Below are 48,455 nucleotides of genomic sequence, written 5' to 3'. Positions count from 1 at the left end.
TTTCATTTGTTACACTTTTCTCGAAATTCTCTTCCAGATAACTCTTTATCTTTAAAGCGAGGGGATGAACCGTCTGCGTCACATCCGGCAGCGTCAAAGATGTTCTGAGCATCTCCGTGATTTCCAGGTACAAATTCTCATAGCTCTCTGCATTAGACAGCATGAATTCAAAGTCAATATTCGTCATTTGCGCCAACGGAAACTTTTCACAATAATATGCCAGTATAATATTCAGATATTTCAAAATCCGCTTCTGGCTGAGGTTATTCTGATCGCAGAATTCCAACAGTTCCTTCAAACTGGCGTTTATTCCCTTGGAATCATTTGCAGAAATCTTTTTATATATCTTCTGCACAATGGCATTGATTTCATTATCCTTATAAACCACAACCTGATCCTCTAAGAAGATCATTGCTGACTTTCCAAAAATAAATCTGCTGTACAAGGTAACCTTTAATTCATTATACATAGGTCCCACAGATGTAATATCTATTGTCCGCCTGTGGGTCATCAAAGTAACCGGAAGATTTGTCTGCTCCTTAAGACGGTTATAGACATTCTTCATTATCATATTTTGCAGTGCCGGATCCGCTGCTTCCAGAATTAAAATACGCTCAACGCTGCTGTTTCCATTAAAAACCCAGCTGGTAGCCTCTGTACAGTCCATTTGAACCAAATCCCGTTCCAGGTCTATCTCATTCCACACCTTCACTCCCGGCAGCATACTGTCGTCCGGTGACATCGGATAAGCTCCAATACAAATCAGAGCCAACATGCAGTCTCCGTCTATGATATCCTGACGCCCCTTATTTTCCAGCGTGCTCTTAATCAGATTATTCTTTGATTCCTGTTCTTTCTGCAAAGATATAATCCGTACCCTGTTCAGAATATCCGTGAGCATCTGCTTGGATATGGGTTTCAATAAATAGTCCAGTACCTGATAAGAAATAGCCTGCCGGGCATAATTGAAATCTTCAAATCCTGACAGTATAATGGTACATGGTTCGTATTGCCGGTCTTTCAATATCTGCAAAAATTCAAATCCATCCATAATGGGCATCTTAATATCAGTAAATACAACCTCCGGTAAATGCTTTTCATACAGATCTACAGCTTCCCTGCCATTTTCTGCTATGCCGGCCACCTCAAAATCCATGCCGCTATTTATAATCAGCTTTGCTAAAGCTTTCGCAATAAGCGGCTCATCCTCTGCGATTAATACCTTGATCAATTTAGATCCCCTCCAATTCTGATAACCAATCCACCCATATCATGATTTTGAATTCTGTAATAAACTTTCGGGTCAAGCATTTGAAACCTGACCATTGTATTCACAAGTCCCAGTCCTCCAATAGACAAACGTGACAGTTCAACCGGATTCTGGACCATCTGACTAATTCTGTCCTCAATCGCTGCGATCTCTTCCCTGGTCATCCCGCACCCATTGTCTTCGATCTCCACATACCATCCGCTCTCAGTGGCTGCCCCGCGAATTTTTATTTTCCAGGGAAATGGATTATTTGCAAATCCATGTTTAAAACAATTCTCCGCCAGCGGCTGTATGCTGATTTTAGGCACAAGAACATCCTCCAGCCGACCATCTGTCTCTATTTCATACTCCACTTTTCCATCATAACGCTCCCGCATCAGGCAGAGATAATCTTCCACATATTTAATCTCCCTGGGCAGCTTCGCCATACGTTCCTCATAAGAGGAGGAATATCTGATCATAGTCGATAATTTTTCACACAATACCGGAATCCTCTCATTGTCATCCTCGATCCCAACCGCACTGATAATGGCAAGTGTATTATAGAGAAAGTGAGGATTCATCTGTGCCTGAAGTGCCAGAAAATTAGATTTAATCTCATTTTCGATAGAACTGTTCAGGCGCTCAAACATCGCACGAAATGCCTTATTAATATTCTCTACCTCATCTATCTGGCTTTCATTATCAATCTGCAGAAACAAATTATTCAGACTTACCTCATTAACAGATTTATTTAGCAATTTCAAGGGCATTAAAAGTTTCTTAATTACAACAAATAGAAAAATTACATTTGCAGCCGTCAAAAGCACAATAAATCCCCACATAAACTTCGTAAATAAGCCCAGGGAACTCAGCAGACTCTTTTCGGACTGCATCACCACTGCCCGCCACCCAAAGTTTTCTCCTGTATTCCAGGTGATCAACTGCTGTTCCTTTCCCTCTGCCTCTTTTTGTTTCTCACTGATTCCCGCCGTCTCCAGACTCAGATTCTTCAGTAGCTGCAGCTTTGTATCCGCTTTCGTCCCACTGGAATATATCAGTGCACCTTCACTATCCAACAGGAACAGATTCATACTGCTGTTCTCCAATGCGAAAATCTTCTGTAATTCTTTTTTTGGTCTTTGTACTTCGATCAGTCCATAATTACGGCCATTTGTCGTACTTTTTAAGTTTCGGTATACAGAAACCGTCTCCTCTTCACTGTTTCTCCAGTAATCATCATGAATGGAAACCAGCCGCTTACTGTGTTTCGTCTGATCAATTTTTTCAATTATGCTATTTACCGGAATCTGTTTCAGACTCTCTTTCACCTTGTTATTATCTTCATTCAACACTCCATAGCTTAAATAATCCATATTATCATTATAAACGCAGATCTTCTCCACCACATCACCTGGTCCGTTTATCTTCATTAACACGGACTGCAGTTTTGCCTTTAAAACAGGATTGGCATCAAAATAGTTATTCTGTGCATTTTTATCCGTATTCTGAAAGCTCTCAAGGATAATTGAGTTTCCCATAACCTGCAGTGCGATCTTGTCCATATTATCCAGAAAAGTATCTACCTGATCTGTGATCTGTCTGGTAACCTCTTTCTGGTTATCTATGGCATTTTCCCGCGTACTTTTTCTGACATACTGATATAAGACTACGATCATGACAGAGATCACAATAAGAATTGCCAGATACGTATAAATCACCGTTTTTTCCAATTTATTTTTTAGCACGTTTGAATTCCTCTTTCGTTGGTATATTGTACAAAAGCATAAGACCCGTTACTCGTCAGAGCATATATTTAGCAGTCTCACATTAAGTGTCCGTCATTATTTTGTAAATGTAACATATTGTGTCTTATGATTATTTATTAGAATGGAGTTGTTTGAAGCTATTTTTTAACTTCTGAAGATTTTGCAGGAAAGTCTGAATATGGGGGCTGTAAAATAAGCCCCATTTTCCTGTTTGGAGAGTTTTTTTACAGCCCCTTTATCTTTTAATCCTCTGCAAGGCTGTTGAAGATCGGAAGCTTCCACTTCACATCATTATGGGTCATCCCATCCGACCTGTAAATTTTATACCCACAAAACAATTTTCTTAACATCTCTTCATTTATTCCATATTCATTGCAATGAGTAACCGCCAATGACTTTTTAACCGGGAATCCTTTACTGTCATTTTCTATCCGCTCTTTCAAATCAACCAGATCCAATGTCCCGTAACGTATGGTATCCTGGTATGAATTTGGTATATTTGTTAAGTCTGTAATCTGGGAATTAATCTCCTTTTTTGCACACTCTGTATCAAACCTGCCTGCTCCATGCCTTGTCATATACGTTCTCGTTACATAACATACCTCCACATCAGCATTTCTTTTTGCGATAATATCCATAGGATTTTTGATACCTGTACTGCTGGGTGTTAAATGCGGGGCATATTCTTGATTATTCTGATCCAGCAATAACCCTTGCGCCCCCTCAAAGATTACATAATCATAAAGATCCAGGATGCTGTCACCGGCAGATGAAATACTCTTCTTCATCTTGAGAAAATCATCTATATAATTCTCAATAATACATTCTTTGTATTCCAGAATTTTATTCCATTTATCTGGAACAGTATCCACTCCTAATTGTTTTAATCTTACCGGAAAATATTCTGAGACGATACGGTTTAAAATACTTCCCAATTGCTGCCTTGATAAATTGGAAAACCCGGATATGGTGCTCTCTATCCTGTACTCTTCATTTCTCACTTTCGTTTCAAATATGCCCACGCCACAGCTTCCATGCTTTGATTTTCCTCTGTATTCTTCTGCAATCTGATTTATCATCATATCAAACGGTGTTGTAATAAGCGCCTGATCGTGAACAAAAATTTGGGGTTCGATATTTTTACTTTTTAGTTCCGCCAGTTCTTTGTTATAAGTAATTGGATTTACTATAAACCGTGCGGATAAATAAGTATCTGCCCCGCACACAGCCCCGGAACCGAAATGATGAAAGACATGTCTTAACCCGGATGGAGAAACGACTGTATGGCCTTTCTGGGAGCCGCCATTATGGCAGATTACAAGACACGATTGATTCTTATCTTTTGCTTCTTTTGCAAAATAGTCTGTCATAAGGCCTTTACCCTCGTCTCCAAAATTTGCTCCTACAACTATTTTTACAGTTTTCATACAATCATCTCTCCTATCCTCTTAAAATTCAATCAGATCATTATTATCATTTATAACAGCCAGACCGCTGATTGCCCGGCTTACAACTAGCGCCGTTTCATCCTCCCAGGAATCTTCCACTTCTTTTACATCTTTTCCTGCCGCTATTTCCAAAATAGAAACAATAATTTCCGGTATTTTGGAGCAGTCAGATACGGCAATTGCTCTCTGCCCTAAGAGATTCGTCCATTTCGCTGCAACATCATCCCTGCCTATTCTCATGCCGGAACCCTCTTCAATCATCAGGTGATAGATTTCGTACTGCCTGGAAACTTCAGTTAGTAATTCATCTGCCGTTAAATCAGCCTGAATATCATCACCTGTAAATTTTTTAATAGCATTCTTTGATATGATATTTAAGAATGGTTCATCCCCCATTGTAAATAAAAAACCTTTCCTTCCATGTTTTTCATATGAATCAATTTTTGTATGTCTTGCAGCGAAATACCAGGGTAGTGTGTAAGATTCTCCATTGTTACCCCCGCCGCCTCTTTCAAAATAAATATTATTTAACTGTTCTGCAATCCGGATATCGGATTCGAACTGGGTTACCTGTAATGGATGACGATCACACTCCACATCCCCAAATGCCATGACCATTACCTGAGGGTCTTTAACCGGTTCTCTATCATAAATTTCATTAATCAGCGTATGTAGTTTTTTCGAAATAATTTCCAAAACACTGCTCATAGATCCCGTTACATCAAGACCTAAAATAATTGGTGTAGAATCAGGGTGTTCTTCTGAATCACAGGATTCTCTATAGGTTATGCCAACAGGTTCAAATTCTTTTTTAACAGAGATTGATTTATACATGTCACTTGCCGACGAGTCTGCCGTGTATCCTCTGCTTGCTGTATATCTGATCCAATCTTTACTTGTAAATGTTCCACATCCCATATCCATTCTCCTTTTCTTTCCATTAATTTTTAATTTCCATATGAATAAATTTTCTTCTGCCATATGAATCATTCAATGCCCGGTCCCATTTCACAAATTCTTCGTAAGGGTCTCTGCCGGAACCGCCAGTCAAAAAATGTATAAACGGCTCCGGCACCGATAAATCCATAGAAAGTTTTCTGCAGTTTACTTCTCCAAACAATTGCCTGCCCATCAGTTTTACCGATTCTAAATCCGTCAATGATGAAGATTTCTTATCTTCTTTCGCCGCAACAGGCATGATGGAAAAAATATCTCTGGATGTTCCGATCATCTTTTCGTTCTCACCTGTCGTATACCACCACCCCCCAAGCAATAAAATAGAATGATTATCCGGTGAGATAAAACAGTTATTGATATTGATACCATTGTGAACAAGCTTATTGTATTTGAGGAAACATGTTAAGCTACACAATCTGCTTATGATCCAGGCAACATGCCTGTCGTCTAATTTTCCTCCAAAATACGCAAGGACACTTTTAAGAGAAATAACGTGATCTGGCTTTTCCAACAGAATTACATATTCTCCGCCTTTTGTCTGAAAGGCATTCAGAATTCGGGGAAGAAACCTGCTTAAATCTGCTTTCATATGCTCATCCTGAAATTTCAGTCCGGAGATTCTCATTACAGCATTTTCAAAATATTTTTTCTTGTCTGAACCTAATACATATGCAATCCTGGTTTTAGTTTCATATCTTGTGCCCAGTTCAAAATCAAATGCTGCGTCATAATTTAATGCAATCTTTTCGTTATCATCCCGCCTGCTTACCAGAATATAATTGGATTTCTCCCAGGCTCCGGCCTCGGAGAGTTTCAATGCCTCACGATACAATTCTGTAATCCTGGAATATACTTCTGCTGCTCCTGGTGTACAATTGATATCCGGATGCCAGACTTTGACCAATTCTTTATATCTTGCCTTTATCATATCAATTCCATAAGGGAACAAATCACCGGTTTTGGATATTGATAAAATCTGTTCTGCTTTCAAAGTCCTCACCTCATCTTGGTTTCTTACAGCTTGATACTCACCTAATGGTTTCCCACGCATCTTTTATCCCTTAAAATCTTCCGCCCTTCTATAGATTTTACTGGGTCTATGGGCACCCACCTTTTTCATTTTACCGGTATCTTCTACTATATCCTGAATACTTTTCCGGAAATTTGCTTTGAATAAATTTTTGCCCAATAAAATCTCGTAGATTTTTTGTAATTCGGGCAATGTAAATTCTTCGGGCAGAAAATGAAAAGCAATTGTCGTGTATTCTGTTTTATTTTGTATGCGTTCTCTCCCGTATGCAATCATCTCTTTATGATCAAATGCCAGTTTATACTGTTCGGAAAGAATTTCCGTTACATCCATAAACAGAACTTCCGTTACCCGCTTGCCGATGCTCTCCGCAAGCAGCTCTCTGGGAATCAGAGCCATATATGAGACAGAAATTACCCGGTTTCTTGGGTCTCGTCTGCAGTCATCCCCCCATGTATATAATTGTTCCAGATAGATATTCTCCGTAATCCCTGTCTCCTCCTCAAGACATCTCCTGGCAGCGTGAGACAGCGTCTCGTCCTCGGCTACCGCAACTCCCGGCAGCGCCAGAGCCCCTTTGAACGGCTCCTCATTTCTTCGAACCATTAATACTTTCAGCTTGTCATCTTCAATTGTCATAATTAAAAAATCCACAGCAACTGCAATTTTTTCATGTCTGAATGCATTCATATTTAAACTAAATCCTTTCTTTGAAATAGTTAGTAGCTTTTTTATACTTTTATATTAGTATAATTTTACTACTAAGTCAAGTCTTATTTGAAAATATATTTAAATCATGGTGCCCACAGCAGTCCGAGAACAATTGGTGAACACGCTATTGCTACATCAAACAATTTATCTTAAATTTGGGTTTCGCTGATTAAGACGCTTTGTAAATGATAGGTAGTGTACAGAAAGATGGGTGTGGAAAACTGGTATGGGCTCCGTCAGCTGGCCGCAGAACTGGTATTTTCTAACCTTTCCGTACACTACCTATATCTACAAAGCGTCATTAATCACCTAACCCCCAACACAATAGAAAAAGCATCCATGAACAAAAGCTGTTCATGGATGCTGGTTTCTCCCGGCATTCCCCCTTATTCTGTTGGATTCCCCAGTCCCCCAGTCCGTGACGTATAAAATGTTCACTGCCGGAATGATGATAAATAGAAGGATAATCCTGCTGCTGCCCCACGGAATAATATCCCAGAAGCTGCCTTCCCCGCAGTGATTTTTTACTTTCATCTTATACTCTTAATTTCTAATTCAGTATTACCTGCATCTTGTACTATAATCGTCCTTTCTTCCCCTGGAAGCATATTAAAATAATTATCGCTGCATTTGTAGTTTCCGGCTATATACACACCGCACACATACCCCCCGGCCCTTAACACAAGCTTTTTATCATTTCCGATTACCTTTTCTTCCATAACCTCCACAGGACTCTTTGCATACTTCAGCCGGCTGTTGGGGCAGGTGTATAGCATTGCATGATCAATGCCGTCATCATATACATACAGCATATATGATCCGCATTCTAAGTCATAGTCACCTAATTTTTCTTTTAATACCTGCATCCTTGACCCGGCGGGAACTTCAAATACCATTTCTCTGGTGTCACTGATTTTCCCATCAAATGATACATAACCAAATTTCACTTTGCAGCGCAGTTTTTCCTTTGTATCGTTGATTCCCCGGATAAGAATACAGTCATCCGCCTGCCTGATAATAAATTTCTTATGGGCAAATGCCCTTTTAACCCCGTAATAAGAAATCTTTCTCCTCAAATAGTAATCTATAACTGTCCATCCAACTTCTCCCCAGGCGTCATTATACATCCAGAAAAGCGCTCCACCGCAGTCTTCCTGAAAACGGAATGACTCCAGGGAATATTCATAGACATCTCCCTGTACAAGCCCGCCATACAGAATAAATTCGCTCTCTGTAAGCTCATGATTCTCAGGCAGATAGTTTTGTACAATGGCTTTCCCCAAGGTATCTTTCATTGTCACGTTTGTATGGGATTTCCACAGCTTTCCATTCATATCCAGATCTCCGTCTCCCAGATATTCCTTGATACTCTCTAAGCAGCATGGTCCGAGAACACCATATTCACTTACGAACTTTGTTTTGATAGCATCATAACTCTTTAAATCCAAAGCTTCCCGGATATCATTACTTACAAATCCATGACTCCACAGATGTGCATCACCACAGTCTAAATCATTTGCATTCTTCCCGCCATATGGAGAGCTGTTCCAATAGGGTATGTAGGGACAATTCATCCAAACCACTTCCTTAGAAAGGACATTTGGAATCCAAAGTCCATATTGATTTTGATAAGACGGTTTTATTTTCCATCTGTCCAGGAATTCGGGATTGGAAAAAATCCAGTGGTTCTCATTCGTGCCGCAAAAAAGTGCAATGCAGGAATGTGTCCGCAGCCGCTTTGCCTGATAGGCATATTCAGAACGTATTTCATTTTCAAACCACGCCTGCTGTTCCGGATATGCACCGCATGCCAGCATAAAGTCCTGCCACACCAATATTCCTTTCTCGTCACAGAGATCATAGAACAGTTCTCTTTCGTATAATCCGCCACCCCAAATGCGGATCATATTGAAATTAGCCTCAACTGCCTCCTCTAGTAATGTACGGTATTTTTCCGCTGTAACCCTTGCATATATAAAATCATTTGGTATCCAGTTCGCTCCCTTACAAAATATCTCCTGTCCGTTCACGATAAATTTAAAATTTCTGGTCCCATCCTCCAAAACCGGCGTATCTATACTGATTTTTCTGATACCATAGTTAAAAACTGGCCAGCTTTCATTCGTATCTGCGCATCGTGCCGTTATTTCCACCTGGTAAAGGGGCTGTTCTCCATAACCGGCAGGCCACCAAAGCTCTGCTTCCTGGATTTCCATTTCCTGATTAATATAATTTGTGCCGGATGTGAGCAGGATATCGGGAATCGTTTTGCATGCAGCAATTTTGCCGTCCTTTCGAATTACAATTTCCAGATCACAATCAACCGTATCCACGATATTTAAGTTTTCTGCATTAACCATCACGTTTAATAATGCCAGCTTCCCATCCCCATCCTTCTTAATCTCTTTTGTTTCAATTCCAACTTCGCGGATCGCAATCTTATTATAAGCTCGGACAAAGGCTTGTCCGGTAATGCCAACGGAAACCAGCCGCGGTCCCCAGTCCCAGCCAATATTATACTGGGGCCGCCTTACCATTGTCCTTCTGTGATCACCCCTGTCACTGTCATTAAAGTCGCTTTCAGCGGTAACGGCACAATCAATTTGAGCCAGATCCTTTATAGATATATTTTCAAGCCCACTGGTGAGCCGAACCGACAGTTTATTATCCCCATTTACTAAAAATCTTTTTATCTCACAAATAAACGGATAATGTACATTTTGATGAGATCCAATATATTGATCATTTAAAAATATATCGCTGTTCGTATCCAGGCCTTCCAGCACTAACTCTATGACTTCGTTTTCCATGCCGATGTCAGCGGATGAAAAATGCTTTTGAAACCACCAGGAGCGTTCTTCCATCCATTTGGATTCATAACTGTTATCTCCTTCTAAGGGTTCCTTAATGACACCGGCATCTATCAGAGGCATGCGGACATCCACCGGTAAATCACACTTATACCACCCCTCATTTATTTTATTTATATCGGCAAGATATTGCCTGTCCCAACTAAAAGGAGCTTCATGAAGCACCCATGATTTATTTAATTTTGTAATATTCATCTCTTTTCACCTAACCTTTCACCGCTCCGGCAACCATGCCTTTTATAATATGTTTTGAAAAAATGAAATAAGCTGCCATTGCAGGCAAAATTGCTAATAACATAGAAGTCATCATTCTTGGATAGTTTGTAGTAAACTGCCCTTTAAATAATGCTATTCCCACCGGAAGTGTCATATATTTTTCTGAATTCGTAAGGATCAGGGCAAAGGTAAATTCATTCCACGATCCAAAAAACTGAATAATTCCTATGGTCACAAGTATTGGTTTACACATGAAGAGGACAATTGAGAAAATGGTTCTTTCCCTGGAGCATCCATCTATGGCTGCTGCTTCTTCTACCTCTACCGGTATGGTCCTGACATAGCTTTCCACCAGAAACACAGCCAGGGGAAGCCCCATTGCGGTATATGGAAGTACTAATGTAAACCAATGGTCTGTCAGATGTAACTTCGTAAACATTACATACATTGGGACCATGATTGCATGCACGGGAACCAGCATTCCCAGTAAAAAAAATGTATAGGTAGATTTTCGCCCCGGAAAATTATACCGGGATAACAGGTATCCAATCATAAACCCAAACAGCAGTATAAAAAACAAGGCAAGCAGGCTATAGCGCAAACTGTTCCATACCCATACCAGAAATTTACTGTTAGTCAGAATCTCCTGATAGTAGGAAAAATTGATTTGTGTTGGCAGCGCAACGGGATTCTGATAAAATTCCGATTTTGTTTTAAAGGAAGAGTAGACAAGCCAAACCAAAGGATAAATACAGGAAAGGGAAAATATGATTAAGAGGAAATTGGGAATGATATGTATTACCTTTAATTTATTTTTTTTCATCTTCATTTTTCCCTCCTGCCAGCCTGTTAAGCGGAACCTGTGTGCCCAAAATAAATATCAGGCTTACAATCAGGATCACAATGGACATTGCGCTGCCATATCCCATTTTATAGGACGTAAATGATGTATTATATGCATACATTGCCATAACGCTGCTGGAGTATCCCGGACCGCCGGATGTCATCGCATATATAATATCGAATGCCTTCATATTTCCGGCAATACAAAGGGTAATACAAACTATAAGCGTATTCTTTATAAGGGGAACCGTGATATATAATGCCTTTTTCCAACCGACTGCACCATCTATCTCAGCCATTTCAAGTACCTGGGGATCGATGGATGACATACCGGAGAGCATTATCACCATATAGTATCCAATAAATTGCCATATGATTGGAATAGCAACCAGCAGCATGATGATCTTCGGATTATTGAGCCAGGGCTGCACTTTACTTTCCAATCCCACCATTTTAAGAACGGCATTGAGCAGCCCGTACTCATAGTTATAAATCAGGTTCCAGATAAATCCAACAATAACTGCCGAAAGCACCGATGGAAAATAGCACATTGTCCGGTGAAACCCCTTAAATTTTACATGCCTGCTGCCCAGAAATGTTGCAAATATAAATGCCAGCCCAATCTGGAAAATCAAACATACTGCCACCAGGTAAATATTATTCAGCAGGGATTTGATAAAGATCTTATCCTGAATAACATCCACAAAGTTTTTAATCCCTATAAAGGTCTTATTTACACCCCCATTCCAGTCAAAAAATCCATAATATAAAGCCAGTAAAATGGGAACAAACAGTATAACTGCATACCATAATACTCCTGGAAGTAAATACAAATATATTTTATGTTTAACTAATTTTAAGCCATGACTCATTCTTCCACCACCATTCATCTTTTCACTATTAAGCAGGGTAAACCGTTTTTCTGCATTTAGAAACTATTTCTTTATATTGTCCTGATCCACCTGTATCTCCTGTGCAAGTTCCTCCGGTTTCTTTGTTCCGTTTAGCAGTTCCTGCAATCCTGAATTCATTGTCTCAATAACTGCTGCATTCATTTGCAAATCATAAATCGGAACAATATTCTTATCCTTTGTCAGTGCCACAAAGTCCTTCACCAGCTGAGACTGTCCGGACATGCCTGAATCATCCACATTCATCGGTGTTACAAGGCCATATTCTTTCATAGCATATTCTGCCATTTCAAACCCGTTTAGATAAATAATATAATCCATTGCCATTTTCAGTTTATCACCCGTTAGCTTTTTATTGACGCACCAAAACCATCCGCAGCCCCCAGTCACATCCTGTTGTTCGGAACCATCCAGGTTCGGCAGCATGGCAACTTTTGTATTTTTTAACACCTCTTCATCATAGGACGCTATATTTCCCAGTCCCCATGAGGCATTAATGACAGCAGACACCTTTTTCTGCCCATACAGCTCAAATCCCTGTGCATCATTAATGGTATTAAAATCTTCGTTGAAGAGTTTATCCTCCGCCATTTTCTGGAAGTGCGCCAGTGCATCCACAAATGCCTGGTCTGTAAATTTGGCTTTTCCATCATTCTTAATAATACTTTCGGTCCATTCACTTCCGGTATGTAAATCACCTATCCCTGAAAAGATATAGGATTCTGCCGGCCATTTGTCCTGATTCCCCATACCGAACATAGGGATTCCTTTTTCCAGAAATTTCTCAGAGGCTTTATAGATGTCATCCCAATTATCCGGAAACGTATCATACCCGATTGATTTCCATAACTCTTCATTGTATAAAACGACTGAGGAAAGTGCCAGCTGCCCCGTCATTCCATATATCTTACCGTCCCTTGTTGCCGCGTCAAAAACACCCGGCTTATAATTGCCTTTGTGTTCATATTGATCCAGATACTCATTCACTGGTGCCAATAAATCATTGTCTATGAAGTTATCCATCCAGGAACCTTTCACCATGAATATATCCGGCAGTTCGTTCACTGCTGCCTGAGCCTGGATCTTGGTAGAATAATCATCATGAGACATTACCTGGCTGACCACTTTAATATCCGGATGCTCCTTCTGCCATGCTTCCGACATAGTCAGATGGGCATCTCCCTGATTATTCGTAGCCCGGTCTTCTTCTGTAAAATTGTGCATTACCGTAAGCTCAATTCCTTTGCTGCTATCTGAATCCTCACCGCTATTTCCTCCGCAGGCACACAAACTGAATGACATCGCTGCTGCTAAAACTACTGCTGTTATTCTCTTTTTCATATTCCTTTCCTCCTTCGACCACAAAAGTATTGGTTTTTGACATCCCAATCGTTCTTTACTGACTGGTGCCTGTCTGTTTACAATACTATTCTACAACTATCCTCAATCTTCTAAAACCTGTATTTTCATTGGGAATATCCTTATAATTTGCAATCTTTACCCTTAATCTGATTTGACTGGCATATGATATCCTTAAATATTGCTAAATATCCTCAATTCTTGTCATATCAAACTAATTTGCATGAAAGTTATATATTGTATAGATATTAATCTGATTTTTTTCTGTATCTTGTTTTTATTTTATAGAAATAATGGTATAATTCATAATTAGAAAACTTATCTCAGGGGGATAAAATATGAAACTGCAATTTAAAAGACCGATTACCATGCGCAGGCAGATACTTGTACTTTTTGTTTTACTGATGCTGATACCATTCATACTCTTAGTGTTAATTGCAGATATTATTTTTACTACCCATGCACAAAATGACCTTAAAACTATATATAACAGCAATGTGACGGAGATGGCTAACAGTCTTGATACCCTGTTCACAAATGCAACTGACCTGACACTTTTTCCTTTAACTGAAGATTCAATGCGCACTTATCTAACAATACCAAGTTCAAACCCCGATTTTTTAAGAAAGAAACAAAAAAGCTCAAATATCCGAAATTTAATACCTTATGGTTATCGGGAAGGGATTTTAAGTATTGGACTTTACCGGGAAGACGGAGACTATATAATTACAGACAATACGGTCAAATACACAGAAACTGATTATGAGAATGTCAGAAAACATGATTTGCTTCCTTTCTGGTATTTTCCATCGGACGAACAATCTATCTTTTTACTTCGGCATTTCAGAAACCCAACAAATTTTTCCGAGTATGCAGGATACATCAAACTCCGGCTGAGTTTATCCTATGTAACGTCAAAAATGAGTAATCATCTGCAGAATGAAGAGACCTCCTATTTTTTAATCACACCTAACAACGCTCTTCTTATTGAAGTTAATACCGGTCAGTCTGACACGCTCTATCAAAAGTTCTCTTTTACATATGAAGAGCTAAAACAAAAGGCTGAGTCTGGTCAGCCAAGTACGATACAGAATAATTGTATCATCTCACAGCATCTGCTCTCAAACGGGCTGATACTGTACAGTATTGCAGCTCCCCATATAATCTCCGAAGTGAGGCACGCATTCTGGCCAAGCATGCTAATGGCTTCCACTGCCGTAATGCTATTATCGTTTATGCTGTCATTTTACTTCTCCAAAAAGATTACGATACCCCTGGAGACACTTGGTGAAAAAATGACGAATCTGACAACAGGGAATTTTTCCAGCCGGGCTGATATTGAAGGCTGTCAGGAAATCTCCATGCTGACAGATCGTTTTAATAATATGGCGGGACAGTTGGAAATTCTATACAATAAAGTTTATCTGGGGGAATTAAAGCTAAAACAATCACAGCTGGATGTACTGGAAACACAGATAAATCCCCACTTTCTTTATAACACCCTGGACACCATATATTGGATGGCTAAACTGGGGGAAACAGAAAAAGTAAGCTTAATGGTATCCAATTTATCACAGATGATGCAGATGACGCTCTCGGCTAAAACAAAAGATAAAGTTACTTTGTTTGATGAACTGAAACACCTCACCTGCTACATCGTGATCCAGGATATACGGCATAATGGCAAGATTCTTTTTGATGTAAAATGCAATGATGATATAAAGGGTTTCCAGGTTTTAAGCTTTCTCCTGCAGCCCCTTGTGGAAAATGCGCTTCATCATGGTTTATCCAGCTATTCAAACGGCATTATCCATGTACATATATACCGGTCAGGTAATGATCTTATTTACGAGGTTGCCAATAACGGAACCCCCATAAATCCCGATGAAATCACTACTCTTCTGAATTCCGGAAAACCCGCCCTGAAAGGGTTTGCCCTAAAGAATATCATAGAGAGGCTGCAGCTTAGGTACGGCGAACCCTATTCACTTACTTACTTTTTAGATGGGGATTTTAGCGTGTTCCGGATAAATCAACCAATTGAAGGAGATGAAAATGATGACAAAAATACTGATTGTTGATGATGAGGATTTTATCCGTAAAGGAATGATATATACCATTCCCTGGGAAGATAACGGATTTACTGTATTCGAGGCAGCAAACGGTCAGGAAGCCTTTGAAGTCTCCCTGCAGCAGCGTCCGGACATTGTTTTAGCAGATATTCAGATGCCTGTTATGAATGGACTTGAACTGGCGGAAAAGTTACATTCTGTTCTGCCTAACACCAAAATTATCATTTTGACTGCCTTTGGCAGCGAAGAAAATTTATTAAAAGCAATCAACTTTAAAGTAAGCGCCTTTCTGATTAAAAGCGCATGCAGTGAAAAAATTTTGGAAACGGTCATCAGAATCCGGGATGAAACCGCAGCTTACAATGATCAAACTGAAAAACTGAATCATATACAGCAGATCTATACAGAAAACCAGCCGCTGTTAAAATCAAGCCTGCTGCTACGATTTATCCGCAAACAGATCTCATACCCACATTTTTGCAGAAAATATGCCGATTTAGGGGGCGATACAGACATGCCTTCTCTGAGCGTTGGTTTGATGAAGGTAAATTTTGATGATGAAAATTACATCCTTGGGCAATTACTATTTTATTTTGCTGACTTTAACCCTATCTGCTTTTTTGATGACCAAAAAAATGTCATACTGATCCTGAATACAGCAAAAAAGGAACTTACCCCTCAAATGTTTGAACAGATACTACCCAGCATTCAGCCAATATTATTCGGAAATTTCATAACGATCATGAATTCCATTACGTCCTTTACATTTTTACCCATGGCATATGAAATATTAAATCAGACACTGGATAATTGCTTCTGGAGCAAGTCTGCATACCGGATTATCGAACCTACCAGGGAAATTGCAATAAACGACCCGAATATACCATATAATCATGAATCGCAGATCATCCGCAGTATTATTAACCGCGACCAGCACCAATTTATGGCATCCCTATCCTCTTACTATCATTATATGGAACAAAATATGGTACTAAGAAGCGTTTTTCTGGAATCCGTCATGCACATTCTGGTGGTAATTTCCTCTATTCAGAATACGGACCTGGAATTTGATAAAATGAAGGAATTCATATGGGCACTGGAGACACCACAGGAAATTATCGAACAGCTTCGCACCCTCGCATTTCCGGAACCTTCCAGAAATTGTACCAGAGCAGTATCGGATGCCATCTCTTACATGAAAGAACACTTTACAGAAGACCTGCATCTGGAAGATGTTGCAAATGCAGTATTTTTATCACCGGGATATCTTTGCCGCATCTTCAAGCGGGAGACCACTCACTCATTTACAGAGTACCTGCATATCCTGCGGATCGAAAAAGCAAAAGAACTGATTGAGAAAACAGATTATAAATATTATGAAATTGCGGAAAAAGTGGGATATAAAAATTACAAATATTTTTCGGCTTATTTCAATAAAATTGCAGGGTGCAGCGCAAAAAATTATTATATGGAGCATATAAAAAAAAGCGGTGACAATTCTTACAGCGATCATTCTCCCCAATAAATTCAGGGTGCTGCCCACCCTGGTATGAAACCCAGTGCGGCAGCACCCTTCTGACTGTGTTGCAACTGCAAACGATCTATGCAACGGATATCTTCCGGAATCGTACCATCGGGTTTGGGACTAAACTACCACGCTGCACCCTCTCATACCTTAATTTAATAAAGAAACGATATTTGAGGCGATACTAGACAAGCCGGCTTCTCTTCCGTCTCATAGATTCCATACTTTTTCTCTGTATATGGTATTGCATTGCCCTTCCATACCACACCTTCCTCAAGCAAATTTGTCACTTCTACTTCTTTCATAACCTGATCGGGGAAATCTGCTTTCTTATCATTCACCCACACTTGAAAGGTATCACACACATCCCCCAGCTTTAGAATATATCTCTGTCCAGCTCATTCCACGGCCGAAGCTCTTTAATTGCAATTGGTTCTCCCCATTTTTGGAATCCGCTTCGTAAGAAAGATCCTTCCCCATCCTCATATGGACAAAACTTTTCCAACTCCAACCTATCGAAGATGATCGTCCCCAGTGTGTGCTCTGTCGCCTTTTCATCTGCATAAGCATTAGCATTTTGCAATCCATTTTCTACCCTTTCATCTGCCTTATTCTTCCAGGCCACCATTCTGAATGACTCTCTGATACCAGTAAAAAGAATCTTTCGGTATTCTTTCCAATGTTCTGTAATCAACATAGATCAGACCAAACCGCGGGTCACAGCCCTCTGCCCACTCAAAGTTATCCATAATAGACCATGCCGTATAGCCAATTACCGGTATCCCGTCTTTCATCACTTGGTGTAATGCACTCAGATACTGGTACATATAATCAATCCGCTGTGGATCATGGACCTTTCCATCTCTCATTACAAAATCTAGATTGGACATACCATTTTCTGTGATGAGAATCGGAAGGTTATAACGTTCATAGAGGAACTTCGGTGACCAGTAGAGCACTTTGGGTGTGATTGCCCACCCCATTTGTGTACGTGGCATACCAGGCCATCCCAAATCCGGCGCTTCTGTATCTGCATTGTAGTTGTTTGCAAAATACACATTATAACCAAAGTAATCCAATGGCTGGCTAATAAATTTCAATTCCTCCTCGGAAAGGATTTCATCTAGATATTTGGGTGCCTTTCCAAGTACCATCGGATCCGCCCACCAATTTGCAGCCATAGAAAATCCCTTTTCAATATCAAACATCTCACTTCTTGCTTTTTCGATTCCGGCTTCCGTTTCATCATAAGCCACAAAGTTTCTCGCATTCAACGCAAATCCAATCTGTGGGTCTGCCAGTTTAGAGCGTTCTCTAATCAGTTGCACACCATGGCCATGGCAAAGCAATACATTTTTGCTAATTTGCGCCAAATCACGGAATTTCTGCTCTTCGCTCATACGATTGATCTTAAACGGCGCTTGCCGTCCTTCAAAGTAACCAAATCCAATGAAACACGCAGGTTCATTAAAAGTCATCCAGTATCGCACTTTATCGGAAAGTGCATCAATAACAATCTTCGCATATTCTGTAAATTCATTTATAATCTGTGAGTTCTCCCACCCACCTTCGTTGTAGGCCCACATTGGCAAATCCCAGTGATATAGTGTACAAAACGGCTCAATCCCTGCCTGTACCAACTCATCTGCTAGATTTCGGTAGAATTGAAGCCCTTTTTCATTTATCACTCCACGCTCGGGCATTACACGCGGCCAGCTAACTGAAAAGCGATAACTTTTCAGTCCCAACTCTTTCATCAAGGCTACATCCTCTTTATAACAATGATAATGATCGCAGGTCACATCTCCATTTACATTTCGCTTGATATGTCCCTTACTTGTTGCATCCCATATACTGTCTGTTTTGCCATCCTCACTTCTTGCACCTTCCACCTGGAAAGACGCGCTTGCTGCTCCCCATAAAAAATTCTCTGGAAATTTTTTCATTTTATCCTCCTAACGGTTCTGAAATTTACTTTTTCTGGCATAAATAAACTTTGCCACACAACCCCACATGATTCTGCGGCTGCCAGTTCTCCGACTTGTTCTTCGGGAAAATCTGTCGTTCCAAAGTAGTTGCCACTTCAATCGCAATCCGATTCTCTCCCTGATGCAGGAAATTCCCAATCTCATAGCGATAAGGCGGCACAATCTGAATTCCGCAGTCTTTTCCATTAACAAACACTTGCACTGTTTCCCCTGCATCTGTTATCTCCAAAATCGTATTCGACTCCACTTCTGTTCCCAGATTTACATCCTGCTCATACCGCAGCACTCCGGCAAAATCAGGCAGTTCTCTTTCGGCAAAATCAGGCAGTGAAACCTGACTGCTATGTCCAAATGCCGGATAGTCAATGCTCTTGCAGACAGTTCGTTTCCAATTGGTTTCAATTTTTATTTTCCGTACGATATGATAGATGCTTTTTTCCTTCAAATTTCCAGGCATTTCCCGATCAAATACAATTATCCAGCTCTTTCCAGGCTCAATTCGAACTTTGATTTCTAATCCGGTTTCCGCTTCGCGATCTTCCAGTGCTTCCCTTAGCTCCGTGCAGGCTTTGACATCTAACAATTCCAGGCGGTTTTCCCACGCATCATATCGATAACATATTTCTGGCGTTCCTCTAAGCCGGATATTTCCTTCATATATTTCTGTACCTTCATTCACCAAGTAGAGAATTTCAGGTTCTCCGTAATACTGATAACTACGGATAAATTTCTCCGCCGGGCTAAGTTGTATCTGAGGCATCTTTCTCTTTCTCATGTAATTGGCAAGTTCTGTAAGCTTCACACTCATCGCATTTTCTCTTATTTCTTCCAATAATACATCTTCTTTGCCTGATTCTATCTGGCTGCAGATTCCCTTTGGATAAGAATTTACAAAAACACATGGAAATCCCTGTTCCCCCAACTTCACAATCGCATCTGCTGTCTCCTTTGTAATATAGTCCGTTTCCGGGATAATAAATATTTTGTACTCCTGTGTATGTACTTTCAAACCATTGTCCAAGCTCACTTGGTAACAACTGTCTGTAAATATATCTGATGGTACAAAGTCAAACCCGATCTGCGCTTCTGTCAGAACTCGTGCGGGTTCCTGTATATACATACATGTCATACCGCTCCATTCCGCGTCTCCGTGATACAGAATCGCAGCCTCACTCTCATGTCTGCCTCCACTGATCAGATTGCAGATTCGGTTCATATACTTCATCAATTCTCCAAAATGCCGATACTGAGGGTTATGCCCATGCGCATAAAAATGCGGCGGACAGTCAGGATCTGGAAATGCCTTTGGTGAAAAAGCATGAGGCACATAATGATTAACACCGCGCACCATAAAATGATCTGCAAGATATGCTTCCAGACGCACACCCTCTTTCCAACCATAATTCCCGAAAATCTCACACATAGAACGATTTTTCTTTCTTGCATCAATCGCAGCCGCACTGGATGCCAGGCGCCCCAGTGCAAAATGATAAAATACACCATCTCTCTTAGTCCCAAGATGGGATACATACAGAGTATCTTCTCCCTGTGGCAGTACCTGTCCGCCAATATCATCAATTCCCGACATATCTTGCCCTGCAAGGCCTCTGAAAAAATGCCCCAAGCTGGATCCACACCGCGCATGCTGGTTATTATCCTCAATCAAGTGTCCAATATACTTCACACCATGTTCCCGGCACCAGTCCCCTATCTGCATGGAAAAGTCCTCTTCCACACGCCGTGTCACCAAATCCATAAATCCATATCGCACCTTTGCTGTCATGTTTTCATCAAATTTTCTGTCCCAGAGAAGCGGCAGCAATTTCAGATAATCTGCCCCCCAGTGCTTCTCCAAATCCTTCTGCAGCTGTATGCTCCACGGTTGGTCATCCTGCTCATAGATCTTTTGATCCATCAAATAAAGATGTCCGTTTCCAATCTCCGGCTCATCAGAGAAAAATCCTGCAATTGTTTTCCCGAAGTCATCCTTATAATGTGCATAATGAGGTTCATATACTGTCTCAATCAATGTACGGCATGCCTCTTTATCCAGCATATTCATATAGTTCCGGTGCGCTCCTCTGTTTCTTGTCAGTTGGCAAGAATAAATTTGCCAATCTCCCTCGGAAGGCGTAAAGACAATTTTCCCTTCGTTTTCCTTCAGCATCACGAGATCTTTTTCACCCGATCCATTCTTTTTTACAGCAACGGCGCCCAGCCACTGATCATCAGAAAATGTTTCAAATGACATGTCAAAATAATTTTCAATCCATGTAGCTTCAAACGGCGCTACGCTTTTATATTCTGTCGCCTCCCATGTCCGTTCACATCCCGCTGCTACTTCTCCCAACACCTTATATGTCAGAAACCATCTTCTGCAGGAATCCGGCTTTTCTTCTACCTTTCCATTACAATAGCCTGTCGGAAAATGACTGTCATCCAAAATCCATACTTTCATCTTCCGCCTTCTTGCTTCATCTAGAATGATATCCATATCATGCCACCATCTAGCTCCAACAAAATCAGGATGGGGGCGGCTTTCAATACAAACAGCTCGGATATTCGCATTATAGATCACCTGCATATACTCACGCAGTATTGATTCTGTTTCCCCATGCTGCCAAAAAAACGGAAAAATGTAATTATCCATTTCGTTATTCAATAGTCTTTCTATTTTTGAATTCATCTGCGTCTCCTCTTTTTGCTTTGCTGGCTGTACTGTATTCCATTTAATCATCCTGTGCATACTTTTGCCGATACTCACTGGGCTTCATACCTTCCGTTCGTTCAAATATCTGATTAAAATGATTCACATCACTATATCCCACCAGCCTGCATACTTCGTAGATGTGCAGCTCTGTTTCTGCCAGCAGCTTCTTCGCCCGATCCACACGATAATCCATCAAATATCTCTGATAAGTCACACCAGTCTTTTTCTTAAACAACTGACTGAAATAATATGGATTGATATAAAACTTCTTTGAAATATCATTCAAGGTAATGTTCTGATTATAATTCTTCCGGATATATTCTTTTGCCTCTACAATCAAATCCTTTTTCTTCGGCACACTATCTTTGAGCATCACTTCATTCATAATGCTCACCATATTCATAATCCAGTTTTCCAACTGTTCCATAGTCTTAAACTTTTCAATACTTTTCAACGTGAACAGGTTTTTTCCAAAGTACTCATTCAACTGCAGCTGTGCCGTCGGGATATTATGCAGTCCAAGCAGTACAATATTCAGACTCAATTTTTGCAGTTCAGGAAGTGAAAGATTGTTTTCTGAAAGAACCCTATTGAAAATTCCTTTTACCGCAATATGAAATCCATCCTGATCAAACCGATCAATTCGTTCTTTCAGTTGCTCTGTCTCTTTCTCTGTAAGCAAATCTGTCCGGTTATCCATATCATACAGTTCCTCAAACAGAATCGCTGCACTACTCCCCTTCAGGATTCGGTAATTCAATGCCACACGGGCTTCTTCATATGCTTTCGGAAGCTTTGTATAATCCTCGTAAGAACTTCCTATTCCAACACTGATATGGTATCGATCTTGTTCTTCTTTCATAGCATACTGTCGGATAAGATTCTTCTTTTCTTCTATATCCATACTCTTTGCACCTATGACAACTGCCATCTGTGCATTTCCCGTCTTTACTCCATAGAAAAACATCCCACTTGAAGAAGTCAGCCCTTCTTCTATACTGAAATCACTCAGAGCTTCATCCCATTCAATCACCATACAGGTATACTGTCCATATTCTTCCGATATACCCATCTGATTCAGGTATTCTCCGACTTTATATTGACTGTCTGTTCCACCTGTCAGGAAATCCCGCAGAGCATAATCTCTCATATCATCATTTAGCTTACTAAGCGAATCCTCTGTCTTTCTTCGCTCTGAGATTTCTTTACATACTTTACTCAGCATGTTGCTCAGTTCTTCTTCATCCACCGGTTTTGTAATAAAATCCCTTACACCAAGTTCAATCGCCTTCTTGGCATAGCTGAACTCTGCATAACCACTTAACACCATGAACTCTGCCGGAAAATTGACTTCCCGCAATGCCCGAATCATTTCCAATCCATCCATAACCGGCATTTTGATATCCGTCAATATAATATCCGGCTGTTCCTCCGTTGCCTTCTCATAACCTTCCCTACCATCATGTGCCAATAGAACCGGTGTACATTCCGGATTGTATTTTTCTACTAAATAGGCAATTCCTCTTGCCTTTTCTTTCTCGTCCTCTACAATCAACACTTTATATGCCATAACTCAACCTCTTCATCTAGTCCATATATGGTACTCGAATCTCAACAACCGTTCCCTGTTCATTGCTTGATACAATTCGCAATTCTCCGTCGCTTCCATAACGCAGGCGGAGTCTCTCAGCAATATTGCGAAGTCCGATTCGATGTGAATCACTCTCTTCTACACCCTTTTCTTTCTGTATTTCCACATCTTGGGACACGTAAAGTCCCTGTCGCACCGCTTCCAATCTCTCCGGACTCATTCCCTTCCCGTCATCCTGAATGGTAAAGACCATTTTCTTCTCTTCTGTCAATTGGCCCGTAATCCATATTTCAATGGGTATACCACTTTCGTTACTTCCATATTTAAAGCAATTCTCCACAACTGGCTGAAACAAAATTGCCATGAACTTCGCATGATAAATTTGTGGATCTATACTCTCTTTTAGTGTAATTACATTATCAAACCGAATATTCTGTAGTTGGATATAAGATCGAATATTTTCCAGTTCATCACGAACTTTATAATTTTTCTTATCGCTGTCCAGAACTGTTCGAAACATCTTTGCCAGCAACTTTACCATATCCGCCACTGTATCGTCTCCATTCAAAATCGCTTTGATACGAATCGATTCCAGTGTATTAAACAGAAAATGGGGATTAATCTGGGTACAAAGTGCCAAATACTGCGCATTTTTTTGACGAATTCCAGCCTGGTACACCTCTTCAATTAGTTTCTCCATTTTGCCAACCATATGGTTGTAGCTTTTTACAAGACTTCCAATCTCATCATTTCCTGCCGAATCCATAATAAGCTCATAATTCCCGCCTTCTAGACATTCCATACTACTTTGCAGTTTCTTGATCAGACGAAGCATCCTTTTACTAAATAGGATAGAAACTGAAATAATAACCACTATTAAAATTATAACGAGAAGAAGGGTCACCCTTTGAATAAAACTGACCCGCAGTAACATTTTGCTCCGAGGAATAACTGTATTAATCTTCATTCCTAACTGTTCCGTTGTATCTTCTATCACGAGATAATTGCTTGGATCCTTCTGATACATCAGAAGCTCTTCTTCATTAATCTCACTATAATTCACCCGCCCGCTGGACAGATCCGAATCATAAATCAGACCACCTCTGGCATCTGTAATATTGATTTTTATATTATATTGATTGCGTTCTAACAAAAAAGCATCACTCAGCTTTAGAATGCTCGCAGGTGGCAAATCAATCAGAATTAAACCTGCATATCTACCATTGCTACCATAAACTTTCCGTCCAAAGGTAACTATAATCTGATCCTTATTTTTATCGTAATAAGAACAATCATGCAGTGGCGTCAAAAACAAGGTGTCTAAATTCTGCTGCTGATCTAAAAACCACTTCTGTTGAATCAGTTCTTCATAATTTAAAGTCTTTCCGTTCCGATCATATTGATAGTACTCCCCGGCTTCGTTTATAATTGTAATCGATTGGATCTCACTTTCCATAGTCATTAGTTTCATGACCATTTGACGATAATACAATTTATTTTCAACCTGCTGGGATATTGGAATATCGGTAGCTAAATTATCCAACAGTCTGTCATTTACCAACAATGACTTTGTAGATAAATCATAATCGCTTACAAATTGATTCATATCTGAAGCAATCTGCGAACTAAATATAGCTGTTGTCTCCTCCATTTCTGCTTCTAAACTAGCCGCTGAAATGCGATAAAGCACAAAACTGCTGATAAGCAACGGTATTACACTAACTATTGAAAACACAAGTATCAATTTTAAAGCCATATTCAGGTTATGCCATATCTTTTTCATTACCATCACACCGAAACGTAAGTTTCCCCTTCTGTCTTATTCCAAAGAGAATTCCAGCATATCAAAAGTCCCTCTCCCTTGATAGGAAAACAACAAGACTCCCGTCCATTCTTCACATACCGCATCCATTGAAAATTCTGTCCACTCTTCAGAGTATTTTACAGGAATCTGACACAATAGTTTCTCTTTCTGACCTATTCTAACGCGGATTGTTCCTTCGGCACGTCCTCTAATTTTTACAGATACTTTATGTAAGTTCGGGAGATGAAAATATTTGTAGCCAATTACCGCCCCATCCTTCAATTTTGTAATAAACTGTCTTGGAACTGACTCTAACATTTTCACTTCTTCAGGGTTCACATCTGGACAATCTTGTGTTACATATGGCTGATCATTACTGCATGGTCTGGCAATCTCAGGTTCTTCCTTTCCATGCAAGATACACGCAATAGATGCCGGATAAGTCCCTCGCCCTTCCAATGGACCACCATTTAACCCCTGTGATGTCATCTCAGCCTGCTGAATTCTTCCATCCTCAAGAATGGTAAGTTCCTCCGCACATCCCTGTCTGGAAAACTGTGTCTTGTTACTTGGCCGATGATAAAAAACATACCATTTACCATTGATCTGCTCAATACCACCATGATTATTCCCCCACATGATTTGTACACGGTTCTGCCCCTCGTCTTCCACAATCCCAGAATTATCTGACACAACACCACCATAATGATAGCCCTGGTCCGGCTTATCACTAACTGCATAACAAAGTTCACGTGATTTCGTAGAAGAATAGATTAAATAGTACCTTTTTCCAATTTTCCGGATAGAGCTTGCCTCGAAGAACTCATGCCCTTCAAATCCAGTCCCTTTTGCCTCCCCCAAAATCGGAAGAAGTCGTCTCGGTTCTTCTTTGACCGTGAGCATATCATTACTCAGTTCCATGACGCAGGAGTTTTTCGGAGTCTCACCGATATCTGCTTTTGTCTTCGGACCATTTCCTGAATACAGATAAATCTTCCCATCATCATCTATAAAAACACCTGGGTCAAACTGCCAGATATCGCCCTCTCTTTTTCCGATCTGCCCTCCGTCTTCACCCTTAACGATACCATAGAATTCATATCGACCGGCCGGTTCTTCACATACAGCCACTCCGATTGCTTCTCCGTCACCGTCCGGGCAATAATACAGGTAATATCTTCCATCCTTCCCCTGTACAACATCGGGAGCCCATATCTGCCTGTTTCCGTCCTGCATCCGTGGATCCTGACTGCTTCGATAGATAACACCTTCATATATCCACTCATGCAGATTCTGAACATCAGCCGACCAGCATACATAATCGTTCATACAGAACTTTGTTCCGCCAAATCTATCATGGCTTCCGTATACATACACCCGTTCGGCAAATACATGGGGTTCCCCATCGGGAATATATTCCCATAATGGTAAATATGGATTATAACATTGTGTTTTCATGCCTTTCTCCTTCCGTTTCTTATATTATGAAAACAGGAGCCCTGAGGAATATATCCCCCGGACTCCTGCAGCTTAAGATTCCCTCTTATTTATCTCCGGCAAGTTTCTTTCAAAATCTATATCCGTTCTTATTTAGTTTTATTGGCATACCACTCTCTAGCCAGTTCTGTCACTTCTTTTCCGCCCGATGCATACCATTTTTCAACAAACTCATCGAACTTATCAATTGGATATTCTCCTGCAATGATCTTGGTTGCGTACTCAACATATAATGTCCTGTTTCCGATATCGGGAAAATCAGAGTAAATAGAATCCGGCATACCATCACCTGCAAAGCTCTTCACATACTCCTGGTTTTTCTGAACATTCTCAACTGCCTGAGAAACTGCCCATTCCCTGTCTTCTGTTAACTGTGTGGACAATACATTTACCTGGAAGTCAATGGTTGCAATGCTGTTGTATGGCGCAAGTACCAGGTTCTGTTGAGTAGACGGATCATCCGGAAGTCGAACTGCCTTTCCATCTATCACTTCACTGTGCATACCTTCTACACCGTTGTAAAATTCCATCCACATGTCCTGATTTCCATATGCATCCAGTACCTTCATAATCTTATCGATTTTTTCTTCATCCTCTGTGTTGGCTACTACAAATCCGCCGCCATTCATCTGACGATGCGTATAGTAACCTTCATATCCTGGTGCGGAAATTGCTGGTAGGATAGCGATTTGTGGTTTTACACCTGTTCCAGTATAAATATTCTCGGCATAGTTGTAGCACTCCTGTGGAAGATGTTCCCACACCCCTACAACCCCTGAGTTAATCTTTCCATCCCATGCGGACTTGTCATTCAACAGCGTCTCTGGATCAAGCAGACCCTCTGCATACAATTCTGACATCCATTCCAGGCAATCTTTCATATTTTGAGTTACTGCGGAATATGTAAGTTCTCCGTCATAAATATCCCACTGCGGATATCCTTCCCACATTGCAATTCCATACTGTCCAAACATCTGTCCCATCCATCTTACTTCTGCACGTCCGCCAGTCGCAATCTCATCTGCAACACCGTTTCCATTCGGATCGTCATTTTTAAAAGCACGTAGTACTTCAACAAATTCCTCCTGTGTTGTCGGCATTTTGAGTCCCAGACTATCCAGCCAGTCCTGACGAATCATACCACCGTTTCTTCCATAATTCAGAACCTGTGGAATCACATAAATACGATTCTCACCCGTTGGGTCATTGGCCTTTACAGCATCCCACATTTCTTCCGGAATGCTTTCCCACAAACGGGGAGCTTTCTCCTGTAGTAAATCTGTCAAATCCAAAAGTGCGCCGCTCTCAATCAACTCTGATTCAATACCATTCCACGGACTGAATACATCCGGCATATCACCTGCTGCAATTCTTAAGTTTAACTGTTCCAGGTAAGTCTCACCGCCATTCCACTCTACATATGGCTGTACGATACCGACACCCATCATCTCTTTGTATAGATTGTACAATTCACTTCCTGCTTCCACTGGTAGATATCCGGTATTAGTTCCCCAAACCTCAATGTCTTCATCTGACGCCACTTCCTTACTATCTGACACTGCTTCCTTGCCATCTGACACTGCTTCCTCACCACCTGATGCTGTTTGTCCATCTTTTTTTTCTGATGATCCGCAACCTGACAGCATGGATAATACCATCGCTGATGCTACCATTACACTTAATAGTCTTTTCACGAATTTACTTTTCATACCTCTCCACCTCATTCTTTTTATTTTATTTTATCAGTTTTTTTTATTTTTTAAATATGGGGATTTTAGAAATCGCTATGTGCTTTTTTAGATTTTTACTACATTACACTGGCAATTCTATCAATCACGAGGAAATATCATATGCACCTCGTCAGTGCACACAAGGATTATATCACAGCTGAGATTAATATGTAGACCGTGATATAGAAAATTTATCAGCCTTTTACTGAACCAAGCATTGCACCTTTAGCAAAGTATTTCTGAATCCATGGATAACCGATCAAAATCGGAAGTATTGCAAATACAACTGCTACCGCACTCAATGTTGCTGGTGTATAATTCGCTGTCTGCGCCATTGTAATCGCGCGTAGTTCACTACCCCCGTCTACGATGGAGCGGATCTTCATCTGTAGCGGAAATAGATCCATATTCTGAATGAACATCATCGGATGTTCATACTGATTCCACATAGTAACACCGTAGAACAAGCCAACCGTCGCTAACACTGCTTTGGATGCCGGCAGTACAATCTGGAACAAGATTCGGAACCTCCCGCATCCATCGATCATCGCAGCTTCTTCCAATTCTTTTGGGAACTGCTTAAAGAATGTCCGAACAATAATCAGATTATATGCCGTCATAATATGTGGGAATATTAAAACCCAATAGCTGTTAAACAATCCGAATGAGCGAAGCGTGAGAAAGTATGGCACCTTGGGTGCTGAAAATACCATTGTGAACACAACAAGCAGCATAATATATTTTGAAGTCTTAAACTCCGCCTTTGACAGGGGATATGCCATCAGCACATTTAGTATCAGAGCAAAAATCACACCAATTGCAGTCGATGAAACTGAGATTAAAAACGGTTTCCAAATTCCACCCTTGCCCAGAAGATAATTCCATGAGTCAAACGTGAATTCTACCGGCAACAGATTGATGAGATTCATCTGTGACGCAGTCTTAGAACTTAGGGAAATCGCAAGTTCCGAAATAAGTGGAATAGCTGTAATAACTGCAAACAAAACCAATATTATTGTGATTAAAATCCCGAAAACCCTGTCTTTTGCAGCCTCCCGCACATGTGATGCTCTTTTACGAACTTTCATTACCACAGCCCTCCATCCTCTGAAACCTTATTTGCAATCTTGTTAAACGTAACTACCATAAATAATCCAACTACCGACTGAAACAGACCAACGGCCGTTGCAAAACTATACTGTGCCTGTTGGATTCCAACACGAAATACATATGTATCAAAGATATCTGCAACTGCATATGTCATCGGCGTATACAGATTGTAAACCTGGTCGAAACCAAGTGTAAGGAAACTTCCAATGTTCAAAAGAAGCAATGTCAACACCGTTGGAATCAAAAGCGGGAATGTGATATAACGTATTTTCTGAAATCTGGACGCTCCGTCAATTGCCGCCGATTCATACAGACTTGGGTCAATACCGCTAATTGCTGCCAGATATACAACTGTCCCCCAGCCAGATTCTTTCCATATCGTGGAAATCACATAAATCGGTCGGAACCAGCTTTCTTTCTGCATAACCAATAGCGTATCCATTCCAAAGAATTCTCTTACATTATTGAATAGTCCACCAACACCAAAAATATCAAATACCAGACCTCCAACAACAACCCATGATACAAAATATGGGATACAAATAATTGTTTGGATTCCTTTCTTAATCTTTGCATTCCGAAGTTCGTTCAGCATCAGTGCCAGAATAACTGGAATCGGAAATGTCAAACATATTTTCAGTAAACCCAGTACAATTGTATTCCGAAGTATCTTGTAAAAATCCGGGTAAACAAATAATTTTTTGAAATTTTCCAACCCGCACCATGCGCTTTCCCAGATCCCTTTATAAGCCGAATAATCCTTGAATGCAATAACACTCCCCATCATCGGAATATATTTAAACATAATCAGATAAATAATTCCTGGAAGCATCATCACGTAATACGGCCAATACTTTTTAAAATGACTTCGCGATCCGGAAGACTTTGCGGCAACATTTCTTGTTTTTACTGCAACCATAACACCCTCATACCTTCTTTCTTTTTGATGATTTAATTTTAGCATTTTTCTATTTTTTTGAAATATGGATATTATAGGTCTTGGCATGGTATTTTTTAGATTCTATGACCGTGTGGTGTGGATGGTAAAGAATTTGAAATATTGTCGGGAAGTAACATAGGCTAAAGCCGGGGCAAAATAGCTCATGTGAGTTATACTGCCTCGGCTTTAGCCTATGTTATTTTGAAAGTGGCTGAGGAGTTTAGTCCGCCATATCCTCTACGTTTCTCCTAAGTCCATCATACTCTGCATAACCGTAACATTTCGGCTCCCCATCCTCATCCATATCTTTTGCAAGATGTACTTGAAATCTACTGTCCGGTAAAAATGTAATCCTTAATTTCATCTGCCCCGTATGTTCTCCTGTTACTTGAAGATTGCTCCAAATGACCGTCTCTTCAGGCACAAACATGTTGGCCGGCGCTTTTACCCGAATCCACCCATCATAAAAGGTCTTTCCGTCCTCACTGTAGTGGTCATATCTGGTTTCTACTGTATCACCCGCTATATAAGAGTTTACCACTATGCCACATACACCTTCTATTTTTACGGGATAGGGTGGCTCTGTCTGCATTCTGGCATATTCCATTGGAAGTGCATAAGGAATCTCTTCTTTTCCCGGAGTCACTCCCCACATTTTTGGCTTTGACGGCTGCACATCCAAAAGCTTGCATTTGCGCAGTCTGCTTTTTACTTTCCCCTCTACCAACCGGGTACTTTCGTTCCACATTGCTTTTGTACTGTCCGGATGCCAGCTCATAGGAGAATAATACACCCATTTTCCTTCCGGATCGCTTAAATTTATCCCTTCGTGAGCTCTTCCCTCACTCATAGAACGCTGGACATCAATCAGTACCGGACCAATATTACCGGCTTTTTCATAACGGACACCTGAAATCGCATACTGATACAACATATTCAAATATTTTCTTCGTGTGATATTATCCTTATGAAGTGGCACAACCCCCAGTACCCCACAGTCCGTCTTCGGTGAAAACCTAGGCGACATACAGACAGCATAATGCTCATTAGGAGAAAAGATAGCCGTTTCTTCATAGCCAAGTGTCTCTGTAATCTGAGCAACCTCTTCTGTATCCAGCATCTGCAGCGTACTTTCCGTAATGCAGGTTCCCCCACCAGCCAGCGTAATACCTCTTCCTCCCCTTACAAACTGTTTAACTTCCCCTCCTCTGCTTACCTTGGTACGGAAAAATCCCTCATTTTCCAAATCTGGTTCAACTTCGTTCACAGTACTGATGATACACATATCTTCCATTGCATAATGGGATTCCTTTCTCACTAGGCTTCCGAGAAAATTAAAAACTCCGTTCCCTGTTAGGGACGAGAAGCATATATGCTCATTGTCAGGCGCAATCAACGGTTCGGACCATCTCATAAATAACCCTGGGATTTCGTAGATCTCTTCTGGAAATACCACTTCCACTAACTCAGACGAGGTACATCGATCCAGATCTGGTGTGCATTCTAACACATAGTCCCCTAGCAAGATCCGTTTATTATCGGAATAACACATCCAGCGTATTCCGTTAGCTCCCTTTTTCATTGGGATTACTCCATCAAACAGTTCACAGAGTTCCCGCCCCTCCTCTGATATTGTAAACACCCGATACCAATTTTCATTTTTTTCAGGTTCTCTCACAGATACTAATACACGCCCGGAAAAAGTATAGGTTCCGTTTACATTTGTATCAATTCCGCCTGGCAGCGGAATGTCTGTGATTTCTATGCGACCATATTCTGTATTTTCGATTAACATAATTCCTTCCTTTCTACTTTGCAGCCTCTACTTTCTGCACATCTTAAATGCCTGTTAAAAAGTCACATATTTGTTCATAAACTCCGCACTCATCTGAAATGATTTTATCGGTGATTTATCCACCCAGTTTTTATGGCTCTCCAGAATCACCGCGTCCACGCCGGCTTTCTTCGCTTGTTCCACCATCACCGTAAGATTCATGTTCCCATATCCCAACTCCATGCTATCTGACTTAAGAATCGAGCTAGTCCTTCCACTCACACGGCTTCCCCGGTCATTGATGTGGTACAGCTTCATCCGTTCACCTAGCCGCTCCATTAATGGCAGCACATCTACACCTGCTTCAGCTGGCCAGTAGGAATCAAATTCAAAATTGACATACTCCGGATTCGTCTTCTCTAGAATCAAGTCATAGGCCGTTTTGCCCGATTCTACCTTGCGAAATTCACAGTTGTGATTATGGTATAACAGGGAAATACCTCCTTCTGCAAAAACCTTTCCTACATGGTTCAGTTTCTCGATCAAATCCAGTACCGCCGCTTTATCTGAATAGTCAAACTGGTGCATCCCAGTCACAACAATATATTTGGTATCAAAGGCCTTTGCTTCGGCGATAATATCCTCCGGTGCCCGCATGCAGCTTCCCAGGTCTTCATGTACACTGACCACCTTTAAATCAGACTCGGCTATCAGCTTTTCCCAATCCAATTTGCCGGTCTTCCCCATCGGCATTCTGGCCAGTGTGGTCAGGAGCCGGACTATCATGGGCATTTTTTTAATCATAAAGCCATTCAATTCGATTCCGTCATATCCGGCCTCTTTCATCAACCGCATGGTCTCTTTTGCCTTCTCTTCGCTTCCCATGACTGTGCCGAGCTGTATCATCTGAACTGCTTTTAACGTTTTTATCATTTCCATTTCTATACCCCCTACCCCAGACAGGTCTGCGTTATTGCACCAATAGAAAGTTAGAAACGCTTTTTGTTTCAAACTTTCGCTTCCTCTATTGTTTCGGAATCTGCTGCAATGCTGCATTCAAAGCCATTACCTGCTCCTGACTCACGACGTCTCCGACCTGCTTTAACATACTCTCCAAAGTCATAGCTCCCATCATTTTTATCAGGTTTGGGTTATCCTTTACACTTTCAGCCACATCACCCCGGCCGGCAGATGTCTGTGCCATCATCGCTCCCATGATTGCTCCTGTCTGGGGATGGCTCTGCAATGTTGCCAGCGTATCTTTTATTGAAAAATATCCCTCTTTGAAATCATCTTTGTCGAACCAGTTGACAAGGTCTCCGGCTGTTCCGAACCGATAATCCTGATTCGGTTTTTCTACCTTGCGAATCGACATTGCATCAGTACATTGTCCCGCCAGAGCTTGCACGGTATGATTGCCACTGATGGGAACTGCAAAGCAAAATACCCGATTCCCCTTTTGTGTCTCAATCGGCTCGCCATCTACATATAAGGTCACTTCCGGCTGATTGGAATAGACCTTTACTTCGGTTACTCCCTCTGCCCGATCCACATATCGGCTGCCACACAAATGGACAAATGCTTCCTCGCTCCAATATGCCTTATACAGATAGAACGCATCCTTTTTCAGCCTTCGATCCATGGTAACCAGCCCTTTTTGATTCTGACCGTTCTTACCACCCTCGTCTCTTCCGTCTGCCGCAAAGTCAAACATGTTCCAGACATGGGTCGCCCAGAGATACGGACGCTCCTCTATCATCCTGATGATATGCTCATGATAAATACACTGATAATCTTCGGTATAATCACCGCGCTCCGGATCTGATGAATGAAATGCCGGATTGGCATCTGCACCATATTCAGAAAATCCGATACATCGTTTGGGGTAAGTAGCATGATACTCATCAAAGAAGCTGTTGTTTTGTTCCAGCTCGCCCAGATACCAGCCAAAGTACAGATTATAACTGGCAATATCAGGAATTTCTAATAGCGGACTGTCCGTCTCCAGCATAAATACATGGGCCATCGTGGTCGGCCGGGTCGCGTCCAGACTATGGCACAGATCATTTAATAACCGGTGGTTTTCCATCAAATCATCGGTAACGCCTCCACTTGCAGAAATTTCATTCGATAATCCCCAGCAGACAATCGATGGGTGATTATAATTTTGCACCACCAACTCTCGCATCTGGCTTAAGGTATTTTCCCTGCCGTTTGGCATATGCTGGGTGATGTATGGAATCTCTGTCCAGAGAATCATACCGTAAGCATCGCACAGATCGTAAAAATACTGACTATGCTGATAATGCGCCAGGCGGATGGTATTTGCACCGATTTCCCGGATGATTTCCAGATCCTCTACCTGCATTTCTTTCGTCAGGACATTTCCCGTGCCCAGACGGTCCTGATGACGTGAAACACCACGCAGCGGGTAGCTACGACCATTTAAAAAGAATCCTTCCTGTGGGTCAAATTTGATGGTGCGACAACCAAATTTAGTAGTAATGCGGTCACCGTCTTCATCATTCTGACAAATTTCCGCTTTAATGGTGTACAGATATGGATCATTGATGCCATCCCATAGATGTACATTTTCAATGGTAAATACCGCTTCTGCGTGTCCGTCTATGATTTGGGCTTCCTGTATCAAGTCACCGATTACAAAAGTAACTGTCTCTGCCACACCTTCTACCCAGGCTTCGGCGGTTACTTTTGCATCCTTTCCAACCACCTCCGGCGTGGCCTTGATGCCCGATCCGCCGGCATAGCCAAGAGCAAAATGTGCTTTTGGTACAATCAACAGATTCACTTCCCGGTAAAGACCACCATAAAAGGTGAAGTCGGCTTTTTGCGGATATACCCGGTCATTTTCCGAATTATCCACCGAAACTGTCAACTGGTTCTCTTCCTGCAGATATTCAGTCAGATTTACCCTAAAGGTAGAGTATCCGCCTTCGTGAGTTAACCTTTTTTCTCCATTCAAATAGAATTCAGCCGTCATCGCGGCACCGCAGAATTCCAGCCAGATCTCCTTCTCCTTCTTTAATTCTTCCAAAGACTGTCCATCTGCCACTTCGGTTATGTCCAGTTTTCTCCTATACCAGCAGAGTCCACGATAATAATCATTACCACCGTCCTGCCCGTCTAAGGCATTCCATGTGTGGGGGAGGGTTACTGCTTCGCCTGTAGTTTCCCATGCTGCAGAGGCACTGGCAGCTGTTTTTACAAACTGCCAGCCGTTATCCAATAAAATCGTATTCCGCATAATATTTTCCCTTCCTTTAAAAATGATGAACACCTGCTGTCACGAACTCATGTCTGCCATCCGGTAAACATACTTCTGCCTTTGCATTGGCTGGAACCGTGATTTCATAAAAAAGCTGATCCTGCTCATATTTCCATGAGCTGACAATTTCCCCCATAGAAGACCGATAAGCCGCTTTTGCATATCCCAGTAGCTTATGTGGTTGTGGAGCTATCTTTATTCTTTCATTTTCCACCTGAATACCGCACACGCCGGCAAACAGCCACCCGCAAACAGCACCGTAGGAATAATGATTCAGCGATGCACTAACTTCACCTTTTTCATTGATGCCATCCCAGGTTTCCCAAATGGAAGTAGCACCTTTTTTCACTTCATACAACCAGCCCGGCATCGTATCCTGTAGTAGTAAACGATAAGCCGTTTCCTGATAGCCATACTCCGCTAATACACTGCACAGCGACGGTGTCGATAGGAAACCGGTATTTAGGTGATATCCATTTTCTATGATTTTTCCATTTAATTCTGCTGCAGCCGCTTTGACTTCTTCCTTGCTCAGCAAATCAAACGCGATGGCGCGTACATACTCTGCCTGGCGATCCGAATGGATCTTTCCGTTATCAGTCGCTACAAAATGAAATGCCTTTGCAGCATTCTCTGCGGCATCCCGGTAATGTGCGGCATCTTCGCTTCGTCCAAGGACCTCGGCAATTTCTGCCAGCATTCTGCCGGAACGGGCAAAATATGCTGTAGCCACTTTATATTGCGGCTTTGACATAGCTACCATCGCCGAGACACCCGGCTCGCACCACTCGCCAAAGTCAACACCCGAGTCGATGGTATACATTGCATAGGGATTTTCTTTTCCTATCGGGTTATGCTCATTTATCTGCTTTGCGCGGTTCTCTAAAAATCCATACCATCCCTGCATCATTTCATAATTTTCTTCCAAAATGCGAACATCATTAAACCGTTTATATATGGTATATGGCACAATTATGCCTGCATCACCCCAGCCAACCGAAGAGGCTAACATTCCTGCGTATTGACTTGTTTGGTTATTTGGCGGTGCGATAATCGAAAGCTTTCCATCATCATACTGATTCAAGCGACACTCGCTCAGCCATTTTCGTACGACCGGATAACAATCAGCAAAAAAGAGTCCGGTTTCAATAAAGATTCCCATGTCCCCTGTCCACGCTGCACGCTCTCTGGTTGGACAATCGGTTGGCATGTCGCAAAAATTGGATTTCATACTCCAGATGCTGTTGCTCACCAGCTGATTCACGTCTTCATTGGAGCACTCGAAGCTCCCCGTTTGCTCCATATTGGAATATACGGCAATGGAAGTAAAGGTTGCTGTGGATAAATCTATATCGGTTTCTATTTTCCCGTAGCGGAACCCCCAAATAGTAAACTTAGATTTGTAATGGTTTCGGCCATTTCTACAGATCAATTCCACACGCTGCTTTATTTCTCCTTCTTTATGTCGTTTACGGTCCTGAAAATTCTCAATTGTAAAATTACCATTTTCATCCAGCGATTCACCATGGGTCATGGTGAGAGTCTGTCCTTCCTTCGCATTCACGGTAAATTCCACATAACCTGCCAGGTTCTGTCCGTAATCAATCACTGTTTCACCGTTCGGCGTAATCATTATCTTTCCGGCAAAACGTTCCTGTTCCACGATAGGTACTGAGTTTGAACCTTTGAAATGGGTGATCTCGAAATCGTCCACCTTCACTTCATGCCATCTTGTCAATCTCTCCTTACGGGCATCATATATTTCACCTTGCTGCATATCGTTTTCGCGAATTGGTCCATCCTGGGTTGCCTGCCATTTTTCATCTGAAATGCAAACTGGCACACCATCAACTTCCAGCTGAAAGAACAGCGCAATATCTTCACCAAAGAGATTTCTCTCTCCATCCACACCGGAGCAGCTGCGATACCATCCATCCCCTAAGATCACCTGGACATTATTCTTTCCTTCTTTCACCAGCTCAGTTACATCGTAAGTTTGATAGGTCAGTTTCTTATTATAGGTATCGCTTCCCGGTGCAAGCACAAAGTCTCCCACCCTCAGACCGTTTATATATGCTTCATACAGCCCGTGGCAGGTGATGTACAGTCGCGCCTGACTTCCAAGCGGTGCCTTAAAAGTTGTCTGCAAATAGCTGGCCGGCTTATGTACACTTGGATCACAAACCAATTCCGGATTTATCCACTTTGCCACAAACTGCGTAGCATCCAAAATACCCGCTTCAAAAAAAGCTTCTTCACTCCATTCTCCAACCGTATCCGCTTCATCCCAAAGACGGACTTTCCAGCTTACCCGTTGCTTACTTTTCAGTACTTCGCCAAAGGTCACCTGCATTTTATTTGTCGATACTTTCCCGCTATTCCAGACGATGCGCCCATCTGATACCGCTTCTATTTTATATGCGGTCTGAGTAATTCCATCTTGGCAAATCCATGATAAAGACGGCTGCTTGATGTCTATTCCAAGTGGATTCACCAGGCGTTCTGTCTTGAGTTTAATTGCTTTCATTTGAATTTATACCTCCCCGTACCTTATTCTGCTTCCGCCTGTGCTTTCTTCTCCTGAATATTTTGCTGCACCTCTACCATCTTCTCTTTGGATAATGGTGAGAATTTAAGTGCAACCAAGGTACAGATCCATCCAAGAATTGGCAGACCATAGTTCAATATTAACGTCATTATAAAGATCGCAGGTGTTCTCTCATCGGTTGGCTGTGGCATTACTGCTGTATAACCAATTACTGCCACACTTCCGGTAGCAATCATTGCACCCAGGGAGGAAACCAGCTTATCGACAAAACTATAAACACCTGTCATAGTGCCCGGCATATATTTACCGGAACGATCCAGTTCATAATCGATGATATCAGCCAGCATGGCGCCGGTTGCCGTCGTCACACACATTTTACAGCCATTTGTAGACAATGTCAGGACAAAGAAAACTATCATCAGTGGCATCACCTTTCCGACCGTCCAGGAAGATGTCACTCCAAAAAATACTATCAAAATAGCGGTGGTAATAATGCACAGGCGTGTCCACGTAATAATTGACTCTTTATTTCCATGTTTTCCGGCATAGCGTCCACCGTAAATGGCAAATATAATGGAAGGAAGCATGGCTACCATAGTGACAATGGTTGATAGCTGCATATTACCGATAATGATTCCATATAACATGGTCGTGACAACTGCCTGCCCAGCCGTCTGCATGGCTAGTTTATCTGATGTTGCAGCAAAAATATAAGTCTGAAGGGCGCGGTTGGTCTTAAGGATGGTAATCATATCTTTGATCTTTACCCCTTCCTGACTGCTCTTAGTACTGATTCCCTTAAAGTTTTCTGCTTTATCTGCCGGTGAGACACCTATGCAGGCCAAAAGCTCCAGTATAAAGGAAACGGTTACTGCAAAGGTACAAGCTGCAGCTAACATCGGGGCTGTAAATTGATTTCCATACTTAGGTAAGATTCCAACTGTAATCCCCATTGATATACACATGGGGATGAAGTAGTTGTAAATAGTTGACCACACTCCTACTAACGGTCTTTGTTTCGGATCATTGGTCAGCACCGGTCCGATGACCTGACCAGCCATATTATTTATTGTGTAGCCAATAATGTACAGCATGTACACTAGAATAAAGGTAACTACGCCATGCCCTTTGTCGCTGAACCAATTGAACATCATGAAAACTGCCAGAGTCTCAATCAGCCAGCCCCCAAACATAAAAAGACGAAGCTTTCCAAACCGTGTGTTCGTTTTATCAATCAATAATGCAATAAGCGGATCAGTAATGCCATCAAAAATACGGGTGCCGGTGATAATTATTCCAACCAATGCGGTTGCAACGCCATATCCCACGTTTCCAACATAGCTTGCATAACCGATTAGCATATAGAAACACATGGCTGCCCCACTGTTGAGCTGCGATAAGGCAATCTGCCATGTTTTTGCCCGACGGTACTGTACACCATCGATTTCACTTTGTGTGTTTTTCTCTTTCCTGCTCATTTTTGTCCCCCCTTTTCTTTTACTTTTATCGTTCCATTAAGCTTCCAAGCACCTGAAGGCTTTCCTTGGGATAACGTGTCTGAGTGCTACGGTCAACACCGATTAGGCCAAATTTCATACCATAGCCTTTCTGCCATTCAAAATTGTCTAAGAGTGACCAGTACATATATCCTTTCACCCGAATCCCATCGTCTATACAAGCTTGGATTCCTTCCGTCACTTCTCGGATAAACTGGCAACGTCTGCTATCATCTGCCGTTGCGATTCCATTTTCGGTAATAATCAAATCACCTTTAAATTCATCTGCTACCTTACGAGTTACGTTTACAATCGCCAACGGATAATCCTCATATCCCATCTGTGTCCGCAAACATTCATCTTTTGCCTGGGCACCACCGTTTTCATCAAAACGCTTTCTGGTATAACACTGTATGCCCAGATAATCATCATCCTTAATGTATGGCAGGTAGTGCTTAAATTCCTCATCCCATTCTTTTTCAGCAAATGCCTCGCCACCGGGATAAGGCTGCATATCATGTAACGATAAGGTCAAGCCAATTTTCAGATGCGGACACGCTTCCTTCATTGCATCCCTTGCTGCTTCATGGGCTTTCATTACTAATAGGTCACCCTCTGGTGTACACAGAGATACAAAGGTATGAACATCCATGGGATTCTGTAGGCCAAAGGCCTGCGCACTCTCCATCATGCTAAGCATCATGTTTTCTTTATTCATATTGATGCCAACTTGCACATCACTCTCTTGGGCTGCACTCTTTTTATCACCGATTTCTTTATCTGCATCTGTCTGTTGTCCTCCCATTCGCAGCACCATTTCTTTCATTAATGCCGCCAACTGGAGACGCATATTTGCCTCGTTGATCGTGCAGACATATTCCATTTTATCACCCAGTTCATTGGCTAAACGCTTGCAATATACAGCAAACTTCTCCACCACTTCCGGGTTTTCCCATCCGCCCTGACTGATTAGCCATTTAGGTGACGAAAAATGATGGATGGTAACGATTGGTCGCACATGATTTGCATAGCAACAGTCCAACACATTACGATAATGCTGTACTTCTGCCTCATCCCACGTATCCGGTTCTGGTTGGATCCTCGCCCATTCAATTGAAAAACGGTAGGTATTAAGTCCCGCCTCTGCCATCAGATGAATATCTTCTTCATACCGATGATAATGATCCACTGAATCCAGGGAAGGCTCATTAAACATAGAATGTGATATCTGTTCCTGTACCCAATAATCGCTGTGTATGTTGTTTCCCTCCACCTGATGTGCTGCTGTCGCAGCTCCAAGCATAAAATCTTTCGAAAACATCATTTGCTTCTCCTCTCTACGCTAACCAAATTTGCTCTTACATGTTGCTTTTCTCTATAATCTGATTATATATACTATTTCATTTCTTTGTTTTCAAAATTTTGCTTTTTTGTTTGATATTTGTCTATAATTCTTTATCAACCATTTTTTGAACAAAATCGCGAATTTTTAACTGTTTTTTTTCAGATTGTATTATATACTAGAATGGAAGCATACGATAAGAGATTAGGAGCGAAGGATATGAATTTAAAATCAAATATAGATATAGCAAAGTTTTTATTGGAAATTCAGAAATGCCAAGGTGAAGTGTATTATGAAACATCAGATGGAGACAGACTTAATCTTAGTTCTACTTTGAGCCAATATATCTTCTGTACTGTTGCCAGCCATTCCTATGATTGGAGTCAGGGAACGATTTGTTGTATGAGCGAGGAGGATATTCCCAAACTCTCCCCCTATTTAGAAGAGAGCAGAGCGTAGCAGTTCAAAATCCGCATGTTTATATGATAGAAAGGGGAATGTGTAATGAGTATCATAGAAAATCTAAAATTATTTCAAGAACTGATTTGTTGTAGCCATAATATATACTACTGGACCTATGCCTCCGATTTGACATTGCTTCATACGAGCTGTCCCAAAGAGTTTGCCGCAGGTAATAATTATTCCTTACTAAGTCAGTCAGCTTATCTGCTTAACTATGCCAAGACCGGTCATTATCCGCTCATATTAGATACCTTTTTGAATTTTCTGTGGATTGCCGACTTTGAATGGGATGGCAACAGCTTGACTCATGTCCATGTCATTGGCCCAATTTTTACCGGAAAGAATTCTTACCAGCAGGTAAAAGAAAGTCTTAACCGGCACGATTTGTCCGTCCATATCCGGATGGATGTACTAAGGCAGCTGGAAGAGGTTCCAATCGTACCGCTCAATCTCCTCTACCAGTATGCAATTATGCTTCACTATTGTATCACTGGAGAAAAAATTGCCATTGATCAACTACAGCATATTACATCAACAGATAATTCTAAGAATACGGACAACTTATCCTCCAAATCAGATGAACACTGGGGTATCTGGGCATCAGAGCAGACATTTATTCAGATGATTCGGGATGGAAATCTCCATTATAAAGAAGCTTTAAATGCATCCCGCACCTTAAGCAGCGGTGTTAAATTTGATTCAGGAGGCCCCCTGCGCAATGCTAAGAATAATGCGATTGTCCTTTTGACACTTTGTTCTCGTGCAGCCATCGAAGGAGGCCTATCTCCTGCTGTTTCCTATACTATGCAAGATTATTATACCCAAAGAATTGAAGACTCCGGTTCTATTCCGGAAGCCTCGGTTCTTGTTGAAAACATCATGGAAGAATATGTTCAAAAAGTTCGACAGGTACGAACCAATGCCAATATTTCCAGAGCTGTCCTAAGTTGCTGCGATTATATCACCATGCATATCACTGAAAAGCTAACAACTCAGTTTCTGGCATCCCGTGCGGGATATACCGAATACTATTTTTCCCGTAAATTCAAACAGGAAATGGGAAGTAGCATTAGTAAGTATATCCATCAGGAACGGATAAAGAAGGCTAAGATTTTACTTAGCACGACAAATATGAGTATTATTGATATCAGTAATGAGCTCGGGTTTAGTTCGCGGAGCTTTTTTTCTGATACTTTTCAGAAGGTGACAGGAGAAACACCTGCGGGATATCGACGAAAAAATATGAAAATATAGAAAGAATTCTAATCGTATTATCTGCAGTTTATTAACAATATTTTTCACACAACTGACTACAAGACCTCAATAGCCGTGAAAAACTCCGGTGTCATCCCACCGGAGCTTTAACTTTAATCTATTCTTGTTCCCGGTAATCTGGCAGACTTCTGAAGATTTCCCGAACTACCTTATATGCCATCTTCGGCCTGCGGTATTCGTCCACTATTCCCTTATTATTGCGGCTCTTTGGCCTTCTTAATGCCCACCAGATTCTACTTACTCTCACATCACAGAATTGCCAGATATACATCCCCATACAGTCTTCACTTGCCGCAATTTCTTTCAACTGTTTCTCCAATATCTCCGCCTGAAGGTCTTCACTCCAGACATCGCTGGAAGTATCCCGGAATCCGTAAATCCCCCCTGCCCCAACTTCTGTGATCAAAAGAGGTTTTCCTGCTCCTTTTCCGTCTGACTCAAGCCACTTATGAAGTTTATCGATCTTCTGTGTGGCAGTGTCTTCATCATACCAGTAGGGATAAATGTTCCAGGAACATACGTCTGGTAAGTCCTGACAGATATCCGTACCAAATCTGCAGGATGCAGCACTGCACACACGGCTACTGTCCAGGCGTCTGATCAATTCAAATTGAGCACGGTAACAGCTTCGTTCATACTTAGTCTCACTGCCGCATTCATTTAAAATCCCCCAGATGTAGATAGATGGATGATTATAATGTGCGGTAATCATTTCCCTGATTACCTGCTCACACTGCTCTTCAAAGCAGGGGCTCTTCATTCGCTCTCCATCTATGCCTCTGGCGTGATTTTCTTCCCAGACCAGGATTCCCAGTTCATCACACATATCCAGAAACAACTCATCATTGGGATAATGAGAGGTTCTGACCGAATTCGCCCCCAAATCCTTAATGAGCTGTAGGTCATAAGCAATTGCCTCCCTGGGGAGCGCGCAACCATATTGAGGATGGTCTTCATGGCGGCAGAATCCTTTGATCCGCAAAGGTTTTCCATTCAGAAGGACCTGGCGTCCTTCTAATCTCACCATGCGGAAGCCTGTGCGGTCAATTAAATCGTCCACTACAATGCCATTCTGCTCCAGCGTTACCTGCACCTGATATAGCGCCGGCGTCGCCATGCTCCAGGGTGTCACATTCTTTGCCTGTAGATCTTCAAAAGTATAGCGATTCTCTCCGGGCATCAGTATGATTTCTCCAGAAACCATTTCACTATTTGCCAGTTTCACTCTGAGCTTAACCTTCTGTGTTGTTTCCGTAAGATTGTGACAGGAAACTTCTGCCCTGGCAGTCCAGTCACCATTATTTTCCTGCCGGGGAGTAACATGCACCCACTCAATATACACATTTCCTACTTGTTCCAGCATGACGCCTCTTGAAATTCCACCATAGGACATATAATCGTTCGGGAAGTCCAGTGCGTACTCGTCTCGGAAAGCATTGTCCACTAATATTTTGAGTGAATGCTGTCCTGCAGCCAAATTTTTAACACAAACTGCAAAGGGTGTATAAGAACCATAATGCGCAGCTTCTTCCTTTCCATCTACATATACGCGGGCATAATGACTCACCCCCTTACATTCCAGACGGATATTACCCTGAGCCTCGAAAACGGTCTCATAAGAGACAAATCCTCTGTAATTTCCAAATCCAGGATAAGTCTCCAGGCAGCTGGGTACCATCACTTTCATGGTTTCCCCCGCCTGCTCTCCCTCTAAAGGAGTAAAATCCCACAATTTCCCTGACAGTTCCATAGTCTTACGAATCTGATGCATTTCAAACGTCCTTAGCATAACACTTTGTTCTCCTTATTTTTTGTGACATTTTTGTAGCCCTTTGTCAGCCCTTTAATCCTGAAGTAGATACCCCCTCTACCAGATACCGCTGAAAGAAAATAAAAATCGCAATCATGGGCACGATGGATAAGGTGGCCATGGCAAACATAGCACCGTAATCCGAAGATGAGCCGGGATCTGCAAAGAGCTTCAATGCCAGGCAAACCGGGTATTTTTCTGCCTGATTTATATAAAGCAGGGCAGAAAGGAAATCTTCCCATCTCCACATAAAAGAGAATATTCCGGCTGTTACCATAGATGGCACCATCAGAGGAAGCACTATTTTAGAATAAATTCCAAAATATGAACAGCCGTCAATCTTAGCTGCTTCATCCATCTCTTTTGGTATGCTTTCAATAAAGTTTACCATAAGATAAACAAAGAAACCCTGAATAGCAAAACAATACGGAACAATCAGCGGCAGATAAGAGCCTACCCAGCCAAGCTCCTGGTACCAGATAAACTGCGGTATCATCAATACCTGAGCCGGTACCATCATGGACAACAGCATGGCACCGAATAATAATTTCTTGCCTCTGAAACGGCATCTGGCCAATCCAAATGCTACCAGAGACGAAGATACTATCGTCCCTATGGTTGCAATCACAGATAAAAAGGCTGAATTCTTAAAAAAAGTACCAAAACTGATATTTGCAAAACCCTTCCAGCCATTTATATAATTGTCCAAAACAAATTTTTCCGGTATTAAAGTACCTGCTGTCAGGAAAATCGTATTTGTTTCTTTAAAGGAACTCATAAACATCCATAAAAGCGGATAAATCATTAATAATCCGAATGCACATACAAATATGTGATAAATTACTCTGCTTGTTTTTCTTCTACTTTTCATCAGAATCCTCCGTCATATACCCAGCGTTTCTTGGTCGCAAACAGGATGGCAGTCACAAAGCCTACAATGAGAATCATCACCCATGCCAGTGCGGCTCCATAGCCGGTATTATAATGTACAAAGGACTGATTATACATATGTACCATATAAAACAAGGTAGAATTCAAAGGCTGCCCCTGTGTAATAATGAAACACTGTGTGAATGCCAGAAGCCCGTTTATCATCTGCATTACCAAATTAAAAAAAATCGTAGGCGTCAGAAGCGGTAAGGTAATACTTGTAAATTGCCTCCATTTTCCTGCACCGTCTACAGTCGATGCTTCATAGAAAGTACGCGGAATCTGCTTTAAGGATGACAAGAAAATCAACATGGAAGAGCCAAACTGCCATACCGTCAGTAAAATCAATGTCCAAATTGCCGTGTTTGCATTTCCAAGCCAGGGAATACTTGTCTGTACTCCGAAGCTGTGCAGAATCTGGTTCACCATTCCATCCGTTGCAAACATCCTTTTCCACAAAATAGATACTGCTACGGAACCTCCGATTATGGAGGGCAAATAATAGAGTGCCCGATACAGGCCAGTGGCCTTGGTGGTCTTCTGAAAAAGAATGGCCACCAAAAGTGCAAAAACCAGCTTAAGCGGTACAGATACCACCGAATAAAAGACTGTAATTCCAAGAGATTTCCAAAACAGCTCGTCCACCATCATGTTACGGAAATTATTCAGTCCCGTAAATGCTGCCGGGGTCAATATTCCATAATCACAAAATGCGTAATACAACGATATTCCCAAGGGAACAATGAGAAACAGCAGAAATCCGATAATAAACGGCAAAGTAAAAATGACACCTGCTGTACTCTCTTTATAAATGTTAAATTTATATTTCTTTCTCATATCCATTCCTAACCGCCGCTCCTGCCGGCTTACATTACTTTGCAAGATAACCGTTTCCCTGTGTAAACAATTGCTCTGCCGCTTCTTCTGCCGTCAGTTGTCCATACAGTACCTGCTCTGTCAAAGAATCAATCAGGCTAAATACCTCACTGGCATTTCCTGGTGTCGGCGGGTTAATCTTAGAGGATTTTGGCGTTACTACTTCATTGATATAGCTGACCACTTCCTGCTCGTCCGCTGTCTGATTCACAGAAATTGCCTCTGACACTTTACTGGAAACAGGCACTCCGCGTTCTCCAAGAAGTACATTGTTGCAGTCCACAGAATTGGTAATATAGTTAATCAGTTCAGCTGCCTCGTCCGGATTTTTGCTGTCTGCGCTAATAGAGAAAAACTGGCTGGGCTTTAAATAATTTGAAGCTTCCGGATTGTCAGATGGAAAAGTTGTCATTGCAATATCCGTACCTTCCGGCGCAGCATTCTGCATGGCTACCAGCTGGTTGGAGTGATAGAATCCACACCATGACATGGTTTCCGGGCTGCTTCCATAAACCAGACAATCCTGCTCTGCCTGTCCTCTTGTTCTTTCCACATAAAGACTTGGATCCACATGCCAGCCTTCTTTTATTCCCTCCTCAAATAGGGAGAAGAAACCCACAAAATCATCTGCACTTTCCACAGCAAATTTTCCGTCACCATATAGCTGCTTTCCTTCTGCACGCAGCAGATATGGAAGAAAATCACCGTTTGTATTACTGCCATAGCTTAATCCTGTCTTATATCCTGTCTTCTCATATACCTCACGGCATACATCCTTGAACTCTTCCACCGTCATATAATCATGAATTTTAATACCAGCTTCATCCAACAGCGTCTTGTTATATAACAATGCCGGTGCATTAACCCCGTTACAGATTGCATAAATTCCATCTCCTACTTTACCGGTTGCCAATATATTCTCATCCATATTGCTTACATCAATAGTACCATCCTCAATATAAGGAGTTAAGTCTACCAGCTGATCTTTTCCCGCATATTGTGAGATATATGTATAATCCATCTGTACCACATCCGGCATAGTATGTCCTGCTGCAAGCGTCGCCAGTCTCGTCCAATAATCTGCCGAGAACTGTCCGTCAAACGTAATTCCCGGATTATCTTTTGCATACATATCCAGAATCTGCTGGGTTCTTTCATTCCTTAGCTGACTTCCCCACCAGAAAACACTTAACTTTACATCTTTGTTTTCCTCTTTTTGTTCACTTGCTCCCGCAGAGGTTGTCTCTGTTCCTTCTGTTTTTTTTGCATCCCCTTCGCTTCCTGCACTCTGAGGCAGTTTCTGTTCTCCTCCAGTGCTGCATCCCCCAAGCAAAGCAGTGGTTATAGCTGCCATTAAAAGCAGCACAATTGCTTTTTTCTTCATTTCTTTTCTCCTTTCGTTCCTCCTGGAATATATGACCTATTATAAACAGAGCAGTCAGTTTCCTCAATCTGAGAAAACCGACTACTCTGTATAAAAAACCGATTTCTATTCCTTTTTCTGCATTTGTGCCGCCCATCTCCCGGGTGTCATACCCACCAGCTTTTTGAAAATATTACTAAAATATTGTGGATTGTTACCGCAGCCTACCTGTTCTGCCACGTATTGTATTTTTCCGGTATCAGCATTCATTAACAGCTCCTTTGCCCTCTTTACCCGCTGTTCAGTCAGGTACTGCGAGAATTTATCCCCTGTACTCTGCTTAAATTGCCGGCTTACATAATCTACATTCATGTAAAGGTGCTGTTCTGCAATTTTTTTCAATGTCAGGTTCTGCTCTGACAGATGTTCCTCCACATAAGTCATTACCTTTTCCACCAGCATCCCATAGCGCTGGGGCGGTAAACACAGCTCCTTTTCCATCCTGTCAATGACCGACTTCAGCAGCAAGCGAAGTTCTTCTTTCTCATCCGTCATCTGAATATCTCTCACAGTCTCTGTCACTTCCGCTAAAGAACAAATTCCTAAGGCCGGAAGATGAGTACAAATGCTGTTTCCCAGCATTTGCAGGAAATCTGACTGAGCCGCACCATCTACCATAAAGCGCAGCTCTTTGCACATTTTTTTCACTGTTACTTCGCTGGCATCCCCCAACTGCTGATAAATCAGCTGTAAATGCTGAAGCACATTCTGATTGTTTAATATGACGATAGGTCTGTAATTATGGATTGCATAGATGGTGTCATATCTTTTAATCTTGGTAAGCACCACCTCCAACAGGCTCTGTAAATTCGGAAATCTGGCGCTTTCCAGCTGTATATGCTCAGATATCCTTACCCAATGTTCATGAAATATCGCCATATCCAATTGCTCATAACAAAACAG

General features: G+C 41.6%; 36 protein-coding genes (1 of these 36 running past the window's edge). 4 read left to right on the top strand and 32 right to left on the bottom strand.

What is annotated here, in order from left to right:
* The 11 genes from RHS_RS30075 to RHS_RS04370 form a co-directional block, all read right to left on the bottom strand.
* On the bottom strand, positions 1-1,231 hold a 1,231-nt coding region (locus RHS_RS30075), incomplete at its 3' end, for a response regulator (RefSeq protein WP_395021267.1).
* Positions 1,228-2,997 (bottom strand): sensor histidine kinase, encoded by a 1,770-nt coding sequence (locus tag RHS_RS04415; RefSeq protein ID WP_047832424.1) that lies wholly within the window; start codon positions 2,995-2,997, stop codon positions 1,228-1,230. The genes RHS_RS30075 and RHS_RS04415, both read right to left, overlap by 4 nt.
* 263 nt (positions 2,998-3,260) lie before the next feature.
* Complete coding sequence (locus RHS_RS04410; RefSeq protein WP_395021264.1) at positions 3,261-4,445, bottom strand: adenylosuccinate synthetase; 1,185 nt, start codon at positions 4,443-4,445, stop codon at positions 3,261-3,263.
* Positions 4,446-4,466: 21 nt separating this feature from the next.
* Positions 4,467-5,384 (bottom strand): hypothetical protein, encoded by a 918-nt coding sequence (locus tag RHS_RS04405; protein WP_044294445.1) that lies wholly within the window; start codon positions 5,382-5,384, stop codon positions 4,467-4,469.
* Positions 5,385-5,406: 22 nt separating this feature from the next.
* Positions 5,407-6,414, bottom strand: coding sequence for a hypothetical protein (locus RHS_RS04400; RefSeq protein ID WP_047832423.1), 1,008 nt, complete (start codon positions 6,412-6,414; stop codon positions 5,407-5,409).
* Between the two features lie 63 nt (positions 6,415-6,477).
* Positions 6,478-7,143: an NUDIX domain-containing protein gene (locus RHS_RS04395; RefSeq protein WP_044294320.1), complete on the bottom strand. Its 666-nt coding sequence runs from the start codon at positions 7,141-7,143 to the stop codon at positions 6,478-6,480.
* A gap of 375 nt (positions 7,144-7,518) precedes the next feature.
* Complete coding sequence (locus RHS_RS04390) at positions 7,519-7,698, bottom strand: hypothetical protein (RefSeq protein ID WP_044294319.1); 180 nt, start codon at positions 7,696-7,698, stop codon at positions 7,519-7,521.
* Complete coding sequence (locus RHS_RS04385) at positions 7,695-10,229, bottom strand: sugar-binding domain-containing protein (protein WP_044294318.1); 2,535 nt, start codon at positions 10,227-10,229, stop codon at positions 7,695-7,697. Before RHS_RS04385 ends, RHS_RS04390 begins: the two co-directional genes overlap by 4 nt.
* A 10-nt stretch (positions 10,230-10,239) precedes the next feature.
* The gene (locus tag RHS_RS04380; protein WP_052430750.1) at positions 10,240-11,079 is read right to left on the bottom strand and encodes a carbohydrate ABC transporter permease; all 840 of its coding nucleotides are present in this window, start codon (positions 11,077-11,079) and stop codon (positions 10,240-10,242) included.
* The gene (locus tag RHS_RS04375) at positions 11,060-11,965 is read right to left on the bottom strand and encodes a carbohydrate ABC transporter permease (RefSeq protein ID WP_044294316.1); all 906 of its coding nucleotides are present in this window, start codon (positions 11,963-11,965) and stop codon (positions 11,060-11,062) included. The genes RHS_RS04380 and RHS_RS04375 overlap by 20 nt, the downstream gene beginning before the upstream one ends.
* Before the next feature lie 63 nt (positions 11,966-12,028).
* On the bottom strand, positions 12,029-13,345 hold the full coding sequence (locus tag RHS_RS04370; protein WP_044294315.1) for an ABC transporter substrate-binding protein: 1,317 nt from the start codon (positions 13,343-13,345) through the stop codon (positions 12,029-12,031).
* Positions 13,346-13,701: 356 nt separating this feature from the next.
* Between RHS_RS04370 and RHS_RS04365 the strand changes: the two genes are divergently transcribed.
* Both RHS_RS04365 and RHS_RS04360 read left to right on the top strand, forming a co-directional pair.
* Positions 13,702-15,444, top strand: coding sequence for a sensor histidine kinase (locus RHS_RS04365; RefSeq protein ID WP_047832422.1), 1,743 nt, complete (start codon positions 13,702-13,704; stop codon positions 15,442-15,444).
* Positions 15,419-16,960: a response regulator gene (locus RHS_RS04360; RefSeq protein ID WP_160295787.1), complete on the top strand. Its 1,542-nt coding sequence runs from the start codon at positions 15,419-15,421 to the stop codon at positions 16,958-16,960. The genes RHS_RS04365 and RHS_RS04360 overlap by 26 nt, the downstream gene beginning before the upstream one ends.
* Before the next feature lie 155 nt (positions 16,961-17,115).
* Here the strand turns inward: RHS_RS04360 and RHS_RS04355 are convergent, their stop codons facing one another.
* The 16 genes from RHS_RS04355 to RHS_RS04280 form a co-directional block, all read right to left on the bottom strand.
* Positions 17,116-17,325: a hypothetical protein gene (locus RHS_RS04355; RefSeq protein WP_027292146.1), complete on the bottom strand. Its 210-nt coding sequence runs from the start codon at positions 17,323-17,325 to the stop codon at positions 17,116-17,118.
* An 11-nt stretch (positions 17,326-17,336) separates the two neighbouring features.
* The gene (locus RHS_RS04350; protein WP_047832421.1) at positions 17,337-17,588 is read right to left on the bottom strand and encodes a hypothetical protein; all 252 of its coding nucleotides are present in this window, start codon (positions 17,586-17,588) and stop codon (positions 17,337-17,339) included.
* On the bottom strand, positions 17,569-18,906 hold the full coding sequence (locus RHS_RS04345) for a glycoside hydrolase family 1 protein (RefSeq protein ID WP_047832420.1): 1,338 nt from the start codon (positions 18,904-18,906) through the stop codon (positions 17,569-17,571). The genes RHS_RS04350 and RHS_RS04345 overlap by 20 nt, the downstream gene beginning before the upstream one ends.
* A 25-nt stretch (positions 18,907-18,931) precedes the next feature.
* Positions 18,932-21,634, bottom strand: a complete 2,703-nt coding sequence (locus tag RHS_RS04340) for a hypothetical protein (RefSeq protein WP_395021254.1) — start codon at positions 21,632-21,634, stop codon at positions 18,932-18,934.
* 43 nt (positions 21,635-21,677) lie between these two features.
* Entirely contained in the window at positions 21,678-23,228 is a 1,551-nt protein-coding gene (locus RHS_RS04335; protein WP_047832419.1) for a response regulator, read from the bottom strand.
* Between the two features lie 16 nt (positions 23,229-23,244).
* The gene (locus tag RHS_RS04330) at positions 23,245-25,032 is read right to left on the bottom strand and encodes a sensor histidine kinase (protein ID WP_395021251.1); all 1,788 of its coding nucleotides are present in this window, start codon (positions 25,030-25,032) and stop codon (positions 23,245-23,247) included.
* Between the two features lie 36 nt (positions 25,033-25,068).
* On the bottom strand, positions 25,069-26,511 hold the full coding sequence (locus RHS_RS04325; protein WP_047832417.1) for a family 43 glycosylhydrolase: 1,443 nt from the start codon (positions 26,509-26,511) through the stop codon (positions 25,069-25,071).
* Between the two features lie 128 nt (positions 26,512-26,639).
* Positions 26,640-28,259: an extracellular solute-binding protein gene (locus tag RHS_RS04320; RefSeq protein ID WP_044294305.1), complete on the bottom strand. Its 1,620-nt coding sequence runs from the start codon at positions 28,257-28,259 to the stop codon at positions 26,640-26,642.
* 215 nt (positions 28,260-28,474) lie between these two features.
* Positions 28,475-29,368, bottom strand: coding sequence for a carbohydrate ABC transporter permease (locus RHS_RS04315; protein ID WP_044294304.1), 894 nt, complete (start codon positions 29,366-29,368; stop codon positions 28,475-28,477).
* Entirely contained in the window at positions 29,368-30,309 is a 942-nt protein-coding gene (locus tag RHS_RS04310) for a sugar ABC transporter permease (RefSeq protein ID WP_044288843.1), read from the bottom strand. Before RHS_RS04310 ends, RHS_RS04315 begins: the two co-directional genes overlap by 1 nt.
* A gap of 241 nt (positions 30,310-30,550) precedes the next feature.
* Positions 30,551-32,125, bottom strand: coding sequence for a hypothetical protein (locus RHS_RS04305; RefSeq protein WP_083267530.1), 1,575 nt, complete (start codon positions 32,123-32,125; stop codon positions 30,551-30,553).
* Between the two features lie 54 nt (positions 32,126-32,179).
* Positions 32,180-33,043 carry a sugar phosphate isomerase/epimerase family protein gene (locus RHS_RS04300; protein WP_395021247.1) on the bottom strand — a complete coding sequence of 288 codons (864 nt, stop codon included), beginning with the start codon at positions 33,041-33,043 and terminating at the stop codon, positions 32,180-32,182.
* A gap of 85 nt (positions 33,044-33,128) precedes the next feature.
* Entirely contained in the window at positions 33,129-35,369 is a 2,241-nt protein-coding gene (locus RHS_RS04295; RefSeq protein WP_047832415.1) for a glycoside hydrolase family 2 TIM barrel-domain containing protein, read from the bottom strand.
* A 16-nt stretch (positions 35,370-35,385) separates the two neighbouring features.
* On the bottom strand, positions 35,386-37,917 hold the full coding sequence (locus RHS_RS04290) for a family 78 glycoside hydrolase catalytic domain (RefSeq protein ID WP_047832414.1): 2,532 nt from the start codon (positions 37,915-37,917) through the stop codon (positions 35,386-35,388).
* A 23-nt stretch (positions 37,918-37,940) separates the two neighbouring features.
* The gene (locus RHS_RS04285; protein WP_044294299.1) at positions 37,941-39,416 is read right to left on the bottom strand and encodes an MFS transporter; all 1,476 of its coding nucleotides are present in this window, start codon (positions 39,414-39,416) and stop codon (positions 37,941-37,943) included.
* Between the two features lie 25 nt (positions 39,417-39,441).
* Positions 39,442-40,758 carry a glycoside hydrolase family 1 protein gene (locus tag RHS_RS04280; protein WP_395021244.1) on the bottom strand — a complete coding sequence of 439 codons (1,317 nt, stop codon included), beginning with the start codon at positions 40,756-40,758 and terminating at the stop codon, positions 39,442-39,444.
* 237 nt (positions 40,759-40,995) lie between these two features.
* On the opposite strand from RHS_RS04280, the gene RHS_RS04275 reads away from it, so the two are divergent.
* Together RHS_RS04275 and RHS_RS04270 are read left to right on the top strand one after the other, a co-directional pair.
* Positions 40,996-41,235 (top strand): hypothetical protein, encoded by a 240-nt coding sequence (locus RHS_RS04275; RefSeq protein ID WP_044288845.1) that lies wholly within the window; start codon positions 40,996-40,998, stop codon positions 41,233-41,235.
* 45 nt (positions 41,236-41,280) lie between these two features.
* A complete protein-coding gene (locus RHS_RS04270) occupies positions 41,281-42,492 on the top strand; it encodes a helix-turn-helix domain-containing protein (protein WP_047832412.1) in 1,212 nt (403 codons plus the stop codon).
* Between the two features lie 118 nt (positions 42,493-42,610).
* On the opposite strand, the gene RHS_RS04265 is transcribed toward RHS_RS04270, so the two are convergent.
* From RHS_RS04265 to RHS_RS04245, 5 genes are all read right to left on the bottom strand, one after another.
* Complete coding sequence (locus tag RHS_RS04265; RefSeq protein ID WP_047832411.1) at positions 42,611-44,302, bottom strand: glycoside hydrolase family 2 TIM barrel-domain containing protein; 1,692 nt, start codon at positions 44,300-44,302, stop codon at positions 42,611-42,613.
* A 46-nt stretch (positions 44,303-44,348) separates the two neighbouring features.
* Entirely contained in the window at positions 44,349-45,194 is an 846-nt protein-coding gene (locus tag RHS_RS04260) for a carbohydrate ABC transporter permease (RefSeq protein ID WP_047832410.1), read from the bottom strand.
* On the bottom strand, positions 45,194-46,096 hold the full coding sequence (locus RHS_RS04255; protein WP_047832409.1) for a carbohydrate ABC transporter permease: 903 nt from the start codon (positions 46,094-46,096) through the stop codon (positions 45,194-45,196). The genes RHS_RS04260 and RHS_RS04255 overlap by 1 nt, the downstream gene beginning before the upstream one ends.
* 28 nt (positions 46,097-46,124) lie before the next feature.
* Positions 46,125-47,513, bottom strand: a complete 1,389-nt coding sequence (locus RHS_RS04250; RefSeq protein WP_047832408.1) for an ABC transporter substrate-binding protein — start codon at positions 47,511-47,513, stop codon at positions 46,125-46,127.
* A 105-nt stretch (positions 47,514-47,618) separates the two neighbouring features.
* Positions 47,619-48,455, bottom strand: partial view of a response regulator gene (locus RHS_RS04245; protein ID WP_047832407.1) — the 3' portion only. The gene runs 693 nt beyond the window's last position; 837 of the gene's 1,530 nt are visible here — the last part of the coding sequence; the start codon falls outside the window, past its right edge; the stop codon is at positions 47,619-47,621.

The organism is Robinsoniella sp. RHS (assembly GCF_001029355.1).
GTDB lineage: Bacteria > Bacillota > Clostridia > Lachnospirales > Lachnospiraceae > Robinsoniella > Robinsoniella peoriensis.
The sequence above is the reverse complement of the archived record's forward strand: the minus strand, read 5'-3'. Positions and strand labels throughout refer to the sequence as shown.

Coding starts and splice junctions, on each gene's coding strand:
- RHS_RS04275 (WP_044288845.1), top strand. CDS start 40,996: ATGAATTTAAAATCAAATATAGATATAGCAAAGTTTTTATTGGAAATT.
- RHS_RS04260 (WP_047832410.1), bottom strand. CDS start 45,194: ATGAAAAGTAGAAGAAAAACAAGCAGAGTAATTTATCACATATTTGTA.
- RHS_RS04395 (WP_044294320.1), bottom strand. CDS start 7,143: ATGAATGCATTCAGACATGAAAAAATTGCAGTTGCTGTGGATTTTTTA.
- RHS_RS04295 (WP_047832415.1), bottom strand. CDS start 35,369: ATGCGGAATACGATTTTATTGGATAACGGCTGGCAGTTTGTAAAAACA.
- RHS_RS04405 (WP_044294445.1), bottom strand. CDS start 5,384: ATGGGATGTGGAACATTTACAAGTAAAGATTGGATCAGATATACAGCA.
- RHS_RS04320 (WP_044294305.1), bottom strand. CDS start 28,259: ATGAAAAGTAAATTCGTGAAAAGACTATTAAGTGTAATGGTAGCATCA.
- RHS_RS04280 (WP_395021244.1), bottom strand. CDS start 40,758: ATGATGTTTTCGAAAGATTTTATGCTTGGAGCTGCGACAGCAGCACAT.
- RHS_RS04370 (WP_044294315.1), bottom strand. CDS start 13,345: ATGAAAAAGAGAATAACAGCAGTAGTTTTAGCAGCAGCGATGTCATTC.
- RHS_RS04345 (WP_047832420.1), bottom strand. CDS start 18,906: ATGAAAAAATTTCCAGAGAATTTTTTATGGGGAGCAGCAAGCGCGTCT.
- RHS_RS04265 (WP_047832411.1), bottom strand. CDS start 44,302: ATGCTAAGGACGTTTGAAATGCATCAGATTCGTAAGACTATGGAACTG.
- RHS_RS04325 (WP_047832417.1), bottom strand. CDS start 26,511: ATGAAAACACAATGTTATAATCCATATTTACCATTATGGGAATATATT.
- RHS_RS04335 (WP_047832419.1), bottom strand. CDS start 23,228: ATGGCATATAAAGTGTTGATTGTAGAGGACGAGAAAGAAAAGGCAAGA.
- RHS_RS04375 (WP_044294316.1), bottom strand. CDS start 11,965: ATGAGTCATGGCTTAAAATTAGTTAAACATAAAATATATTTGTATTTA.
- RHS_RS04340 (WP_395021254.1), bottom strand. CDS start 21,634: ATGAATTCAAAAATAGAAAGACTATTGAATAACGAAATGGATAATTAC.
- RHS_RS04410 (WP_395021264.1), bottom strand. CDS start 4,445: ATGAAAACTGTAAAAATAGTTGTAGGAGCAAATTTTGGAGACGAGGGT.
- RHS_RS04255 (WP_047832409.1), bottom strand. CDS start 46,096: ATGGATATGAGAAAGAAATATAAATTTAACATTTATAAAGAGAGTACA.
- RHS_RS04285 (WP_044294299.1), bottom strand. CDS start 39,416: ATGAGCAGGAAAGAGAAAAACACACAAAGTGAAATCGATGGTGTACAG.
- RHS_RS04330 (WP_395021251.1), bottom strand. CDS start 25,032: ATGAAAAAGATATGGCATAACCTGAATATGGCTTTAAAATTGATACTT.
- RHS_RS04380 (WP_052430750.1), bottom strand. CDS start 11,079: ATGAAGATGAAAAAAAATAAATTAAAGGTAATACATATCATTCCCAAT.
- RHS_RS04365 (WP_047832422.1), top strand. CDS start 13,702: ATGAAACTGCAATTTAAAAGACCGATTACCATGCGCAGGCAGATACTT.
- RHS_RS04315 (WP_044294304.1), bottom strand. CDS start 29,368: ATGAAAGTTCGTAAAAGAGCATCACATGTGCGGGAGGCTGCAAAAGAC.
- RHS_RS04300 (WP_395021247.1), bottom strand. CDS start 33,043: ATGGAAATGATAAAAACGTTAAAAGCAGTTCAGATGATACAGCTCGGC.
- RHS_RS04360 (WP_160295787.1), top strand. CDS start 15,419: ATGATGACAAAAATACTGATTGTTGATGATGAGGATTTTATCCGTAAA.
- RHS_RS04305 (WP_083267530.1), bottom strand. CDS start 32,125: ATGTTAATCGAAAATACAGAATATGGTCGCATAGAAATCACAGACATT.
- RHS_RS04270 (WP_047832412.1), top strand. CDS start 41,281: ATGAGTATCATAGAAAATCTAAAATTATTTCAAGAACTGATTTGTTGT.
- RHS_RS04290 (WP_047832414.1), bottom strand. CDS start 37,917: ATGAAAGCAATTAAACTCAAGACAGAACGCCTGGTGAATCCACTTGGA.
- RHS_RS04390 (WP_044294319.1), bottom strand. CDS start 7,698: ATGAAAGTAAAAAATCACTGCGGGGAAGGCAGCTTCTGGGATATTATT.
- RHS_RS04310 (WP_044288843.1), bottom strand. CDS start 30,309: ATGGTTGCAGTAAAAACAAGAAATGTTGCCGCAAAGTCTTCCGGATCG.
- RHS_RS04350 (WP_047832421.1), bottom strand. CDS start 17,588: ATGGTGGCCTGGAAGAATAAGGCAGATGAAAGGGTAGAAAATGGATTG.
- RHS_RS04385 (WP_044294318.1), bottom strand. CDS start 10,229: ATGAATATTACAAAATTAAATAAATCATGGGTGCTTCATGAAGCTCCT.
- RHS_RS04250 (WP_047832408.1), bottom strand. CDS start 47,513: ATGAAGAAAAAAGCAATTGTGCTGCTTTTAATGGCAGCTATAACCACT.